Below are 57,671 nucleotides of genomic sequence, written 5' to 3' on the forward strand. Positions count from 1 at the left end.
CCCGGCCCGGGGCCGAGCCCGAGATGCCCAGATCGCCGCCCGTGTCCTGGACGAACACGAGGGTCCCGCCGAATTCGCCAAAGCGCGGGGCCAGAGCCCGAGCGAGGGAGAAGGCGTCGAAGTTGGCCTTGGCCCAGGCGTCGGCCGAGGTCTCGGGGACGAGGGCGCGCAGGTCGATGACCGCGTCGGCATCGCGGACGCCGTCGAGATCCGTCGCCACGCGCGCGGGCAGGCCCGCCCCGCGCAGGCGCTCGACGAGGCCGGCGGCGAGGGGAGCCGAGGGGTCGCCGCCCTCGGGGAGGACGACGATGGTGCGCGCCTCGAACAGCGCGCTGGCGAAGCCAGGCGCCGGCACGACGCGGGGTCGCACCACGAAGCGGGCCAGGCTGGAGATGTCGGAGATGGAGGCGGGCGCGGTCACGAGCGAAGGCTCGGCCGCGCCCATCTCAGGGTTTACGTGAAGTGCCTCCACGATCTCGGCCAGCGTCCGCATGGACGCGAGCTTGGCCGGATCCGCCTCGGGCAGGCCCGGGACGCGCTGGCGCATCGTCGACAGGATCTCGACCCGCTTGATCGAGTCGATGCCCAGGTCCGCCTCGATCTCCATGCCCAGCTCGAGCATGTCGGCGGGGTAGCCGGTCTTCTCGGCCACGACCTCGAGCATCTCGGCGACGAGGTCGACGCCGTTGGCGCCGGCCGCCGGAGCAGCAGCGGGCGCGGGGGCAGCAGCCGCGACCGGAGCCGCAGCTGCAGCCGCGGCAGGGGCACCGCCCGCGGGCGCGCCGAGGGCCTCGGCGATCTCAGCCAGCGTGCGCATGGACGCGAGCTTGGCCGGGTCCGCCTCGGGCAGCCCAGGGACGCGCTGGCGCATCGTCGACAGGATCTCGACTCGCTTGATCGAGTCGATGCCCATGTCCGCCTCGATCTCCATGCTCAGCTCGAGCATGTCGGTCGGGTAGCCAGTCTTCTCGTCCACGACCTCGAGCATCTCGGGCGATCAGATCTACGGCACCAGCCGCCGGGCGCGGCTGCGATCGGGAGCCGGAGCCCGGAGCCGGAGCGACCGGAGCTGGCGCGACGGCCATCGGAGCGGGCGCGGGCGCCGGAGCCGGAGCGGCCCACGACCGGCGCGGGCGCGGGCATCGGAGCCGGCGCGGGCGTGGCTGTGACGGGAGCCGCAGCCGCGGCCACGGGGGCGGGCGCCAGGGCGACGGGCGTCGACGCAGCGAGCTGCGCGGGCGCCTGGGCGCCGGTCATGAGACGCAGGAAGGTCTCGTGGTTGGCCAGCATCATGCGCTGGAATTCGAGGTGCGCGGCGATCAACGAGGGCTGATGCGCCACCGTCACCACGGCGGGTTGGTGGGGAGGTGAATCGGCAGGCATGGGTGCGTGGGCCGCCTCGAAGGCAGGCGAGGTTGGGGGTTGGACGCTGGACTCCGCGACGACGGAGGTCGGCGCGGGGTCGAAGACGGGGGAAGGCAGGGGGGCCGCGACGGGCTCGAAGCTCGGCGCGACGGGAGTCGAGAGGGGTGCGGCCGCGGGGGCCACGGCGGCCTCGACGGGCTCGGACTGGGGCAGCGCGGTCAGGTCCGGCTTGCCGTAGTTGGCCCCGAGCAGCTCGACGATCATGCCGCGGCTGGGCTCGGGCGCGGGCGCCTCGAACTCGTCGGCCCACAGCGCGTCGAGCTGCATGGGCACGCCGAGGGTCGCCAGCTGGCCGATCGAGCGCCACAGGGCGTCGAGGCCGTCGCGGCTGCGCTCGTCGAGGGCCACGCTGACGTGGGGCTTGCCCTTGAGGCAGGCCTTGACCAGGCGACTGAGGATGGCGTCGGGGCCGACCTCGATGAAGGTCCGCACGCCGGCGTCGTACATCGCCCGGATCTGCTCGACGAAGCGCACCGGCTTGGCGATGGCCGAGGCCAGCTGCGCGCGCATGCCTTCGGGCTCGGGCCCGTAGGGCTCGGCCGTGACGTTGGAGTAGACGGGGCAGCGGGGCGTGGACCACTCGCAGCTCTCGAGGGCCTTGGCGAAGGGCTCGACGGCGCCTTCGACCAGGGGCGAGTGGAAGGCCGCCGACACGCGCAGGGCTCGGGCCACGATGCCGCGCTCTTCGAAGAAGCCCTCGAGCTCGTGGATGCTCTTGGTCGGGCCCGAGAGCACGACCTGGCGCGGGCTGTTGTGGTTGGCGACCACCACCCCCACGCCGACGCCCTCGGGCAGCTCGGCGAGGGCCGCCTCGACCTTCTCGATGCCGCCGCGCACGGCGATCATCGAGCCCGAGTCGCCCTCGCCGGTCTCGCCGCGGCCGGCCGCGGCCATCAGCTCGCCGCGCAGCTTGGCCACGCGCATGCCCTCGCCGCGCGCCAGGGCGCCCGCGGCCGCCAGCGCCGTGACCTCGCCGAGGCTGTGCCCGGCGACGCAGTCCGGCTCGAGCCCGATCAGGCGCAGGGCCTCGACCATGGCCAGGCTGGTCACCGCGATGGCCGGCTGGGTGATCTCCGTGGCCGCGAGCGCCTGCTCGAGCGCCGCCTGGCCGTCCTCGTCGAACGCGGGGGGCGGGAACACGTGCTGGCGCAGACCCAGGCCGAGGGCCTCGCTCTCGTCCCAGACCTCGCGCACGGCCTCGAAGGCCATGGCCGCCGCGCCGCTCATGTCGAGGTGCTGGCTGCCCTGGCCGGGGAACAGCAGGGCGATCTTGCCGGCCTGGCTCAAAGCCCCGTCGGCGTCGCGGGTGGGGCCGCTGCGGTAGCTCGCGCCCCGCGGCGTGTTGAGGGCCTTGCCCTCGCCCTTGGCGACGCGCGGCAGCAGGGCGCGCAGGGGCTCGACGAGCTCGCCCTTGCCGTTGACGATGATCGCCAGGCGCTCGGCGGCGGCGTAGTCGAACTCGCGGTGGCTGGCCCGGGCGATGGCCCGCAAGCTGCGGCGCTCCTCGCCGGACTCGACGGCCGCCGCCAGGGCCTCGCAGCGCGCCTGGAGCTCGGCGAAGGTCGAGCCGAACAGCAGCACGAGCTCGGAGCTGGGCGGGCGCGTGCGCTCGGCCTTCGCGTCCTCGGGCTGGGGCCCGCGGTACTCCTCGAGGGTCGCGTGGAAGTTGGTCCCGCCGAAGCCGAAGGCGCTGACGCTGCCCCGGCGCGGGCTCTCGCTGCGGTGCACCCACGGACGCGCGCGCGTGTTGAGGTAGAGCGGGCTCTCGCCCAGGCCCAGGGCCTCGCTCGGCGCGTCGACCTTGATGGTCGGCGGCAGCACCTTGTTGTGCAGGGCCATCACGACCTTCATCAGGCCGGCCGTACCCGCGGCCGCCTTGGTGTGGCCGATCTGCGCCTTGATCGACCCGAAGGCCACGCTGCCCGGGGCCGCCTCGGCGTCCGCGAACACGCCGCTGGTCGACTCGAACTCGGCCGCGTCGCCGGCCACCGTGCCCGTGCCGTGGGCCTCGACGAGCTCGACGCTCTCGGGCCCGTAGCCGGCCTGCTGGTAGGCCCGGCGCATGGCCTTGGCCTGGCCCGCCGGGCGCGGGGCGTAGATGCTCTTGGCCCGACCGTCGGAGCTCGAGCCGATGCCCTTGAGCACGGCGTAGATGCGATCGCCGTCGCGCTCGGCGTCCTCGAGGCGGCGCAGGGCGACCATGCCCACGCCCTCGCCGAGCAGGGTCCCGTCGGCCTTGTCGGAAAAGGGCCGGCAGTCGCCGCTGAGCGACAGGGCCCCGGTCTGGCCGAAGCACATGTGCATGAAGATGTCGTTGAGGGCGTCGACGCCCCCGCTGATCACCATGTCCGCGCGGCCGGCCTGGAGCTCGAGCACGGCCATCTCGACGGCGGCGAGGGAGCTGGCGCAGGCGGCGTCGAGGACCACGTTGGTCCCGCCCAGGTCGAAGCGGTTGGCGACCCGGCCGGCGACCACGTTGCCGAGCACGCCGGGGAAGGTGCTCTCTTGCCAGGGCACGTAGCAGCGCTCGACGCTGTCGAGGGCTCGCTCGACGTGGGCGTCGCTAAAGCCCGCGGCGCGCATGGCCCGAGCGAAGACCGGCTTTTGCAGGCGCCCGACCATGTGCCCGACGAGCTCCGTGGCCGAGGCGACCCCCAAGATCACGCTGATGCGCTCGCGCGAGGCCTCGCCCAGGCGATCGCCCAGGGCGTCCTCGAGCACCTGCTTGGCCACGACCAACGCGAGCAGCTGCGAGGTGTCCGTGGCCGGGAGGATGTTCGGCGGCATGCCGAACTCGAGGGGGGCGAAGGGCACCGGCGGCAAGAAGCCCCCGCGCGCGGCGTAGACCTTGTCGGCCGTGCCCGGCTGCGGGTCGTAGTAGTCCTCGGCCAGCCAGTGGGTCTTGGGCACGTCCGTGATCAGATCGCGGCCGGCGACGATGTTCGCCCACAGCTCCCCGGGGGACATCGACTCGGGGAACAGCGCGCCCATGCCGACGACGGCGATGGGGTCCATGGGCTGCGTCTGGTCGTTGACGTTGTCGAACATGGCGAGGCTCGGTTTCCGATTGAGGCGAGGAGAGGCGGAAGAGAAGAAGAGGGGGAGAGGGTCAGACCTGGAGCGGTCGGGGCCGGAAGTCGAAGGCCGCCGCGGGCACGTCGACGCCGAAGCTTCGCGCCTGCTGGGCCCGGGTCAGCACCGCGGCGCCCTCGAGCAGGTTGAGCGCGATCTGATCGACGCTCCGGGCCTCCGGCGCCTCGAGGAAGGTGCCGCGCGCCCACTCGTTGAAGGCGCCCATGGCCGGGCCGCACCAGATCTGATAGTCGACGCGGCGCTGGCCGTCGCCGGTGATCGCCCAGCGGCTCGACAGGCCCAGGTACCAGCGGAACAACAGGGCCATCTGGTGCTTGGGCTCGGCGGCCGCGCGCTGCAGCTGGCTGGGGTCGCGCTCGCGCCAAAACGCCTCGGTGTTCGCCCACACCTGGGCGATCGGCGCCCGGAAGATCTGGCGCTCGAGGCTGGCGCGCTCGGTGGCCGGGATGGCGTCGAGGCTGGGGTAGTCCCGGTAGAGGCGGTAGAGCTTGTTGGCCCGGACCGCGAACATGGTCCCGCGGCTGAGCACCTGGAGCTTGACGCCTTGCTCGAACATGTCGGCGGCCGCCGCCATGGCGACGTCGGACAGGCTCGCGCTGGCGAGGAGCTGCCGACCCACGGGGGAGAGCCCCGACTCGACGGCGGCCTGGTTGACCGAGCCCGTGAGCACGTAGGCCGCGCCCAGGGCGAAGGCCGAGGCGATGGCTCCCGGCGTGCCCAGACCCCCGGCCGCGCCCACGCGGACCGCCCCGCGGTAGCCGTGCTGAGCCTCCATGGCGTCGCGCAGGCGCAGCAGCGTGGGCAGCAGGGCCGAGAGCGGGCGGTTGTCCGTGTGCCCGCCCGAGTCGGCCTCGGCGGTGATGTCGGCGGCGAGGGGGATGTGCGCGGCGAGCTTGGCCTCGTCGGCGCGCAGCAGCCTGGCCGCGACGAGCTCGCGCAGCGTCGCCTCGGGCGCGGGCGCCATGAAGTGGCGGGCGACCTCGGGGCGGGAGACCTTGGCGAACACGTGGTGGCGGCGGCGGATGGCCCCGTCCGGACCCACGCTGAGCCCGGCGCAGGCGTAGCGGACCACGTTGGGCGTCAGGGCCATGAAGGCCGACGCCGAGACCCGATGCACGCCCTTGCGGATGAACAGATCGGCGACCCGCGCCTCGAGCTCGGGCTCGTTGGGCGAGTGGATCAAGTTGGCGCCCCAGGGCACGCGCTCGCCCAGGCTCGCGACCAGACGATCGATGGCCGCCTCGACCCGCGGATAGGCCAGCCCGCCGGCGCCAAAGAAGGCCAGCAGCCCCGCGCGCGCCGAGGCCTCGACGAGCTCGACGCTGGCGATGCCGTTGGCCATGGCCCCGACCACATAAGGAAAGCGCAGGCCGTGGGTCTGGGTGAAGGCCCGATCGCCGAGCCACTCGGGGTAGAGCGGCGGGAGGGTCAGGGCCGGGCCCGCGCCGGCCGGCGAGGGCAGGGTCAGCGGCCGGCGGACGTCCGCGAGGGCGGCCAGATCGAGGGCGCCGCCCACGGTGGGCTTGGCGAGGGAGCGGCTGGCGGGTTGGCTCGACGGCGTGGCCATGGGCGAGTCCTGCGGCGACAAAGCGCCGGCTGGATACCACCGCCATCACGTGAGCCATGTCCGTGCATGGCGGTGCGCAGTGATCGGCGTCGCTCCCCCGAGACCACCCAGCGACCCGCGTCCACCCTTCGCCCCAGCCAAGCCGAGGGGCGAGCCTCCCGTGAACACGGGTTTTGACTCAATTGAGCTCGAGCCCCGCCACGGCCTGAACGAAGGCTCCGCACCGGCTCCGCGGCACCACGAGATCACGTAGACAAAAGCGAGACAAAAGCAGCCGACGAACGATGACAGACGTAGACCTGCCTGCGACTCGCCAGCGACCGAGGCCGCGCGCGAGCGTGTTTCGCGGATCGACGGTGATCCGCGCCCTTTCCCTCGACGTCACTCGGCCGCCGCGAGCTGGTCGACGTCTGAGCGGTCGCGTCGACGCATCCAGATCCCCTTCGCGGGCCCGAGGGTCAACCCCGTTCGGCGCCACGGAATGGGGCTCCCGCGCTCGAGCTCGAGCTCGAATTCCGTGAGCAGAGTGGTCAGCGCGACGGCGAGCTCGAGGCGGGAGAACTCGGCGCCGAGGCAACGATGCGCCCCGCCGCCGAAGGGGAAGTAAGTCCCTGGTTTTGGCCGCTCGCCGAGGAAGCGCTCGGGGTCAAAGCGCTCCGGGTCGGGGTAGAGGGCCGGGTCGTGGTGAATGAGGGTGATCGAGGGCGAGACCACGACCCCCGCGGGCAAGACCCAATCCCCGACCACCATGGGCTTGGCGAGGGTCCGAAACACCTGCCCCGCCGCCGGGCGGATGCGCAGGGTCTCGGCGATCACCGCCTGCATCAAGGGCGCCTTGGGCCCGAGCTCGTGGTTGCTCGGGTTGCCCGGGCGGACCCCGAGCTCGCGCAGCTCGGCCCGCAGGCGCTCGCGCAGCGCTGGGTCGCGGCCGAGGTAGTGCAGCGCCCAGGCGAGGCTGACCGTGGTCGTCTCGTGGCCGCCGATCAGCAAGGTCCGCAGCTCGTCGCGGATGGCCTCGTCCTGAAGCTCCGCGTCTTCCCCCGCGCCCGCGGCGATCAGCCGGCTGAGCAAGTCCCCGCGCCCCGAGCCCGTACCCGCCTCCGCGCGCGCGCGCTGGATCTGGGCCATCAACAAGATGTCGAGGTGGGCCGAGGCCAGGCGGTAGCGCTCGTAGCCCAGCACCCGCCTCCGCCCCGCCGGGCCCATGAAAAAGGCTGGATTGAACGCGCCCATCATCGCCTCGACGACCTCGACGAAGGCCTCGACCTGGCTCGCGTCGGCGCCAAAGATGACCCGCACGATCACCTCGAGGGTCACCCGGCGGCTGCGCGCGACGACCTCGACGCGCTCGCCGACGGCCCCGGCCCCAAACTGCTCCCGGGTGATCTGGGCCATGGACTCGGACCACGCCCCGAGGGCCCGGGGGCAAAAGGGCGCCCGCAGCAGCTTGCGCTCGCGTCTGTGCGCGCGCCCGGACAACAAGAGCAAGGAGCGGCGCCCCAAGAGCACGTCGAAGGTCGCGGGCGCGACGGCCTCGAAGGCGTCCGGGTCCGCGGTCGCGAACACCGTCCGGGTCAGCTCGGGGTCGGCGATCATCACCGTCGTGCCGGTCACGTCGCGGACGGTGTAGACCGGGCCGTAGCGCTGGCGCCAGCGCGCGTGGGCGCCGACGTAGTCCCGCGCCGCCGCCACCGTTGCGATGGCTCGCCCGCGCGGTCCAGGGGGAAGTCGAACATTCACCTCTTCGTCGTGACACCAATCCGTGCGGACAACAAAGGCAATAGTTAAACTACAACACCACTGAAATAAGCGCACACGAGGGCTCTCGCATGGGCCAAATGGAAACGCCGCGAGCGAGTGGCCAAAAGGCCAGTAGGGCCAATCCGGCTGGCCGAAAGTCAATTGCGACAGGTGGAATTCCCACTGGGGAGATTCGCTACACTCGACCCTGACGGCCCTCGGGCGACCTGGCGCGGCTTGACCGCAGGTCTCAACGGCCATGGGCGTGACCCACGCTCTGTGCCGGGTCGGCTCGACGCCGTCGCCCGGCCGTGCTACCCCCTGCGACCGGAGGTGAGGGCGTCGAGAGGCTGAGGTGATCGCGGTCGGGCCCACTGGGCCGCAGATCGAGGAAAGTCCGGGCTCCACAGGGCAGGGTGCTTGCGAAATGCAAGTCGAGGCGACTCGCAGGAAAGTGCCACAGAAAGCAAACCACCGGCTCACGGCCGGAGAGGGTGAAAGGGTGCGGTAAGAGCGCACCGGTTTCCTGGTGACAGGAAGCGCACGGTAAACCCCACTCGGTGCAAGGCCAAACAGAGCCGCGAATCCGAACCGCGAGGCGAGGAGGAGCAGGGTAGCCCGCCCCAGCGCTCAGGTAGTGCCGCGCAGAAGAATGATCGCCACCTGGTCGAGGAGACGACGCCAGGGACAAAACCCGGCTTACGACCCTCTCGACCCCCCACTCTCCACCTTTTTCAAACCCCCCCAAAGAAAAAGCCGCTCCGATTGGAGCGGCTTTCTCTTTATGGGTCGACCCGGACGCGGTGAGAACGTCGGGCCCGAACACCTTGCTCACACGCATCGTCGTCCAGCCAGCGTCGCAACGAACAAACCCACGCCCCCGCGACCACATGCCCCCTCCCAGGCACGAACCCCATTGCCCACCAAGCCAAAGCGGAGGAGCGGACAGCGACGAAGCGCCCCCAGTCCCCCGCCCCCTGTGGGGGCAAAGTCAATGCGGGCGAATCTCGACGTGGGTCTCGAGCACCTCGACCTGCTCCTCGGCGGCGCGGTGGTGGGCGTCGAGGATGTCGGCGACGCGGCCGAGGCCGAAGGCGTGGATGATCGAGATCATCGTGTAGGTGCCCAGGAAGGCGCCGAACTCCGGGGCCTCGAATACGAAGGCCACGCTGACCAGGCCGCTGACGGCGTTGAGGATGAGCGCGAAGCGCTTGAGCTTGCGGGCCTCCGTGGCCGCGCCGGCCTCCCCGCGGAGCATCGCGTAGCCGTTGCGGTAGATCCGCGCGGCGAGGATGAGGCCGGGGATCGAGATCAACCCGAGGCCATAGATGATGAGGCCGAACAGCCCGGCGAACAGGCCGGGGATGAACATGTGGCCGAGCACGAAGGACGCGATGGCCATCACCTTGACGAAGGTGGGTACGCGGCCCTCGACCTCGCCCTCGGCGTCCTTGGGCACCCAGCCGACCCGACCCTGGCGCTCGACCATGAAGTAGGTCAGCGCGGGGATGGCCACGAAGTAGATCACGAATCCGATCAAAAACAGCAGTTCGTCGTCGTTCACCGAGGTCTCCGTTCGAGGGAGCAGACCTTACGCTAGCACGTGCTTTTCAGATGAAAATGAAAAATACGGCCGGCAAATCTAGCGTGGGGGTGCGCGCTCACTCGCCCAGAGGGGATCCCCGGGGGTCGTCTCGCTTTGGGGAGGAACGTGGTTTTTGTGGGATGAGCATCGCGGAGTCGCGCATCGCGTCGCGTCGTTGGCGAACGATCTTCAGCTCCTCGTCGACGAACACCCTGCGCTCCCAGGGCGGACTCTTGCGCGGCGCCTTGTTCATCACGCTGCGCGTGTAGGTGGAGTGGGGCAGCCCAAAGAAGTGGCCGAACTCGTGACCCATGACGATCTTCGAGCCGATCTTCGACAGGATCACCCAGCGCTTGTCCGTGTTGCTGCGCTGGCGCCAATGCACCCCCCGGATCTGCTCCCCGGGCACGTCCACGTCGTCGAGGCGCTCGACGAGGAACACGTGGATGACGCCCCGGGTAAAGCGCTGCTTCCCGATCGCGTCGCGCTGCTCCCGGGTGGCCATGTGGGCGAAGCTGGGCTCGACGCGGTCGACGGCGACGATCTGAAAGCCGACGTCCGCGGGCTCGAACAACCAAAAGGCGTGCTCGAGCTCGGCGCGCAGCCACGCCGGCGTCTGGGCGGGGCCGCCCTCGGTGACGACGACGTGGAGGTGGACGCCGAAGCAGTGGGCGCGGTCCTCCGGGCAGCCGGGGGTGTCGTCGACGTAGCAGGCCAGGGCCGGATCGACGGCGGGGTCGAGCATCGCGGGGCACTGTTGGGCGCCCAGCGCGAGGGGCAGCAGCGAGAACAGGGAGGCCAGCATGGCGCTCACCAGCCGTCGTCGACGTCGTCGCTGCGATCGGCCACGACCAAGGTCGTGCCGTCCTTGGTCCGTTGGTAGCGGATGTCCTCGAAGCCCCAAGCGGGCAGCTTGGCCCCGAGGCGCTCAGGCTCGACGACGCGAAAGCCCCGGGTCACGAAGCCGCCCTCGTGGAGCTCGCGCGGGTCGGGCACCCCGAGCACCAGGCGCCCGCCGGGGCCCAGGGCTCGGGCGAGCTCCCGCATGCCGACCTCGACGTCCGTCCAAAAGGGGATGGTGTTGAGGCTCAGCGCCGCGTCGAAGGAGCCCTCGCCCAGGGGCAGGGACTCCACCGAGGCACGCTCGAGGCGCAGCCGACCCTGGAGTCGAGCGACGATGTGGCGCCTGCGAACCCCGCGGAGCATCGCCTCCGAGGGGTCGAGGGCGAACACCTGACCGCGCTCGCCGACGGCTCGCAGCAGCAGGGGGATCGACAGGCCCCCGCCAAAGCCGACCTCGAACACGCGCTGGCCAGGGAGCAGACCGAGGGCGGCGACCCCCGCCAGGATCGTCCCAAAGTTGATGCCGTTGAGCAGCGCGGCCGTGACCGGCGCGAGCCGGCCCCGCGGGTGACTCAACTGATCCACGACGAAGTCCGGAAGGGCCACGGGGCGCCATCATACCCGACCGGCGAGCGTGTAGCGCCCCATGCGCTCGGCCTTCCTCGTAACCCCCCAGGTCGCCGTGACGAATGGGCCGGAGCACGGGACCTCCGCGACCGAGGTCGACGAGATTCGGCGTGGGCGCGCGCTATCGAAGCGTCGCCCAACGTGCTACCCCCTCGACTCCTCTCGCCCGCCCGACCCCGAGTTGCCCGTGCCCACGCTCGAAGAGCCCTCCGCCGCCCCCCCGCCCATGAGCGAGGCGGACAAGCGCCGCGCGCTCATGACCGTGGCCTTCACGCTCTTCCTCGACCTGGCGGGCTTCGGGATCATCCTCCCGATCCTCCCCTACTACGCCGAGAGCATGGACGCCTCGGCGACGATGGTCGCCCTGCTGTCGACGACCTTCTCGGCGGCGCAGTTCGTGATGTCCCCGGTGCTCGGGCGCATCTCCGACCGCTACGGCCGGCGCCCGATCATGCTGGTGTCGATCGCCGGCTCGGCCCTCGCGGCCCTGGTCCTGGGCTTCGCTACTGCCCTATGGCTCGTGTTCGTCGCCCGCCTGGTCGCCGGCTCGTCCAAGGCCAACGTGTCCACGGCCCACGCCTACGTCGCCGACCTGGTCCCCCAAGAGCAGCGCGCCAAGTACATGGGCATGATGGGCGCGGCCATGGGCCTGGGCTTCGTATTTGGCCCGGGCATCGGCGGCATGCTGGCGCTGCACAGCCCGCACATGCCCTTTTTCGTGTCGGCGGGGCTGTCGGCGGTCAACTTCCTGATGGCGGCGAAGTGGCTGCCCGAGACCCACTTCCCCCAGGCCAAGCGGGACACCGGGCACGCCCCCGCTGCCAGTCAGATCTCGCTGCGGACGCGCCACAAGCTGCTCAGCCCCGAGGGCATGCGCGAGGTCGTGGGCAAGCTGCGCGGCACCCACATGGCCTGGCTGATCGCCATCGCGTTCGGCTTTTACATCTCCTTCGCGGGGATGGAGTCGACCATGGCGCTGTTCACCGAGCACCTGTTCGACTGGGGCGCCCCCGAGACCGGCGTGTTCATGACCTTCATCGGCGTGAACATGGTGATCTTCCAGGGCCTGCTCGTGGGCCGCGCGGTCGATCGCATGGGCGAGGCCAAGACCCTCGCCCTGGGCCTGCTGTGCCTTGCGATCGGCCTGCCCCTGCTCGGCGGCGTCGACCACATCTCCCACTGGCTGGGCCTCGACCCGACCACCGCCGAGGGCGCGGCGAGCACGAGCTCGCTGGTGTTCATGGCCCTCGGCGGCGTGCTCTTGTCCGGGGGCAACGGCCTGTCGAACGCCACCCTCAGCGCCCTGGTGTCCCGGGTGTCGAGCCCCGAGGAGCAGGGCTGGAACATGGGCCTCAAGGAGTCGGCCTCGTCCCTGGCTCGGGTGTGCGGCCCGGCCCTCGCCGGCCCCCTGTTCCAGCACGTCGACGAGGGCGCGCCCATGTTGCTCGCTGGCCTCGTCGCGCTGATCAACTTCAAGGTCGCCCTCTTCCTGCGCGCTCGCATGCGTCGGGAAGGGCTGCAGTGAGCCGCGAGCGCGACTCCACCCCGCTGTGGACCGGGCCCTTCGTGCTCGCGTGGGCCGTGAACTTCCTGCACAGCACGGGCTTCCACGCCTTCGTGCACGCCCCCGGCTGGCTCGAGGTCCAGGGCGCCGACACCCTGCTCGTCGGCGTGCTCGTGGCCGTGATGTTCGTGGCCGCGATCTTCGCCCGGCCCGTGGTCGGCAAGGTCATGGACACCCGCGGGCGCCGGATCGTGACCCTCGTCGGCGGCCTGATCCACGTGCTCAGCTCGGGCCTCTACCTGGCCCTCGACGCCCACGCCGGCACCCTGAGCGAGCCGAGCCCGAGCTTGTGGCTGCTGGTCGCCTGCGTCCGCGTCGTCCACGGCCTCGGCCTCGCCGCGCTGTTCTCCGTGCTGTTCACGATCGCGGCGGACATCGTCCCGGCGCAGCGGCGCGCCGAGGGCATCGCCATCTACGGCGTCTCCGGGCTGATCCCCCTGGGCATCGGCGGCCTGCTGGGCGACTGGGTCATCGTCGGCGACGACTACCGCGGGCTGTTCCTGACCACGGGCGCCTGCGCCGTCGTCGGCCTGCTCGCCTCGCTGTTCCTGCCCGAGACCCACCGCGCGGGTCAGTCCCCGGCCCGCGGCGTGCTGGCGACCGCCGCCGCCCCCGAGCTGCGCCCGCTGTGGTTCGTCGGCACCGCCTTCGCGGTCGGGCTGACGGCCTACTTCGTGTTCCTCAAGACCTACCTCCTGGCCAACCCCGCCCTCGGCAGCATGAGCCAGTTCTTCATGGCCTACTCGATCTCGGCCGTGCTCTTGCGCGTGCTGTTCGGCTGGGTCCCCGAGCGCCTGGGGCTGATCCGCGTGCTCTTGCCCTCGATCGTCATCGGCGCGGCGGGGCTGGCCGTGCTCGCCCTGGCCACGAGCTCGGTCCACCTGATCACGGCCGCGGCGCTGTGCGGGGTCGGCCACGGCTTCGCCTTCCCGATCATCTCCGCCCTGGTCGTCGCCCGGGCCCGCCCCGACGAGCGCGGCAGCGCCATCGCCCTGTTCACCGCGCTCTTCGACCTCGGGGTGCTCATCGGCGGGCCGATGTTTGGCGCCCTGGTCAAGGTCCTCGATTATCCGGCGACCTTCGGGGTGGGGGCGGCGCTGGTCGGCAGCTCGGCGCTGGTCTACGGCCTGTGGGACCGCCGCTATCAAGACGGTTCACCCTAGCCTCGACCGCGGTACTACCCTGGTCGCCATGAGACTGACTGACCGGCGTCGTCTACCCCTGGCCCTGACCCTCGCTCTGGGCTGCCCCCTCGCCTGCGGACCCGAGCTCGTCTCGAGCGACGACGAGGCCGAGACGGGGAGCTCCGAGGAGAGCACCACGACCGAAGGCGGGACCGCCGAGTCGGAGTCGAGCACCGAAGCGGGCTCGACCACCGAGGGCGGCTCGACGATCACCGGCGGCATGGCCACGGACGCCCTCGACATCCTCTTCGTCGTCGACAACTCCGGGACCATGGGCCCGCTCCAGGCCGCCCTCGCCCAGAACATCGACGGGCTCATCAACCCCCTCGACGACGCCGGCGTCGACTGGCGCGTGGCCGTGACCACCACGGACAACGGCAACCCCTGGTGCTCGCCGGGCCAGACCACCCCCGAGGGCGGCAACTTCGTCTACAGCGGGTGCCCGAACCGCCTGACCGACTTCGTGTTTGGGGCCGACACCGACGTGTCCGACCCCGCCTGCCTCGACCTGTGCACGGCCGAGAACGGCCAGCTGGCCACCGAGGGCGGCGTGCCCTGGCTCGAGCGCAGCAACGGCGCCCTCAACATCGAGCTCGACGATCCGAGCGCGGCGCTGCGCTGCCTCCTGCCCCAGGGCATCAACGGCTGCGGCTTCGAGTCCCCCCTCGAGTCCATGTACCTGGCCATGGTCCGCTCGTTCTCCCAGGGCGAGGACAACTTCGGCTTCCTGCGCCAAGACGCCAGCTTGTTGGTCATCCTCGTCACCGACGAGGCCGACTGCTCCTACAACAAGGACTGGTCCGCGATCTTCGACACGGACGGCAACAAGGTGTTCTGGTCCGACCCCAACAGCCCCTTCCCGACCAGCGCCGTGTGTTGGAACGCCGGGGTCGACTGCACCGGCGACCCAAGCCAATACGACGACTGCGTCGCCGCCAACAAGGACGTCGACGGCAACGCGACCGGCGACAGCCAGGCCGTGCTCCACCCCGTCTCCCGCTACACCCAGTTCCTCGAAGGCCTCGCCGCGGACAAGCAAGGCGGCACCGTCCGCGTGGGCCTGATCGCCGGGGTCGACACCAACGGCGAGCCCTACTACGCCGACGTCACCAGCACCGACCCGAGCTTCCAAGACAGCTTCGGCATCGGCCCGGGCTGCGCGGCGCCCTCGCCCCTGGGCGGCGCCGAGATCGTCCAGGCCGTGCCCCCGGTGCGCATGCTCGAGGCCCAGGGCAGCCTCTCGGCGGGGGCCTACTCGGCCTGCAACTTCGACGGCTACGACACGGCCCTGTCGACCATGGCCAGCTTGTTCGTGGAGTGAGCCTCAAGCCGGCGACAAGTCGGCGAACACGAAGCCCTCGCGCTCGACGACCTCGCCCCCGCGCACGGCGAGGGGCGCGGCGAAGTCCGGGCTCGCGTGCACGAAGGTGTGGAACTCGCCGTTTTCCCCGCACGGATCGACGCCCTCGGGCAGCGCGGCGAGCAGCGCTCGATCCCAGCTCCGACCCGCGAAGGAGCGATCGAGGACCCGCGGATCCATGCAGGTGATCGTCGCCTCGACGCCCGCGTCGAGCATGGCCTCGGCGAGCGCGGGCGTGGGTCGCTGCCACAGCGGAAACACGGGCTCGAGCCCGGTGCCCTCGAGCTGGCGCTCGCGGTAGGCCCGGATGTCCTCGAGGAAGAGGTCGCCGAACACGACCCGCGTGATGCCCTGCGCCCGCGCCGACTCGACCCACGCGCCCATGCGCGCTTCGTACTCGGCGTTGGTGCAGGGCGCGGGCAGCTCGACGACCTGCAGGGGCAGACCCAGGGCCCGCGCCTGCGCCTCGAGCAGGGCCCGGCGGACGCCGTGCATGGCCACGCGGGCGTAGGCCTGGCTGACCGTGGTCAGCAAGCCGACGACCTCGAGCTCGCCAGCGCGGAGCACCTCGTGGAGGGCGAAGGCGCTGTCCTTTCCGCTGCTCCAGCTCATCACGGCGCGCGGCCGTTGGCCTGCGCTCGATCGTCGTCCCGCGTCGGCAGAGCTCATCGCGACGGAGCATATTTGGAATCCGCACACCCATCACGTCGCCGAGGCCGGAATCCGGGCGCAGGTCTGGGGATGGTCGCGCCTGCAACTCGGTCGGCTCAGCGGCGCAAAAACGCGCTCGAGATCGGGTGGTTGGCGGAGAGATCCCCTCGGGGCATCCCTCACGCGTGGGCTGAAATTTAACTTTGAACCACAAAGTGCTTTTCATTGTCCAAAGCCCAATGCTTCTCAACCCGGTCTTTGGCGTCTTTCTCACAACTCTCGCTCCCGCCACCTCGGGCGAGGCCCCGGCCCCCGCGCCACAAGCGCAGGCTGCCGCGAGCCCCGCGCCGGCCGAGGCGGACTCGAGCACCGAGCTCGCCCCCGAGCGGGCTCAGGACACCGTCGGCGAGGGCAAGCAAGCCGTGGTCGCCCCGGCCCTCCCCACGCCCGAGCGCGTCGCCCACATCAACCGAATCTGGCGCGGCGTGGGCCTGGGCTACGCCAACGGCCTGTGGGGCAGCAGCTTCGGCCAGTCGCTGCGCGTCGACGTGCCCTTCGGGCGCAAGGTCGGCCAGTTCGCGGGGGTCCGCGTCGAGGGTCGGCTGATCCATCCGCCCGCTGGCACCGGGGGCTTTTACGATCCGGTGGTCCACTCGGGCCTGTCTTTTTGGGGCCGCGGGCCGGTGTGGCTCGGCCTGGTTCGGGTCTACGGCGGCGGCGGGGCCTGGGTCGGCGTGCGCCCGAACCCCGTCGAGGGCGAGCAGCTCGGGTTCAGCGGGGGCGGCTACTTCGGCGTGGAGTTCCTGGTCGCCAGCCGCATGAGCTTCACCTTCGAGGTCGGCGGCCAGGGACCCGCGCACCGCTTCCGCCAAGACGACGCCGGAGGCAGCGCGATGGCTGGCTTCATGGTGTACTTGGGTGCCATTGGCCAAGGATCCCGGTGAGCCCCAGCAACGACCGCGCAGATGAGGACGAGCCCTCGCCCTTCGACACCCAACCCGGACCCGAGGTCGAGGCGATCCGCGATCAGATCGAGCTCATCCAGCGCATGGTCGACCAGTCCCGGCAGGTCCGGGCGCAGACGGGGCACATCTACCTCGGGGCTGGCGTCGCCTTCTTGCTCGCCGCCCTCGTCGACGGCATCGGCTACCTGTGGTGGGACCCGGCGTGGAGCTGGCTGGGCTGGCCCATCGCCGGGGCCTTCGCGGGGCTCTACTCCGCCGTCGCCGGGCCCCGCCAGGCCGAGCGCCAGCCCCGGCTCAGCTACGCGCCGCGCATCGAGGGCGTCACCTGGCTGACCGCCTCCGTGGTCATCTGGACCTACGTGATCCTCAGCCTGATCCAGGCCGGCGAACCCCCAGCGCTGATGTTCCCGGTCACCGGGCTCATGGTCACCCTGCCCCTGGCGGTCTCCGGCGCCCTCTACCGCTACTGGCCGCTGACCGCCGGGGCCATCGTGTTCTTCGTCGTCGCCGTGGCCACGGCCTTCATGGGGGACGTCGCCCAGCGCCTGGGCTTCGCACTGGCCATGCTCCTGGGCTACGTCCTCCCCGGCCTGGCGATCCTGCGTGGGGCCATGTTCGAGTTCCGCTGACTCGCCCATGGCCGCCAAGCCCAAGCTCGATCCCCTCGTCCACGCACCGGTCCGGCTGGCGATCCTGTCCGCGCTGGTGCCCGTCGAGTCCGTCGAGCCACCTCGCCAAGCTCGAGAAGGCGGGCTACGTCGCGGTCCACAAGCGCTTCGTCGGCCGCAAGCCGCGGACGACCTACACCATGACCGAGCGGGGCCGGGCGGCCTTCGACGCCTACCTGCTCGCCCTCGAGGCCCTGCTCCCGCCGCGCTCCAAATAGCGGTTCGGCTTGGCTTTAGCTGCTACGGCCGAGGAGCTCGAGCACGCGCGCGGCGAGCTGGCGGATCGAGTAGGGCTTGGCCAGCTGGCCCTTGAGGTTCGGATAGCGCTCGCGGTCGAGCTCGTCCCCGAAGCCGCTGCTCAGCAAAACCTGCGGGGAGTAGCCGCGGTCGCGCATGTGCGCGAGGACCTGCTCGCCGCTCATGTTCGGCATGCTCGAGTCGAGCAGCACCAGATCGATGTCAGGGTCCCCGGCCAGGACCTCGAGGGCCTCGTCGCCATCCGCGACGCTGACCACCTCGATGTCGTGGCGCTTGAGCACCCGCTCGGCGATGGTGCGCACCGATCGCTCGTCGTCGACGACGAGCACCTTCGGCTTGTCTGCAGACACGTCGTGATCTTGCGCGCTTTGTCCGCGGGAGTCCATGAAAGACCGAGAGGTCAAATAAACAGCGTTCTCGCACGGCTGAATCCCTCTTGCGACCATCACGCATAGATCGCGAAGCAGGGGCGAATCCCCCGCGGTGACCCTTTTTCAATTTTGCACACCGCTCGGTGTGGATGGTGTCGCTCGCGACTCAGCGGTCGTGCTTGGCCGCGACGAGGGCGGCCGAGGACATCCCCGAGCGATATTGATCAGGCCAGCGCACGTGCTCGTGCCAGCCCTGCTCCGCGGCGGCGTGCAGGGTGAGGTAGGGGTCGTAGAGGTGCGGGCGGGCGAGGGCGCACAGGTCCGCCCGGCCCGAGACCACGATCGTGTTCACGTGGTCCCAGCCCTGGATGTTGCCCACGGCCATGGTCGCGACCCCGTCGAGCTCGTTGCGGATGCGGTCGCTAAAGGGGGTCTGGAACATGCGCCCGTAGATGGGCTCGGCCTCGGGGTGGGTCTGGCCCGCGCTGACGTCGATGAGGTCGCAGCCGCGGCTGTGGAAGGCCCTGGCGATCTCGACGGCGTCGTCCTCGGTGATGCCCCCGGGCATCCAGTCCGTGGCCGAGATGCGCACGGACATCGGCTTGTCGCTGGGCCACAGCTCGCGCAGCGCGTCCCAGATCTCCAGGGGGTAGCGCAGGCGGTTGTCGAGGGAGCCGCCGTACTCGTCGCTGCGCTGGTTGGTCAGCGGCGAGATGAAGCTGGCGAGCAGGTAGCCGTGGGCGGCGTGGAGCTCGAGCAGGTCAAAGCCCGCGTGCAGGGCGTGACGAGCCGCGCGGACGAAGTCCTCGCGGATCTGGTCCATGTCGGCGCGGGTCAGCGCCCGGGGGGTCTGGGAGTTCGCGTCCCAGGCCAGCGGCGAGGGCGAGACCAGCTCCCAGGCCTGATCGGGCGGCAGGGGGCCGGCGCCCCTCCACAGCAGATCCGTCGCGCCCTTGCGCCCGGCGTGGCCGAGCTGGATGCCGAGCTTGGCGTCGCTGTTGTGGTGGCAAAAGTCGACCACGCGCTTCCACGCCTCGGCCTGCTCCTCGGTCCACAGCCCGGCGCACCCGGGGCTGATCCGGGCCTCGGCGGACACGTCGGTCATCTCGCACATGACCAGGCCGGCGCCGCCGATCGCCCGACTCCCGATGTGGACCAGGTGCCAGTCCGTGGGCACGCCCTCGCTCGCCGAGTACTGGCACATCGGGCTGACGACGACGCGGTTTTTCAGCTCGAGCGCGCGCAGCTGGAAGGGCTGGAACATCGGCGGGGGCACGGGCTCCTCGGGGGCCACGGGCTGGCCGACGTGGGCGGCGAACCACCGGTCGAGGCCCTCGACATAACCCGCGTCGCGCATGCGCAGGTTCTCGTGGGTGACCCGCTTGGACCGGGTCATCATGCTGACCACCATCTGCGCGGGGTCGAAGCCCTTGTAGCGCGAGATGTCCTCGAACCACTTTTGGCTGACCCCGGCCGCGCGCTGGAGCTTGGCGACGTCGAGGCGGCGGCGCTCCTCGTAGAGGCGGATCGCGTCGGCGGGGCTGCGCCCCTCGGCGCCCTCCTCGGTCAGCGCCGTGACCAGGTGGATCGCGTCCTCCATCGCCAGCTTGGTGCCCGAGCCGATCGAGAAGTGGGCCGTGTGCGCGGCGTCGCCGATGATCACGATCGGCGGCAGGCCGGGCTCGAAGTGGCACCAGCGCTCGCACTTTAGGGCCGGGAAGGACAGCCAGCGCGAGCGGTTGCCCATGAGCTTGGCGCCGTCGAGCTCCGGCGCGAACAGGCGCTCGCAGTAGGCGATGCTCTCGGCCTCGCTGGCCTGGTCGAGGCCGGCGTTGCGCCACGACTGCTCGTCACACTCGACGATGAAGGTGCTGGTGTCGACGTCGAAGCGGTAGGCGTGGACCTGGAACAGGCCGTGCTCGTTCTCGCGGATGATGAAGGTGAAGGCGTCCCACAGCTTGTCGCTGCCCAGCCAGATGAAGCGCGCCTTGCCGGACTCGATGCTCGGGCCGAACTGGGCCTCGAAGCGCCCGCGGGTCTTGGAGTGGACGCCGTCGGCGGCGACGATCAGGTCGCAGTCGGCGAACTCTTCGAGCTTCTCGACGGTGGTGTCGAAGCGGACCTCGACGCCGAGCTCCCGGGCCCGCGCGGTCAGCAGGTTCAAGAGCTTGACCCGGCGGATGCCGGCGAAGTCGTGGCCCCGAGAGACGATCTTCTCGCCCTTGAAGTAGGTGTCGATGGCCTCCCAGCGCGCGAACGAGCTCTGGATCGCGGCGAAGCTGTCGGCGTCGGCGTCGGCGAAGTGGCCCATGGTCTCCTCGGAGAACACGACGCCCCAGCCCCAGGTCACCCCCTCGGGGTTCTTCTCGACCACAATGACCTCGGCCTCGGGGCGGGCCTTCTTGAGGAGAATCGCGCTGTACAGCCCCGCGGGGCCCCCTCCGACGATGCCGACTTTCATCGGGGCCAGTCTGCCATCTTCGCTGGCCAAAACCGGCGCACGGGAGGGGTGGTCGCAGTGCGATGGACAACGCGCAGAGTTGTCCACCATGCGTTAGCTCGCTCACGGGATCCGCCCGCGGGACCAAGGGCGACCGTCGTGATCGACGCACGGCAGCCCTGGCACAGTCATGACATGGGCCCCTCCCCCTCGCGCCTGCTCGCCCTGTCCCCCCTGCTCGCGTGCGTGGCCGCGCTCACTGCCCTCGGCGCGTGCGCGGACGAGGTCGGGAGCTGCTACGGCGATCCCATCGCCGAGTTCCCGAGCTCGGACCGCAGCCCCGAGGGCGACTGCGTCGGCAGCTGGACCGAGACCGTCACGGCGCGCGCGCTGCAGTGGTCGACGATCCACGGCGAGGGCACGAGCGCGACCATGGCCCTCGTGCCCGTGGGCGAAGACCTGCTGGTCGCGGGCGGGGGCGAGCTCGCGCGCTACACCGCCTCCGGCGAGCGCGTGTGGACCTACGCGCCCGTCGCTGCCCAGCTGGGCGCCCACAACATCGCGCTGCCCGAGGGCGGCCCCCTGGTCGTCGCCGATCGCTTCGGGACCACCGACGTCGAGCTGCTCTTCCTCGACCCCGACACCGGCCAGCAGCTGTCCCAGCTGTCCCTCGGAGTCGTCGGCCCCTTCAACCTCATCCCCGCCATCGTCGCCGACGGCGACCGGGTCTGGGTGCTCCAGCGCGGCGACTTCGACGACTTCGGCCAGACCCCGCTGACCCTGCGCCGCATGGACCCGACCACCCAGGCCGTCGAGGCCGAGTTCGTCCGCACCGACGACCCCTTCGCCTTCGCTCAGGTCCGCCTGCTCAACAACGACGGCCAGCTCGCGCAGCTCAACGGCACCCTGAAGCTGATCGACTCGAGCACGGGCGAGGTCAGCACCGAGATCCAGCCCAGCTCCGAGCAGTTCTCCTCGGCCATGGCCCACGCCGACGGCTGGGCGACCGTCGAGACCACGGTGCTCGAGGGCTCCGTCCAGCTCACCCTCCGCACCCACGACGCCGAAGGCAGCGTGCTGTCCACGGGGAGCTTCCCGATCGGCGACCTCCCCAGCGACCCTGGCCTGAGCGCCACGACCGACGGCGGCGTCGCCGTGTTCACCAGCGAGAGCTACTACTCCGAGACCGACTTCCAGCTCCACTTTCGGCCCATCCTCGCGGTCTTCGACGACGCGGGGCAGCTGTCGTGGGGCCAGCGCTTCGACGTCGAGGGTCGCAGCGGCGGCGCGATCCCGGCGCCCGGCGGCCTGTTCCTCGCCGGCACCCACGATCCCCCCACGGGCGGGCGCAACGACTACTGGCTCGCGCGCCTGGGCGGCTGAGTCGTGGACGTGGGGCAGGGAGGGCGTGGCGTGACGGCCAAGATGGAAAAGGGGGCTGTGAATTCATTCACGGTCCCCTGAGCCATGACCCCAGGCACGACCCCGCCGCTGCGCGTGCGCGCAGCACCCAGGTGCTCCTCCCGCGCGCCCGTGACGCGATGGACCCTCGGAGCCCCGGCCTCGGGAGCTTTTGCCACTCATGGGGCCCTTCGCCCCGGGGCGTGATATGGTCTGCGAGATGCGTCTGAGCGCATGGCCGATCACCGACGTGGGTCGGGTCCGCAGCCACAACGAAGACAGCCACCTCGTCAACGACGAGCTTGGTCTCTACCTCGTTGCCGACGGCATGGGCGGACACGCCGGTGGCGCCCACGCGAGCCGGACCTGCGTAGAGGTGGTGTCGAAGGTTGTGCAGCGCGGGCTCAAGGGCCTGTCCGACATGCCCCGAGAGATCGCCGCGGCCGCCGTCAACGACTTGCTCGGCGCCGCCGCCAGCGAAGCCAGCGCCCGCATCTTCGATCACGCCCAGCGCGAGCCCGCCCTCCACGGCATGGGCACCACGCTGACGGGCATGCTCTTCCACCAAGACCGCGCCCACATCGTCCACGTGGGCGACAGCCGCTGCTACCTGTTCCGCTCGGGCATCGCCCGCCAGCTGACCAACGACCACTCGTGGCTCAACGAGCAGGTCCAGGCCGGCCTGCTGACGGAAGAGGAGGCCGCGGCGAGCGACCTCAAGCACATCATCACGCGCTCGGTCGGCTTCGAGCGCGAGGTCCAGGCCGACGTGCTCTCGGTCAACGTCAGCCCCGGCGACAGCTTCCTGCTGTGCTCCGACGGCATGTGCAACTACATCGAGCTCGACGAGCTCGCGCAGCTGGCCCGCGACCACTTCCTCTCCGACCTGCCCCGGGTCTGCACCGAGGTGTCGCTCGAGCGCGGCGGCGAGGACAACATCACCGTCGTCGTCATTGGCGCGTCCAACGGTCCCGACCGTCGCCGGGCGCCCCGGCCCCAGCGCAAGACCATCGCCGACACCCTGCCGCCTCGCTAGGCCGGCGGTGCCAGGGTGTGTTTCTTCACGCCCCCGCTCGCGCGTCGATGCTCAGCTGGCCAGGGTCGGCGCCTCGGCGCGGCCGCGCGCCATGGTTGCTTTTTGTCAAAGCAGCTACATTCCGCGCATGCGAGACACGGAGGTGCTCCGACGCCAGCTCTGGGCCCAGATCGGGCTCCCACTGGCCACGGCGGCCCTGCTGAGCGCGTGCGACGGTGGGGAGACCACGACCCGCGAGTCCGGCGGTGGCGAGCGGGCGGCCGACGCCCAGGACGCGCCGGCGTCCAGGCCCAGCGAGGACGCGACCGTGGCCAACGAGGCCGTGGTCCACGACGCCCGCGAAGGCCACACCCCGGCTGCCCGGACGACCACCAACGCCAAGTCCGCGGGCTACGTGCCCCCGTCGAGCATCGACGACATCCCCGAGGGCGAGTTCGACTACTTCGGGCCGTCCCGCGACCCCTTCGGCGAGCACGCCGAGGAGGAGGGCTGCCCCAGCGGCGACTGGTGCGGGCCCGTCGACGAGGCGACCAAGTTCGCCATGAAGGGCACCAAGACCAAGGAGGGCTGCCCGGCCAAGATCGTCGCCAACGCCGACGAGGCCGGCAAGATCGACCAGGGCGCCCAGGGCTGGAAGGGCTTCTCCTTCCACCCGATGATGCAGGGCCGGCTGGTCGTGTCGACGACCCGCAAAGAGCGCGAGGCCGGAGCCGACGCCAGCACCTGCTGCTACCACTGGTTCGAGTACTGCTCCGGGCGCCCGCTGCTCGACGGCGAGACGCCGATCCTCGCCGAGCTCCAAGACGGCGACACCTGGTCCTGCGACGCCCAGGAGGTCTCGGCCCCGGACGACCACCCGGACGAGCGCCTGCCCGCGGCCGTGCGCGCCCGCCTGGGCGAGCTGTGGATCGAAGACGCCCGGGCCGAGCACGCCTCGATCGCCGCGTTCATGCGCGTGACCCTCGAGCTCATGGCCATGGCCGCCCCCTCCGAGCTCCTCGCCGAGGTCCAGCAGGCCGCCCAGGACGAGGTCCAGCACGCCCAGCGCTGCTTCGGCCTGGCCGCGCGCTTTAGCGGCCGCCAGCGCGAGCCCGGGGTGCTGCCCACCCTCGAGCCCCGGGTCAGCGACATCGGCTCCGGCGACGACTGGGTCCGCCTGAGCGTCGACACCTTCATCGAGGGCTGCGTGGGCGAGACCATCGCCGCGCTCATCGCCCGCCGGGGCCTGCGGCGCTGCGAGGACCCGGCCACCTTCCACACCCTCGAGCAGATCACCGACGACGAGGGCCGCCACGCCGGCCTGGCCTGGCGGACCATCAGCTGGGCGCTGAGCGCCTGCGGCGAGCACCGCCCCGCCGTGCTCGCCGCGTTGCGCGAGACGGCTCAGGCCCGCCTCGAACGCGTCCAGGCCAAGGTCGAGGCCGAGGCCCTCCCCGAGAAGGACCCCGACGCCGCGCTCTTGGCCCGCTTCGGTCGCCTCGATCCCCGCGGAGAGCTCCTGGCCCAGCGCGACGCCTGGGAGGAGCTGATCCTCCCGACCCTCGAGGCCATCGCCAAGGAAGCCGACGACCCCGCCGCCCCCGCCTGGGCGTGACCCACACCTCCCCGTCCAAGGCCCGTCCGTGAAAAACGCCACCGCCAACGACGCCCCCGCTCCCTCCTTCCTCGTGCGCGCCCTCAGCGGGACCATCGAGTGGTTCGCCGCCGACCGCAAGCGCCGGTGGTGGATGCTCATCCTGTTCGTCGCCGCGCTGATCGTCCGGCTGCGCTGGAACCTCGAGGTCCACCCCCCGGGGCAGTTCCTCTACTCCGACATGGCCGGCTACTCCGGCCGCGCCGACGCGATCCTCCGGGACCCCTTGTCCACCCGGGAGTACGACGCCTTCTTCCCCTTCGGCACGGCCTGGGTCCTCGCGGCCATCAAGTACGTGTTCGGCACGGAGAACTTCGAGGCCATCGCGATCTTCTATGCGCTGATCGGCGCGGCGATCGTCGCCTTCGCCTACGGCATCGCCGACCGCGTCATGGGCGAGCGCGTGCGCTGGGTGGCCCCGGCCGTCGGCGTCCTGCTGGTGTTCTACTACCCGATCGTCTCGATCGGCGGCTACATCCTCAGCGAGCTGCCCTTCTCCTTTTGCATGATGGGCTCGATCCTGCTGCTGCTGCGCGTGGTCGAAGAGGGCAAGTACCGCCACGCCCTGCTGCTCGGCTTCCTGCTCGGCTGCGGCGCGCTGATCCGCTCGCAGATGATCGCCGCCGTCGGCCTGGTCGGCCTCTACTGGCTCGCGTCCTTGCTGATCGAGCCGCGGCCCTTCGAGAAGCTGACCTGGAAGCACATCGTGTGCGTGGGTATCCCCCTGGTCCTGCTGCTGGGCATGTCCGCGGTCCGCTTCCACGCCCACACCGGGCGCAAGGGCCTGGTCTCGGAGAACTCGACCATCAACCTGATCTTCGGTCGCTGCCACAACAAGGGCATCTACTCCCGCCCCGACGGCAACGGCCACGGCACGGTCCGCTTCGCGCCGCCGCCGCTGATCCAGTTCGAGATCCACAGCGCCAAGCACCCCGACCACTTCTTCCGCACCCACTCCGTGTGGGCCGAGCACCCCGAGCCCATGGAGGACGTCGAGGGCTTCGCCATCGACGGGATCGGCTGCGCCAAGCGGGGCTGCAAGCTGCCCGGCAGCGAGATCGAATACAACGGCTACATCGGCGACGGGGACATCCACCGGACCATCGTCAAGGAGTGCATCGAGCGGGGCGGGCTGAAGCTGCAGGCCTACTACACCCTCACGCACTGGGCGATGCTGTGGAACTACAACCGCATGTGGCCCGACGACGCCAACCCGCGGCCGCGACCCGTCGCCAAGGAGGAGGGCTGGAAGGCCCGGCAGCTGCACTGGGCCCGGTTCCACCGCTACGTGCTGATGGTCCCCGCGCTGCTCGGGCTGTTCTTCGTGTTCGCGCCCCGGCGCCGCGGCAAGGAGGCCCTGGTCGCCCTCAACCTGTGGGCGCTGATGGTCATCGCCGGCATCTGGATCGGCGGCGTCCGCTTCCGCTCGCCCTACGACCCGGTGATCATCCTGCTCGCGGGCTTCGTCTACGGGCTGGTGTGGGAGAAGGTCCGAGACTTCGCGCTGGTGCGCATGGGCAAGGAGCCCCTGAGCCCCCAGCCCAACGCCAAAGCCGACGCCAAGCCTGACGCCAAGCCCGAGTCCGAGCCGGCCCCCGCGGACGACGACGCCAGCGAAGCTCCGTGAGCCTCGACCTCGAGCTTCGTCCCGAGCGGGCCTTCTTGTGCCGCCGCGAGTCCGTGGCCGTGCAGCGCATGCCCGGCTTCGAGCGGGGCCGCCACCGCCTGCCCGTGACCCCCGGCCCCGGCGGCGACGCCTTCGTCCGCCGGCTCGGCGCCGAGGACCTCGCCGGGGAGGTCCGGGCGGTCTACGACAACAGCAAGCAGCTCCTGCGCCTGCGCCGGCGCCAGCTCCAGCGGGCCATCGCCGACGACGGAGGCAACGTCGACGCCCCGCAGTTTCGCTTCGCCATCGAGCTGGCCGTCGACCGCGACGACCCTCGCTGCGCCCTGTGGCGGCGCCAGATCGTCCTGCTCGTCGGCCTGACCGAGCTGCCCGCCACCTTCGACCACGTCTTCCCCACGCCCTGCGACGAGCTGGTGATCCCCTTCGCGTGGACCGGCGCGCCCGCCCAGGCCGACCGCGGCGAGACCACCTTCGACGTCGTCGTCGATCGCCTCGAGGACTTCGCCGAGACCCACGGCGGGGCCGTGCGCGAGGACGAGGAGCGCGGCCGGGCGGTCCTGACCACCCCCGACAGCAGCCAGATCGAGATCGACCTGCCCTCGGCCGAGCTGCGCCTGCGCATCCTCGGCCATGACGGCTGCGTGGAGCTGTTGCGAGAGGCCGAGCGGCGCTTTGCGAGCCTCGCCCGCCCGGTGCTCGCGGCCCTCGAGCGCGGCCGCTCCTAGGCCGGCAGCTTCACGTCGAGGGCGTAGCGTCGCCCCGCTTCGACATCCCGGACCAGCGGCTCGTCGAGAGCGACCCCGTCGAGGGTCACCGCGAGCGGGCCCGAGCCGCGCCGGTAGGTCACGGAGAAGCTCGCGCCGCGAAAGCGCCGCTCGACTCGAGCCTCCGACCAGCTCCGCGGCAAGGCCGGGTCGACGCGCAGGCCCCGAGGGCTCCCGCGCAGGCCGAACAGGTCCTCGACGAGGATGCGGTAGATCCAGCTCGCCGTGCCCGTGTTGAACATCTGGCTCGAGCGCCCCGCCGTGCGCGGGAATTGGTGGACCGCCCCGCGGTAGTAGTTGGGGATGAACACGGGCAGCTGCCCCCGGCGGATCAGGTCGTCCGCGCCGGGCCCGGGCAGCATGCGGCGCAGCTGCGTCCAGGCCCGCTCCCCCTCCCCCGCCCGGTACAGCGCGTGGATCCAAAAGGCCGCGGCGTGGTTGTAGATCGAGCCGTTCTCGGCGCTGCCTGGGAACTTCTGCGTGACCCGGCCGATGTGCTCGTGCATGCGCGTGAACGCGGGGGCGAGCAGCATCACCCCCCAGGGGGAGTCGAGCTGCGCGTCCACGGCCCGGACGATCCGCTCGCGCTGATCCGCGTCGGCGATGCCCGCCAGCAAGGCCCAGCTCTGCGGGTTGAGGAAGATGCGCCCTTCTTCGTCCGCGGCCACGCCAAAGCGCCGGCCCGCGTCGGAGATGCCCCGCGCGAACCAGTCGCCGTCCCACAGGTGCGCCTGCGCGGACGCGGCGAGCTCGTCCGCGCCGCGACCCAGCTCGTCTACGACACCCGCCTCGCCCAGCTCCCGCGCCACCTCGACCCACAGCCGCAGGGCGTGGGCCGCCGCGATGGTCAGCCAGCCCGAGACCCCCCGCCCCGCCGGTCCCACCATGTTCATGGGGTCGCACCAGTCTCCCTGGGCGATCAAGCTCAGGCCGCGCGCGTCTCGATGGCGCAGCAGCCAACGCATCGCCGCGCACACCCGCTCGAACACCGTCGCTCCCTGCCCGTCCCTCCCGGTCACCACCTCGCGCAGGAAGGCCCAATCGCCGGTCTCGTCGAGGTAGGGAGCGACGCACACCGGCAGCCACACGCAGTGGTCCATGTGCGGGACCTGGTTGATGTACTGCTGCTCGGCCTCGGGCGAGAGCAGCACGCCGTCGGGCATGCCCCCGTCTTCGTGCTGCTGGCTCAGGGCCGCGCGGAACACCTGCTTGGCGCGCGCGGGCTCGACGTAGACCATGCCCAGGGCGTCCTGCAGGTAGTTGCGGGTCTGGGGGTTGGTCGTGAGCCGGTTGGTGTCGCCGTGGTACCAGACCTGGCGCGGGAGCCAGTGGTTGGCGAAGGCGTCGAGCTCGGCGTCGGGGGAGCGCTGGCGTAGACACCCGCGGCCGCCCTCGAGGTAAACCCGGCTCGCCTGCGCCTCGCGCTCGAAGGCCCCCGGCGCGAGCAGGCGCGCGCGCAGCTGCTGGAGCTCGCCCGCGTCTCGAGCGGGGGCGAAGACAAAGCGCCACTGCCTCGCCTCGCCCGCGCCGAGCTCGAGCGCGTACTGCAGCGCGGCGATCGGGGTCTCGTAGTGCGCCTCCCCCCGGCCCAGGCGCGGGCGCGCCAGCGCGGAAGGATCGGCCCAGCCCCCCTCGCCCTCGAAGGCCTCCAGCCTCGCCTCCCAGCTGTCAGGGCGCTGGTCTGCGAGCAGCGCGGTCCAGTCCTTGAGCTGCGCGATGCGGGGGTAGTCCTCGAGGCGCTGGTAGGGGCTGACGCTGCGCGCCACGAGGCCCAGGAGGCCCTCGTCCCAGGCCGCGGACTGGTTCATCCAGCTCATGTAGCCCACGCTGAAGCACGGGTAGATCGACACCCGACGCGCCGCGGCGCCCGCGTTGCGCAGCGATGCGGTCCACAGCTCGGCCGTCGCGTCCACGGGCAGGCTGACCGTCAAGCTCACCTCCAGCTCGCCCACGCCGAGCACCCAGCCGATCGCGGCCTGACCCACCTCGAAGCGAAAGCTGTCCACCGGCCGGCGCATCGGCTCGTGGGGCAGCGACCACGCCTGGCCCGTCGCCTCGTCGCGCAAGAACAAAAAGCGCCCCGGGTGCTGGGCGTAGAGCGGCTGCTCCGGCTGCATGAAGGTCCGCGCCTCCAAAAAGGGCGCGTGGGCGTACTTGCCCGGCTCGGGCTGCATGTGCTGCGCGGTCACGAAGCCGCGGCAGTTCACGTGCAGCAGCATGCGGCGGTTCCACAACAAGCCGCAGGCCTGGGGCATCGCCGTCGGGCTGTGCAGCGTGACCCGGTCACCGCTGCGGCTGTGGCTCAGCATCGACACTTCGCGCCTCCAGATCCCGCTGCACCTGCTCGAGCAGCGGCCCGGTCAGGGAATAGAGCGCCGCCACGCCCACGGCAAGGGCGGCGAACAGGCCCGGGACCGCGGTCTGCAGCGCCGCGATCCCGACCAGCGAGGCGCCGCTTTGGGCCTCCTTGGCCACGTAGCCGATCGACGCGAGCACGGCCAGCATGCCCGAGGAGCCCAGGGTCCCGCCCAGCTTCTGGGCGAAGGTCGCGGCCGAGAAGGTCATCGCCGTCGCCCGCCGCCCGGTCTTCCACTCGTTGTAGTCGGCCGTGTCCGCGTACATCGACCAGGTCAGCGGCGACTTGGGCCCGAGCGCCAGGCTGATCAGCACGTTGAGGGTGAAGATCAGCCCGATCCGGTCCGGCGGCACGAAGAAGAAGGCCACGGACAGCGCGGCGACGACGGCCATGAGCACCATCAAGAGCTTGGCCTTGTCGAGCGCGCGGGTCATCACCGGCGCCAGCACGGCCCCGGCCCCGTAGGCCACCATCTGCCACATCAAGTAATTCGAGAGCAGGTCCGGCCGCTCGACGTAGTAGTGGAAGTAGTAATAGGCCGAGCCGGCGCGCAGCGTGATGGTCAGCATGATGACCATCGCCAGCACGAACAAGATCAGCCACGGCCCGTTGCGCGACAGATCGCGCAGGTCCTCGAGGGGCTTGCTCGCCTGGGCCGGGGGCGGCTGGATGCGCTCGCGCGTGCTCGCGGCCGTGACCACGAAGATCAGCGTGGCCGCGGCGGCGTAGATCATCATCGTCCGCTGCCAGCCGAGGGAGTCGTCGCCGCGGCCCAGCGCCTCGACCAAGGGCATCGTGTACTTGTTGACCAGCGCCCCGCCCGTGAACGCGAACACGAAGCGCGCGCTGATCAGCGTCGTGCGCTCCCCCGAGTTCGCCGTCATCACCCCCGAGAGCGCCGAGTAGGGCGTGCTCAGCACGGTGTAGAGCAGCATCATCAGCGTGTAGGTGACGTAGGCGTAGACGAGCTTGGCGCCCGCGCCGAGCTCCGGGGTGCTGAAGGTCAGCACGGCGGCCGCCGCCATGGGCAGCCCGGCGAACAGTAGGTAGGGCCGAAACTTGCCCCAGCGCGTGCGCGTGCGGTCCGCGACGGCGCCCATCATCGGGTCCGTGCACGCGTCGACGATCTTGGTGACGAACAGCATCGTCGCCGCGGCCGCGGCCGACAGCCCAAAGTAGTCGGTATAGAACGCGGCCAGGAAGGACGCGATGGTCGTCCAGTAGAGGTTGAAGCCGAGATCGCCGAAGCCGTAGCCGAGCTTCTCGCGCCAGCGCAGCTCGGCCATGCGCACGCTCGGCGTCTGCGGGGCCTCGGCCATGCGCGGCGAGTCTCGCAGCATTGCCGCGCGAAGTCGTCGACTTTGTCGGACCGGACGAGCTTCCAGTCGACCAGCTGCGCGTCACCCAGGGCGGTGTCGCCAGCGAGGCGCTCGGTCACCACGCGCTCGGCCACCCCGCGGTTGCGCGAGGGCTCTTGGGGCCCGGCGGACTCCCCCGAGCTGCGAGAACATGCCGTTGCCCGACGCGGTCTCCGGGGCGAGCGCCTGGGTCAGCTCGACGGCCTCGACGATGCGACCGTCCACGACCGTGAAGATGCGGGCGACGGCGACCCCCTCCGCCATCGCCCCCTCGGGCTCCAGCGCTAGCTCTAGCAGTCGCCCACCCCGGCCGCGCCGGGACCCATGATCCACGAAAGCATCGTCCACGGACTCAGCTGGCGTTGAACCCGTGGGCGGCTGCCTTTCTCGGTAGGACATCGGAGAAGTCCTCACGACACCTCGCTTGGTCTTTTCGCCGAGCTCTTTGTCGCCAAAACTTGCGGTGGGATCCACCACAGCGGCGTTTTGGCTCCGCGATCTCGACGAAAATCCACGGCGCGAGGAGCCGCGATGACTTCTCCGATGCCCTGCTAGTGGGCGTGGACGCCGATGCGGTAGGCACTCAGGATCATTTCGGTCGATCCACTACCGTACGGCGCTTTTCACGCAATTCGAATCCGGGTGACGGGCGGTGCTTCCTGCGCCGCCTTCTCTGGAGTGGTCCAGAAATACAAAACAACATTTAAAACAGTATTATATGAGATCGTCATGAGTGCCGATAAGAGGACAATTTTCCATGAATTCATGATCCCAGAGAAAATAAAATCTAAAAACATCGTGGATTACAGAAAATAACTCATGCTTCACTCCGCGCACGACGGAGACCCCCATGAGCCTTTGGATGATCACTGGAAGTTCGACCGACGACGGCGCCCCCATCTACCTCCAGGCCGACGGCTGTTGGAGCCGGCGCGTGGTCGACGGGGAGGTCCTCGACGACCACGAGCGTCGCGACGAACGCCTCGCCCTCGCCCGCTCGGGGGAGCGTCAGGTCTGCGACCCCTACCCCATCGAGGTGCTGCGCGGCGCGGGCGGTGAGCCGCGGCCGCGCAGCCTCAAGCAACGCATCCGCGCCCAGGGGCCGACGGTCCCCCTGGTCGCCGACCGGCCCCGCCCCGGGAGCCGCCTCGAAGGTCCCGCGGCGCGCAGCGCCTGAGTCGGAGCTCGTCATGTACCAGTACGACGCCTACGACAAAGCCATCGTCGAGCAGCGCGCGGCGCAGTTCCGCGATCAGGTCGCCCGCCGCCTCAGCGGGGAGATCAGCGAAGACGAGTTCAAGCCGCTGCGCCTGCAAAACGGGCTCTACATGCAGCTGCACGCCTACATGCTGCGGGTCTCGATCCCCTACGGCCTGCTCGCCAGCAAGCAGCTGCGCAAGCTCGCCGAGATCGCCGAGAAGTACGACCGCGGCTACGGCCACTTCTCGACGCGCCAGAACATCCAATACAACTGGCCGCGCCTCCACGACGTGCCGACGATCCTCGACGAGCTCGCGTCCGTCGAGATGCACGCGATCCAGAGCAGCGGCAACTGCATCCGCAACACGACCTCCGACCACTTCGCCGGGGTCTCGCGGGACGAGCTCGAGGACCCGCGGGTCTACTGCGAGCTGATCCGCCAGTGGTCGACCTTCCACCCCGAGTTCGCCTTCTTGCCGCGCAAGTTCAAGATCGCGGTGACCGGGGCGCCCACGGCCGACCGCGCCGCGGTCCGGGTCCACGACATCGGCGTGCGCATCATCCCCGACCCAGAACAGTCGGGCGCGACGGCCTGCCAGATCCTCGTCGGCGGCGGCCTGGGCCGGACCCCGCGCATCGCCGAGGTGTGCCGCGAGGCCCTGCCCCGCGAGCACCTGCTCAGCTACCTCGAGGCGATCCTGCGCGTCTACAACCGCCACGGGCGGCGCGACAACAAGTACAAGGCGCGCATCAAGATCCTCGTCGGCGCCCTGGGCATCGAGGAGTTCCGCCGCCAGGTCGACGAGGAGTGGGAGAAGATCCGCGACGGCGTGATGCGCCTGACCGACGAGGAGTTCGAGCGCGTCGCGGTGTTCTTCTCGTCCCCGGACTACGAGCGCTTCACCGGCAAAGACGGCGGCCCCCGGACCCTCGCCGACGACGACCTGCGCCTGGCCGCGTGGCGCCTGGGCCCCGACCGCGCCCTCGGGCGCTGGGTCGCCAGCAACGTCACCCCGCACCGGGTCCCCGGCTACGCCATCGTCACGGTCTCGCTCAAGCCCAAGGGCAAGCCGCCCGGGGACGCGACCAGCGAGCAGATGGAGCTGATCGCCGACCTGGCCGACGAATTCGGCTTTGGCCGGATCGTCGTGACCCACGACCAGAACCTGGTCCTGCCCGACGTGGTGCTCGAGCGCCTGCCCGAGGTCCACGCCAAGCTCTCGGGCCTCGACCTGGCCGAGGCCAACGTCGGCAAGGTGACCGACATCATCGCCTGCCCCGGCCTCGACTACTGCAACCTCGCCAACGCCCGCTCGATCCCCGTGGCCACGCGGATCACCGAGCACATGGAGGACCTCGACTACCTCCACGACCTGGGCGAGATCAGCCTCAACATCTCGGGCTGCATCAACGCCTGCGGCCACCACCACGTCGGCAACATCGGCATCCTCGGCATCGACAAGCAGGGCGAGGAGTTCTACCAGCTCATGCTCGGCGGCTCGTCCTCGGACGACGCCTCGCTCGGCAAGATCCTCGGGCCGGCCTTCCCCAGCAGCGAGATCATCGACGCGGTGGACACGGTGCTGCGGACCTACATCGACGAGCGCGAGTCCGCCGACGAGCGCTTCCTCGACTACGTCCGCCGGGCGGGCTTCGGGCCGTTCAAGGCCCGGCTCTACTCCAACACCGACAAGGCCGCACGATGAGCGACTCGATCCTCCGCCTGCCCAGCGCCGACGCGCCCTGCGTGCTCGCCATCCTCGACGGCCGCCCGGCCATCGTCCTCGACGAGTGGCGCTCGGTCGCCGACGACGAGGCCCTGCCCAGCCCCGACGAGGCCCCCGCGGTCATCGTGGGTCCCCGGCGCTACGCCGAAGCCCGCGCGGCCGGCCTGCGCGTGGGCCTGCGCGTGCCCGGAGACGCCGAGCCCGAGGGCCTGCTCGGCGACGCCCACCCCGAACTCGTCGCCATCGAGGTGCCCAAGTTCACCGACGGCCGCCACTACAGCCTGGCCCGCTTGCTGCGCGAGCGCGAGGGCTTCACCGGCGAGCTCCGGGCCTTCGGCGACGTGCTGCCCGATCAGCTGTTCTACATGCGCCGCTGCGGCTACACGAGCTTCGAGCTCAAGGCGGGCAAGTCCCTGGCCACGGGCCTGCGCACGCTCCAGGCGTTCACGGTGACCTACCAGGGCGCCGTGGACGAGCCGCGGCCGCTGTACCGCCGCCGGGCCTTCTGAGCCCAGCCTCTGTCTGTGTCAGGAGCTCGTGGCGCTCCGATGGCGCGCCACCTGCTCCAGCCCCCACGCGCGGGCCTCCTCGAGGCTCTCGAAGGTCTCCACCCTGTGAAACTCGCGGTCGAGTCGCCGCGCCATGTTGACGACCGTGCGCACGAGCGGGTTGGTCGTGACCACGGCGTCCGCGATGCACACCGGATGCAGGAAGGGGCGCAGGCGCAGGGTCTCGCGCAACAGCTGGCGGCGCACGACCCCGCGAGGGTTCTCGGCCTCGAGCGCGTCGGAGATGACCACGATCGTCCGCCCCTGCTCGCCGAGCTCGGTCAGCAAGGCCCGCTGCGTCGCAAAGAATTGCTCGACCAAGGGCACGGTCATCACGCGGCCCCAGCGAACCGAGAGCAGCGGCAGCTCGCGCGTGTCGACGACGATCCAGGCGTCACCATCTTCGACACGAAGCAGGGGCTCCATCGTCCCAGGGTAGCAGGGGCCCAACAGGGGGCCCTCGGTCAGGAACGCGCGCGCACGCGCGGCCCCGAGCGTCCGCGCGCTTCGATCTGCGCGAGCAGTCGGGCGTAGAGCCGGGCCGTCGCCAGCGGCCGACGCAGGGGGTTGCAAAAGGTCCACAGCATGGCCGGATCCACGCGCAGGCCCACCTTCGAGCCAGCCCCGTGGTTCCAGTGGCGCAGGCGCCCGGCGTAGCACAGCGCCGTCGGGCCGATGTCGCCGCGCAAGAGCGCGAGCAGGTCCTCGGCCCAGCATTCGAAGCCCGAGGCGTAGCGCTCTCGCGGCGTCCCCCACTCGGCCTCGCGGGATCGCTCGCGGGTGAAGGCGCAGGCTTGGGGGGTGTAGGCGAAGACCAGGGGCGGCCCGTCCTCGTCGACGCGCAGGGCGAAGCAAAAGCTCATCCGCCGGCCCTTGGCGTCGGTCAGCGGCGCGGAGTAGATCGCCCGAAACACGGGGCCGCCGTAGAGGTAGGCCGCGAGGTCGTCGAGCTCGACGAGCAGGGCCTCGGCCAGGGCCTCACGCTCGAGGCGGCGGGTCGCCGGGGCGCCCGCGGCTTCGGCGTCCCGCAGCGCGCCGGGGAGGAGCGCTTCCGGATCCGGAGGAGGTCCGTCCTCCCGCGCGGGCCAGCTCGTTGCAGCGTCGGCGATCCAGCCCGCCCGGGTCTGCGAGGCCAGGCGCCCCTGATCAAAGCGGACGCGATAGCCCGGCGTGGGCGCGACGGCTGCGGGCGACCCCGCTCGCCCGTGGACCCCCTCGACCGCCCCCGCGAGCTGCTCGCAGCTGACCGGGAAGGCCCCGGCGTTCATCCACGCCCGCGCCCCCGGGAAGCTCCAGCCGCCGCCCACCACCGCCGTCAACAGCGGCTCCGCCCACAGCCCCGTCACGCTCGCCCGCCGGCGGAGCAGCTCGGCCGCGCACAGGCTCCGCTCGCTCGCGTCCTCCGCCTGCGCCCCGGGGATCGGCGTGCGGCTCAGGTTGTTGGCGTGGATCCACAGCTGAGGCCGGCCCGCGCTCGCGCTCGCGGCCGCGATCAGCTCGGGGCGCAGGGGCAGGTCGACGGTCGAGAACACGCAGTGCCCCTCGGCGTCGGTCAGCGCGTAGGGGGACACCTCCCACTCGTCTCCCTGGGCCGACTGGCGATGGTCCGCGCGGTAGGTGCGATGGGTGAGATCGCCGATCCGCAGCTCCGAGTCCGGCGGCAGCGGCGTGACCGAAAAGCCCATGGCGTCGAGGATCTCGAAGGCCGCCCTCGAGCTCCGCGCCGCCAGGTGGACGGGCACCTCGCGGGCGATGCGGTCGAGGGAGGGCAGGTCGAAGTGATCGTCGTGCTCGTGGGTCAAGACGACGGCGTCGACGGCCGGGGCGGCGCCCAGGTCCACGCGCCGCGGCGGGTACACCCGGCCGAGCAGGCCCCCGTGGCCGAAGCCCTCCGTGAGCAGCGGGTCCACCAGCACGCGGGTCTCGGCGGTCGCAAACAGCCAGCCTTGGTGGCCCAGAAAAGTCGCCTCGAGCACGGGCGGCGATCATAAACGCCAACCAGAGAAAAAGGGCGGAGCCGAAGCTCCGCCCTCCCTGCTGGCTACTGCCCGAGTTGGACTCAGGGGACGTAGTTGATCCAGCTCGCGGCGGTCCAGTCCTCGCCCGCCGGGTCGACGGCGCCGATGTAGCTGGTGCCGTCGCAGCCCATGCCGTTGCCGGTCACGTCGTTGGCGGGCATCGGGTTGGGGGCGCCCCAGTCGGCGCTGGCCAGGCCGGGGTCGTCGGTCAGGTTGGCGCGGGCCGCATCGGCGATCCAGGCCGCCCAGTCCGCGGCGGGCACGGTGTCCGAGCCCGAGGCGTGCTCGGTCGCGCCGAGGTTGGCGACGAAGATGTTGTTCTCGATGGCGATGTTGCCCGCGACGGCCTCGTCGGCGGTGGCGTCGTCGGAGAGGTTGGTCGCCTCGTTGGTCGCGTTGGTGAAGATGCTGGCGTACCAGCTGCCGTGGGTGCCTTCCTTGATGGTCAGGCCCTTGCTCTTCTCACCGGTGGAGCCGGAGCCCACGCAGGTCGCGTTGCAGATCTCGGGGTTGGTCTTGGGGGTCGCGGCGAAGTCCGTGCCCTGGTTCGAGACCTCGAAGCAGTTGTCGCCGACCTCGGGGTTTTGGTGGATGAACACGTGCTGGACGCGGCCCTGGAAGCCCTGGTCCATGTCGAGGGAGTCGTCGTTGGCGCCGGTCACGACGATGTGGTCGGCGTCAAAGCCACCGCCGAACATCTCGATGCCGTCGTCGAGGCCCATGTGGGACTGGACGTAGCTGACGGTGGTGTCGGTGCCGCAGGCGAAGAAGGTGATGCCGTTGAGCTCGTTGCCCTCGGAGATGGCGAAGCCCGCGTACTCGACGCGCACGTAGCGGAGGGTGCCGCAGTTGTGGGCGGTGTCGGGGCTCTCGCCGCCGCCGTACTCGGGGGGGTTGGTGAAGCCCTCGGCCTGGCCGATGCCGCCGGCGAGGTTGATGCCGGCGGTGCCCAGGAGCACCAGGCCGCCCCAGTCACCCGAGGTGGGGCTGTTGCCGATGTTGTTCGAGGTGAACACGATGGGCTCGTCGGCGGTGCCGTCGGCCACGAGCATCGCGTCCTTCTCGATGATCAGCGCCGAGCCAGAGGCGCCGCGCACCAGGGTGCCAGGCTCGATGGTCAAGGTCGCGCCGTTGACGTAGATCTCGCTGGTCAGGACGTAGATCTTGTCCGCGGTCCACGTGGTGTCCTCGTTGATGTCGGCGTTGACCTCGACGAGATCGCCGCCGACCTCGTCGCCAGCGGTCTCGCCGGCCTCGTCCTCACCGCCGTCGTCCGAGGGGCAACCGGTGGTCGCCACCAGGGCGCAGAGGAGGGAAGGAATGGTCAGAATCCGGAAAACTCGCGTCATGGGGGGAAGCTCCTGTACGCGCGGTTGGTATCCCTCGAGTGTGACGAATAACCCAACGCCGAGCGAAGCTTGTGTTACGAGCGCCAATTTGGACAGTGACCCATGCCGTCCCTCAAAGCCTGTGTCGATAACGAGATCGGCCGACAACGCCTGCTGCGCAAATTGAAACGGTCCCGACACCGAATCGCTCGGCGCCGGGACTGTCCAGCCCCCTCGAAGGCGGAGCGCTTCAGTACTTCCAGGTCAGGCCGAGCTTGATGCCCACGCCGTCCCGCGTGTCGTAGACCACCGGACCGTCGCCGAGGCCGAGCGTGCGCCGCTCGCGGGTGTTGATCAGGTTCTGGACCTCGAGATCGAGCAGCAGCTGGTGGCGCAGATCGCCCCACGCGTTGCGCTTGTAGGCGAATAGGCGCTGCGACGCGGTCACGTCGATCTGGTGCATCGGGCGCTGGTAGGTGTCCGGCAGGCCCAGGCCCTGGACCTGCGCAATGTAGGGACCGAAGGCGTTGTACATCAAACGCGCGCTGGTTCCGCTATCCGAATTGTCGTAGTCGAGGTAGGCATTGATGATCCACGGCGACTGGCCCTGGAGGGGGCGCGAGCGGCTCGTGGACACCTGATACTGGGGTCGGCAGCTCTCGTCGGGGACCGCGCCCTCGATGGTCGAGGGCGTGCCCGGCAGGTAGCAGGGCGCGCCCAGCTCGACCCGGGAGTAGATGTAGGCGAAGTTGGCCCCGATCGACAGGTCCTCGAGGACCCCGCGCGCGGCCTCGTTGTCCTTGGGCGCCATGAAGTCCAGGGACTTGCGGAGCTCGAGCTCGAAGCCCCCGTTGATCGCCCCCTCGGCGTTGGCGAAGGACGCCGAGGGGTTGTCGCTGGCGCCCACGACCTCCTCGATGGGGTCCTTGAACTGCTTGAAGAAGCCGCTGAGCGCGATGACCTCGGACTTGCGCGGGAACCACTCGACGCGCAGGTCGGCGTTCCAGATCTTGGTCGAGCGCAGCCCGGTGAAGCCCTGCTTCGAGAACCCGCCGACGTAGTCGCGGAACTGGAAGGGCGCGAGCTCGCGGAACTCGGGGCGGGCCACCGTGCGGCTCCCGCCCACGCGGATGTTGAGGTCGCCGGCGCCCTCGGGCATGGCCGGCGAGAAGATCAGCGCGGCCGCCGGGAGCCAGTCGAGGTCGACCAGGCGCGCGCCGCCGATGCCGATGCTCTCCTCGAGGTCCTCGGAGGGATCGTAGAGGTTGAAGGGCTCGACGGAGATGACGTTGGACTCGAGCCGGACGCCGCCCGTGAACTTGAGCCACGAGACGAAGGGCAGGTCCAAGCTGGCGTAGCCGGCGACGTTGCGCGACCACGCCGTGTAGCTGTCCTGCTCGCGCAGGCGATCGAAGAGCGTGAACACCTGCGTGCCCCCGAGGGCCGCCGAGGTGCCCCCGCCGATGGTGTCGGGGTTGATGGGGTTGTCCGTGCCCGTGGGGATCGAGCCCTCGAGGCCGCCGGCGTAGGCGAAGTCGAAGCGCTGGGCCGTGAAGGTCCGCTGCTTGGCGTCGACCCACGCGCCCATCTCGAAGCGCCCGTCCAGGCCCTTCCACTGGCGGAAGGGGAAGGCGAAGTTGAGCCCGGCGTTCTCGTTGTTGTCGGTCAGGCCCAGGAACAGCTGGTTGCCCGTGGGCCCCAGGGAGTTGTCGATGGCGTAGTAGTCCCCGCCCGCGTTGTAGCGGTAGACCATCTCGCGCATGGACGGGTCGTCGCGGCGAGCCTGGGAGTAGGAGCCGAAGTAGTCGATCTCGACGTTGGTCGCGCCCTGGATCTTGTGCTTGCCCGTGAGCTGGGTGAACAAGATCCCGTTCATGGTGTAGCGCTGGCGCGTGTAGTTGAGCGGGTCGAGGCCGGCGACGCTGTAGGCCGTGCCGTACATGTCCCGGGTCTCGTCCCGGGCCTCGCGGGCGTAGAGGGTGGTCAGCGCGAAGCGGTTGTCGCTGTTGGCGTCGAGCTGGAGCTTGAGCAGGCCGTTGTAGTTGGTCGTGTAGACCGTCTTGAAGGAGTCGAGGTCGACGCGCGGCTGGGACAGCGAGATCTCGTCCCCGTCGATGCCGTACTGGCGCACGAGCTCGCGGTTGGTCTGGTGCTTGTTGCCGTAGGCCCCCGCGAACAGGACGCCGAACTTGCCGCCGCGGTCGTTGAAGCTCCAGCTGTTGCCGCCGCTGAGCTTGAAGCTCATGTTGGCCGGGGCGTTGCCGCTGCGGATGATCTTGGTCCGGGTGTCGAGGGCCTCGCCCTGGGCCTCGATCTCGGCGTCGGTCCAGCGCTGGGTCAGCGCGCTGTTGATCGCGCCCTTGCCGACGGGCTCGGTGCCCGGGAAGCTGCCCGGCACGCCGCGAGGGCCGTTGCCAGCGGCGAAGAAGTCCTGCAGGCCGTAGCCCGCGTCCGTGGCCATCTCCTGGAAGGTCGTGTTGGTGTTCACGCCCGCCGCGACGCCCAGGCTGATCGTCGCCTCCGAGGGCGCCTCGCGGGTCACGAACTGCGTCGAGCCGCCGGCGAAGTCGCCGGGGACGTCGGGCGAGAAGGTCTTTTGCACGTTGATGGCCGACAGCGCCCCCGAGGGGAACACGTCCAGCGGGACCGTGCGCAGCTCGGGCTCGGGGCTGGGCACCCGGGCGCCGTCGAGCAAGGTGTTGCCGTAGCGGTGGCCCAGACCGCGGACGAACAGGTAGCGGCCGTCGACCACGGTCGCGCCGACGATGCGCACCGCCACGCTCGAGACCTTGCCGCCGCCGGACTTGCTGATTTCGGAGGCGTCGATGCCGTCGTTGACCGTGCTCTTTTGCTTGCGGGCCTCGTCGAGGGCGCCCTCGGCCTCGAGGTTGAGGTCGTCCTCGACCACGAAGGTCTCCATGACGCCGGCCATGGGCACGATCTCGACGGGCTGGGTCACGGCCTCGCTCTCGACCACGACCACGTCGGGGATCGTGACGGTCTTGAACAGGTCCTTGGTGAAGACGAGGGTGTAGGTGCCAGGCGGCAGCTTGAGCTCGTAGCTGCCGTCGATGCCCGAGCCCGTCTGGAACTCCGTGCCCTCGGCGCTGACGGTCACGCTGTCCATGGGCTCGCCCTTGGCGTTGGCGATCGTGCCGGTGACGGTGCCGGTCACGCCCTCGGCCTGGACCTCGTCGCCCTTGGTCTCCTCGGCCAGGGCCTCCTCGTCGTCGGAGATGTCCTCGAAGGTGAACTCCGAGTCCTCGCTGAGCTCGTCTCCCTCGTCCCCCCAGTCGTCCTCGTCCCCCCAGTCGTCCTCGCCCCCCTCACCAGCTGGCGCGTCCCCGCCGTCGGCGGCGATCTCCATGCTGTCGCCCTCGCCCTCGCCAGACTCGGGCGCGATCTCCAGCTCGTCGCCGCCGTCCTCTCCGCCCTCGGACTCGTCCGAGAAGTCGAAGTCGTCGTCGCCACCGTCCTCGCCAGACGCGTCTTCGAAGTCGAAGTCGTCGTCGGCCGGCGGAGCCGCGTGGACCGCGGGCGCAGAGCCCCAGACAAACAATCCGGGCAGCAGGAAGCACCACCGCGCATAGTTGCGATGTCGTTTCATGAGAGTGTCACTCGGTTTTCGGGCTCATCCAGGCGCGGATGAGCGAAGCGCCGCGATCTCCTGGTTCGTGGGGCGAAGCGGGAGGGCGGCGTCGGGTTGGACGAGCTAGCGAGCGCTAGTCGGCGGGGATCTCTTTGGTGACCAGCACGGCGGTCACGCGGATGCGGGGGAGCTCGCCCTGGGGCTTGCCGAGCTTCTCGGCGACGAGCTGGTTGACCACGTCCTCGGAGTCGGTCGCAAAGCTCATGGCCTGCAGGACCTCGCCGTAGGGGGTCTCGTCGGAGGAGTCGACGTAGACGACCTTGTCCGGGCGGCCGGAGATGATCCGGCCCAGGCGCGTCGGGGCGTCCTCGAACGCCAGCACCTCGGAGCCGAGCTTGAACACCACGGGGTCGTCCTCGCTGGCCCCGCCCTCGACGCGGAGCACCAGCGGCTTGTTGTCGGGGTTGGCCTCGGCGATGGCCTCGTCCTTGTCGTCCGGCGGGGGCAGGCGCCCGACGTAGTGGGCGTTGACCACCGGCGCCATGACCATGAAGATGATCAGCAGCACGAGCACCACGTCCACGAGGGGCGTGACGTTCATGTCTGGGCTGACCGCCGCTTTGGGCTTTCGGCGGAAGGTCGCGCCGCCCTTTTTCTTCTTCTTGGCCATCAGGCGCCCTCCTCCCAGCTCTCTTTTTGGGCGCCCACGGACAGCTGGATGTAGGCGAAGCCCACGTTCTGGCACTCGTGGAACACGTCGCGGATCTTGCCGTAGGGGATGCGCGAGTCGCCGCGGAACAAAAGGTGCTGGCTCGGGTCGGCGGCGTGCAGCTCTTGGAGCGTGGCCACCAGCGCGTCGCGGGTCACCTGGTCCTCGCCGATGTGATAGGTGACCTCGTCCGGGTCGTCGCCCAGGGCCACCGAGACCACGACGGGCTCGGCGTCGTCGGCGTCCTTCTCGGCGTTCTTGGCCTTGAACAGCTCCACCGCCACCCCCTCTTGCATGTTGGGGATGACCAACATGAAGATGATCAGGAGGACGAGGACGACGTCGACCAGCGGCGTGACGTTGATGTTGGGCTTGACCTTTTTGTCGCCGCCCCCGGCGTCAAGCTGAACGCCCATCGTGAGCCTCCAGGTGGTCGAGGAGCTCACCGGCGGCGTGCTGCATCGCCATGTCGAGCTTGTCGAAGCGCGCGGACAGGTAGTTGAAGATCAGCACCGAGGTGATGGCCACGGCCAGGCCGATGGCGGTCACGATGAGCGCCTCGGCGATACCGGCCGAGACGGCCTCGATGCCGCCGCCGCCAGCCGCCGCGATGCCCGTGAAGGCCACGATGATGCCGATGACCGTGCCGAACAGGCCGATGAAGGGGGCCGTCGAGCCGACGGAGGCCAGCAGGCCCATGCCCTTGCGGGCCTCGGAGCCGACCTCGTCGAGGCGACGCTCGAGGTCGCGGCGGGCGAACTCGAGGCGCTCCTCGGCGCCCTCGTGGCGGTTGTAGGCGGCGAGTCCCATGCGGGTCAGCTTGGCCAGGGGAGCCTTCTCGAACTCCTTGCCCTTGGCCAGCTCCTCGAGCTTCCCGAGGTCGAGCTCTTCGAGCAGCGGCCGGCTCTTCTTGGCGAAGGTCGCGGAGCTCTTGAACGCGCGGGTCAGCACGAAGATGCGTTCGATGGTGACGTACACGCTGCCGACGGCCATCCCGACCAGCGAGATCGCAACGATCTTCGACAGGATGCTCATCGTTCCCCAGATGTGTAGAAGGTCCAGTTCCATGACTTCCTCGAGTGGGCGTGTGGTGGGGTTCGGCTTTCGAACTAGTTGAGGGTGAAGGGCACCGTGATGGTCAGGTAGACCGTGATCGGCTTGCCCTTGTAGGTGGAAGGCTTGAACTTCCAGGTCTTGACCGCCGCCGCGACGGCCTTCAAGAACAGCTTGTTGGCCTTGTCGAAGTTGGGGTCGTCCTTGGGCAAGGAGTTGCTCTTGGCCAGGACCTTGGCGCCCTTGACCGAGCCGTCCTTGTAGATGACGAGCTTGACCTTGACCTTGCCGGTGATGTTGCGCTTCTTGAGCGCGGCCGGATAGACGGGCGAGCTGCCCCCGATCTTCTTGGGCACCGTCGCGTCGGCGGGCCGCTTGATCGGCTTGTCCGGGTTGATCTTCGGCTCTTTCTTCTTGGTCTTCTTGGGCTTCTCAACCGGGGGCTTCGCCTCGGGCTCTTCGGCCGCCTTGGCCTTGCCCCCGCCAGCGTTGTTGCCCCCGCCGCCGCCGCCGTAGCCGGGGCCCTCGGTGTTGACCTCGCCCTCGGTCGGCGCGTCATCCATGGAGTCGGGGTTGGCGATCTCCGGCTGAGGCGTCGGCTCGGCGCTGCGCTTTTGCGGCTTGTTGGTCGGCGGCGGGTCCGGCGGCGGAGGCTCGGGCTCGGGCTCTTCCTCGAGCTCCTCCTCCTCCTCGAGCTCCTCCTCCATCGGCATGTCGGCGAGGTCCGCGTCGATGATCTCCTCTTGCTCCTCGACCTCGGGCTCGAGGCTCGCCATCCAAAAGGCGTAGCTCAGGCTCCCTCCGACGAGGAGAAACGCGCCCAGCGCTGACTGCCAGCGCTTGCGCTCGAAGAACCCCGCATTGGGGTCGCCGCTCGGGTCGAATCCGCCGAACACCGGGGCGGCTTATAGGTTGGGGTGGTGTCCCATCAGTGTCTTGTTGGTGTCTCCACTGTCACAAAGGACAAAAGACCAAATCTCGGGGTGTTTATCCTCTCACTCCATTCAACGGTCACGATCGCGGCCTGATGGGGCTTTCGAGCGCCCAGGCCGGTTGAAACGAGAATCACGCTGACGTCACGTCGAGGTCACCAGGGAGCCCAACCGAAGATCTACCGAGTTGGCTCACACATTGGGCAGAACAGTGCGTCGAACGCACGTTCAGAACCACGTTTGCGCACATCGCAGGGTTCCTATTTGGAATCACTGCTGCTGCGCACAATGCCATTTTCATTGGTCATGGTGGGCGTTATCGCACACCGTCCGACCGGCCGTTATTCTTGCGTTAGAGGTCTAGAGGCCTCTCTCGGGGTGATTTGGGAGGGGTTAAAAGCCTCACGTGAGCCGCTTTGCGCACGCACCAATGAATCTGCATATGAGAAGGTTGTGAATCACGCACTGCCACCTTTTTTTGCTAACGTGATGCCGTGCTCGACGACAGCATGACCACCGGTCGCGCTCAAGCCGCGAGCGTCCCGGCCAGCAACAGCCTGACCCTGGCCGCCACCGATGATGGGGCGGTCACCCGGGACGAGCTGGAAGAGGTGCAAAAGCGCTTCGTCATCGGCGATCGCTTCGCCGGCTATCAGATCCGCAGCGTGCTCGGGCGCGGGGCCATGGGTGTGGTCTACGAGGCCTGGGACTCGACCCTCGAGCGCCGGGTCGCCCTCAAGCTGCTGCGCTCGCCGAGCAAGCGCGCGTCCGAGCGGCTGCTCCGCGAGGCCCGGGCCCTCGCCCGCCTCGACCACCCCGGCGTGGTCCGGATCTGGGGGGCGGACGTGCACCGCGGCGCGGTCTACATCGCCATGGAGCTCGTCGAGGGCCAGAGCATGCGCGAGTGGCTGCGCGTCGACCGGACCTGGCGCGAGGCCTTGCCCGTGTTCATCGGCGCGGGCCGGGGCCTGGCCGCCGCCCACGTCGCGGGCGTGGTGCACCGCGACTTCAAGCCTGAGAACGTGCTCGTCGGCTGGGACGGGCAGGCGCGCGTGCTCGACTTCGGCATCGCGCGGATCTCGGGGGCCCACCCGGACCCCACGGTCAGCAGCGACGGCCTGACCGAAGAGGCCGAGGGCGAGGGCGCCTGCTCCTCGGCGCCCCTGAGCGAGAGCTTCAGGGCCTGGGCCTGTCCACGGACGACCGCTGACCGAATCGGCTCGCTGATCGGCACCCTGCGCTACATGGCGCCGGAGCACACGACCGCAAGAGCGCCGACGAGCTGTCCGACCAGTTCTCCTACTGCGTCGCCCTGTTCGAGGCGGTCTACGGGCGCCACCCCTTCCCGGCGCGGACCCGGGAGCAGCTCGCCTACAAGGTGTTCGAAAAGCAGATCGAGTACCCCAAGGAGAGCGCCGCCGCGGTCCCCCGCTGGCTCAAGCGGGCCATCCTCCGCGGCCTGTCCCCGGACCCCCGCGATCGCTTCCCGTCGATGGACGCCCTCCTCGACGCCCTCAACCGCCACCCCACGCGACGCCGCCGGCGGGCCCAGACGGCCGCCGCCGCGACCTTGGTCGCCGGCGCCGTGGCCCTCGGCTTCGCCGTGCCGAGCCTGGGCCAGGTCAACCCCTGCGCCGACGTGGCCGACCCGGCTCAGGTCGAGCTCGGGGCCGAGGCCCGGTCCGAGCTGCGCGCGCGCTTCGACGGCCTCGGCCAGCCCTGGGCCAAGGCCCTCGGGGCCGAGGTCGAGGGCGGCGTCGGCATCTGGGTGGGCGACTGGGTCGAGGCGCGGACCGAGGTCTGCGAGCTCCGCCACGCCCACGGCGGCCACGAGACGGCCCTGGACACGGCCCGCGTCGCCTGCCTCGAGGAGCAGCTCGATCGCGTCGAGGGCCTGGGCCAGGTCCTGCGCGAGGCCGACGCGCCCACCTTGCTCGAGGCCGAGCACTTCCTCGTCGCGCTCCCCGATCCCGACGCCTGCCTCGGCGACGCCCCGGCCCAGGTCGCGCTCAGCCGCCAGGCCCAGGACGAGCGCAGCCGGGGCCTCGTGTCCGAGCTCGATCAGCTGCGCTGGCTAGCCCTCGCCGCCGGCTCCCCGAGCCTGCGCGCGCGGACCCGCGACCTGGTCGCGGGCGCCGAGCAGCTCGACCAGCTCGACCAGCGCCCGAGCTCCAAGGCCCTGCTGGCCGAGGCGCTGATCGTCGACGCCGAGGTCGACTCGCTCGTGGGCGAGGGCGCCGAGGCGGCGACGCAGCTGCGCGAGGCGGCCCGGGTCGCCGAGCGCATCGGCGCCGATGGCCTGCGCGCGTGGGCCAAGATCGACCTGGGCTACGTGCTCAGCGAGCTCCCCGGGCACGCCCCCGAGGCCGTCGAGACCCTCGAGGACGCGGGCGCCCTGGTCGAGCGCGTGGGCGCGCCCTGGCACCGCCACCTGCGACAGCGCGCGAGCCTGGCCATGGCCTACCGCGCCACCGGCGAGCTCGACCGCGCCGCCGAACTGCTGACCGAGCTCGAGGCCGAGTTCGGCGACAGCCAGGCCAACCCCCGCCGCGAGAGCGCGCGCGCCCAGGTCCTGGCCATGGCCGCGCGCGTGGCCCTGGAACGGGGCGAGCCCGAGCAGGCCTTGGGCCACGCCGATCGAGCGCTGCGCACCGTCGAGGCCCAGCTCGGGCCCAGCCACCCCCTCGCCGCCTCGCCCCTGGGCATCCGCGGCCAGGCGCTCACGAAGCTGGGCCGCACCGACGAGGCCCGCGAGGCCCTCGAGGCCGCGGCCGCCCTGCGCCGCACCCGGCTCAGCCAGGGCAGCGGGGCCGAGCGCCAGCTCGCCGTCGACCTGCTCAACCTCGGCAACCTCGAGAGCCAGGCCGGCGAGGCCGAGGCCGCGGCGCGGCACTACGGCGAGGCCCTGGGCCTGCTCGCCGACCGCGAGGGCGAGGCCGAGCTGGCCATGCGCGGCCTGCTGCACTTCAACCTCGGGGTCGATCACCAGATCAACGGCCGCGAGCGCGAGGCCCTGGCCAGCTACCGCGAGGCCGAGCGCCTCACCAGCGCCGCCAAGGGCCCCCGCGCGCCCCTGAGCGTCCTGGCCCGCATGGGCGTGGGCAGCATGCTCGTCACCCTCGAGCGCTTCTCCGAGGCCCGCGCGCCCCTCGAGTCGGCCCTCGCCGACTGGCCCGCGTCCATGGCCCAGAGCCCCGACGAGGCCGAGCTGCGCTTCGCCCTGGCCAGGACCCTGACCCGCCTCGACGGCGCCAGCTCGCGGACCACCGAGCTCGCCCAGAGCGCTCGGGCGATCTACGCCGAGGCCGAGTTTGGGCCGCAGGCCGAGGCCGTCGAGCGCTGGCTCGCCGGCGAGCCGGGTTAGCAACCTGTCAGGGCCGGACCTCGATCTCGAGCAGCGGATCGGCCTGCTCGAGCTGGGCCTGGGCGTCCGCGTCGTCGAGCAGGTGCATGGCGAAGAAGGCCGCGATCCGCCCCGCCGCCAGGTCCCGGACCACGAAGGGGTCGAGGTAGGTGAAGGGCGTCCCGTCGGTCTGGCGCTCGCCCTCGCCGCAGCCCGCCGCGAAGCCCTCGTAGAGCCCGGCCATGTCGGAGTAGGCGAAGTGCCCGGTGTCGACGAACTCGAGCTTCCACGCCGGCGTGTTCGCCATCTGGAAGTTGGTGCGGATCGCCTGGTTGCCGAACTCGGTGATGCTGTTGTCCTCGATCGCCACGAACATCGCCAGGGGCTCGGCGATGGCCGCCATGGTGACCCCGGGCAAGAGCGGGTTCTCGATGGGCGCCGCGATCGCTACCCCGGCCATGGCCCGGTCGTCGTCCTGGAGCACCTTGCCCGTGGTGATCGCCCCGAAGCTGTGCCCGAACACGCCCAGGCGCTGCTCGTCGGCCACGCCCACGAGGGCCTCGGGGAGCTCGACCGCGCCCGGGTCCAGGAGCTCGTCGATCACCCGGCGGACGTCGTCGGCGCGCAGGTCCAGGGTCGAGGCGTCGAGGGGCAGCAGGGTCTCGTCGAGGGCCTCGAACAGGGTGTTGCCGGTGTGGTTGACCGCCGCGACCAAGAAGCCGTGGGAGGCGAGGTGCTCGGCGAGGCTGAAGGACGAAAAGCGCGTGCACCCGTGGCAGTGGGAGAACACCACCGTCGGCAGCGAGTCCCCGAGCTCGGCCATGTCGACGAGCGCGCTCGCGGGCGCGGGGGCGCTCATCGTCTGGCTCCGCACGCACTCCGCAGGCGCCTCGGCGAGCAATCCGGCGAAGGTCGCGGCGTCCGGATCGTCGGGCACGAAGGACGCGATCTCCTGGCCCATGTCAGCCGCGGCCTTGGCGTCGACGCTCGCCGGGTACCAGAGCTCGACGCTCAGGTCGCGCGCGTCTCCCTCACCGGCTAGTTCGAAAGCCATGTTGCCAACGGGATGCACACCGCGAGACAGGTAATCGACGGGTTCCGGCTCACCGGTCTCGCTGGACTCCTCTGTGCTCTCCGTAGTCTCTCCCGTATCGGTTTCAGATGTGCTTTGAGAGCTATCCGTGGAATCCGCGACCTCGTCGTCGGATCCCGAGTCGTCCTGACAACCAGAGCCAACGAGTGCAAAAGCAACCACTGCACTCCATGACACGCGTTTGAACACGGGTCGGAGTTTACGCCCATTGATGTAGGTAGATGTCGGTAAGCAATCGCAATCGCGCGGATTCATTCGGCCATTGAAACAGCCTCGAGGTGAAAAGAAAAGTAGCCATGTATCGAGATGTGGGTATCCAGTACGGCGTTCAGTTCAGGCTGGGATCCCAAATTCGGCGGTTCTCGTGTGCTAGGTTGTCCTCGTATGTCGCGCATTGGATCGGCTCTTCCGCTAGCCATGAGCTTGCTCGTGGCGCTGAGCGGTTGTCCGATTGGTGACGACGAAAGTGGTGATAGCGCTGACGAAGTTGGCGGCGATGAAGCGGCCGAGACCCTCGGTGACGAGAGCGAGACCGACGACGACGAGACCGACGAATCGTCTACCGACGAGTCCAGCGACGGCGAAGACGACGGGTCGAGCAGCGACAACGGGAGCTTTGACGACGGCTCCGAATCCACCGGGGACTCGTCCACGGACGACGAGGTCGGAGACGAAGAGACCACCGGCGATCCGCCTCCGTGCTGGGACGAGAGCTGGTCCGGTGATCAGCTCCCGGCGACCTTCTTCTTCGACACCACCGAGTTCGACGACCAGACCAAGGGCAGCTGCTACGACGCCGCAGACAGCCGCGAATGGCGGCTGCGCTTCGTCGCCCCGAGCACCGGAAGCTTCCGCTTCGACACCTCGGGCAGCGACTTCGACACGACCTTGTTCGTCCACGAGGGCGAGTGCGGCGAGCAGGAGCTTGCCTGCAACGACAACTACATCGGCCTCAGCTCGCGCCTGCACCTCGACCTCGAAGCCGGCGAGGTCGTGACCGTGACGGTCGAGGGCGCCGACGCCTTCGCCGAGGGCTTCGCCAAGCTCGAGATCAGCGAATTCGAGCCCGCCGAGTGCGACTGGACCAACCTCTCGCCGAGCCTGCCCAAGATCGTCCAGGGCGACACCACCGGCCTCGAGGACCACTTCGACTCGGCCTGCGGCGGCGCAGGAGCGCCCGAGAAGCTCTACCGCTTCGTCGCCCCGGGCCCCGGCGTCTACAGCTTCGACACCTTCGGCAGCAGCTTCGACACCGTGCTCTACGTGTGGGAGCTCGACGCCTGCGGCGAGGCGGCGCCCTTCCAATGCAACGACGACGCCGGCTTCGACACGGGCTCGAAGCTGCTGCTCGATCTCGAGGGCGGGCAAAAGGTCGTCATCGGCGTCGACGGCTTTGGCGCTGGTGACTTTGGGCCCTTCCTGCTCAACGTCGAAGAGCTCTAGCTTCGGTAGGCCATGCCACACCGTCCCCACACCGCGCGCTCGCGGGCCGTGCTCGCGCTGCTCACGAGCGTGGCCCTGGGCGGGTGCCCGATCGGCGGGGAAGACAGCGGGGAGCACGGCGACGAGGTCGGCAATGACGAGTCTAGCGAGACCGACTCGGACAGCGGCCGTCCAGAAGACGACACCGACGAGTCGACCGACGACACCGATGACACCGGCGAGTCCACCAGCGAGAGCGGCGAGGAGTCGACGACCGAGACCACGGAGTCGAGCTCGGAGGACTCCGAGAGCTCCGAGAGCTCGACCGACACCGATACGAGCGGCACCGACTCGACCGACACCGACACCGACACCGACACCGACACCGACACCGACACCGACACCGACACCACCGGCGAGCCGCCCCCCTGCTTCGACGAGAGCTGGGCGGGCGACGAGTTCCCGACCTTCTTCTTCTTCGACACCACCGAGTTCGACGACCAGGTCGACGCCAGCTGCACCAGCGCCGCGACCCGCGAGTGGCGGCTGCGCTTCACCGCGCCGTGGGCGGGGACCTTCCGCTTCCGGACCCACGGCAGCGACTTCGACACGGTCCTCTACGCCCACCCGGGCGAGTGCGGCGAGCCCGAGCTCGCCTGCAACGACAACTTCAACGGCCTCGCCTCGCGCCTCAAGCTCGACCTCGAGGCCGGCGAGACCATCACCGTGACCGTCGAGGGCGCCCACGCCTTCGCCGAGGGCCCGGGCCAGCTCAAGGTCAACGAGGTCCCGGCCAACCCGTGCTGGTGGACCAACATCGGGCCGGGCAACCTGCCCAAGACCGTCCAGGGCAACACCGGCAACTTCGAAGACAACTTCGACTCGGCCTGCGGCGGCTTCGGAGCGCCGGAGAAGCTCTACCGCTTCGTCGCCCCCGACGACGGCGTGTACCGCTTCTCCACCGAGGGCAGCAGCTTCGACACCGTGCTCTACGCTTGGGATCTCGCCGAGTGCGGCGAGGTCCCGCCCTTCGTGTGCAACGACGACAGCGGCTTCGACACCGACTCGACCCTCCTGCTCGACCTCGAGCAGGGGCAGAAGATCGTCGTCGGCGTCGACGGCTTCGGGCCCGGCGACTTCGGGCCCTTCCTGCTCCACGTCGAAGCGCTGTGAGCCGGGCGAAGCGCCTCCGCTCAGAACAATTATCCCTTTAGCCTCGCCCGGCGGATCGCCTGCTTGAGCGCGAGGATCAGCGCGTCGGTCTTCGACCCGTTGAAGTACTCCTTCTCGCACTCCGAGATGCTGCCGAACTCGCCCTTGAACACGCGGTGGGCCCAGTGGACGACGAACTCGTCGAGGTCGTGGTGTGAGCCGAGCACCTTCGTGGGCGCCAGGCCCTGGACGATGTTGCGGACCTCTCGCTGGGTCTCCCGCGAGCGCGAGCCGAACTCGATGTTCATGCGGGCCAGCGTGCCCTGACGCCGCACGTGGAAGGGCACCTTGCGCTTGGACTTCGAGCGGCTGTGCTTGCGCAGGTGCTTGGGCTTGCTGCTCCCGTGCTTGTCCTTGGAGCCCGTCTCCTTCGACTTGGGCGGCGACTCGAAGGTCACGCCCTTGGGCTTGGGCGGCGCCTTGGGTTTGGGCGGCAGCTTGGGCGGCTTGCCCACCTTCTTCTCGTCGGAGGACTCCTCGTCGGAGGACTCGCTCTCGGACACGAGGTCCAGCGCGCCCGCGAGGACCACGTGGATGTAGTGGTTGTCGTCGACGTGGACGAGGAAGCCGTTGCGGCCCCCGTTTTGCTGGTGCACGCCGTAGGTCCGCATCTGGCGGATGCGCTGGTAGCCCATGGGCGCGTCGAAGTTGGGCAGCTTCTTCTTCTCCTTCTTCTTGCCCTTGATCTCCTTGCTCAGCACCCCGTCGTGCTTGCCCGAGCCCAGCCCCACGCTCTCGACCTTGGGCGCGAGCTTCTCGCTCTCGTCCTTCTTGGACAGCATCCCGATCGAGTAGAGGACGTCGATGTCGACGTCCTCGCTCACCACGGACTTTTCGAGGTCGAGCTCCTTGAGGCGCTGCTGGTCGAGGGCCTTGATGTTGGGGTCGCGGTTGACCAGCGCGCGGAAGCGGGCGCCGAAGCCCGCGATGGGATCGCCGATCAGGCGCGCCGCGATGTAGGACTCGATCTGGATGCGCAGGCCGCCGCGGTTGATGTGCGCGCCGAGGATGCTCCGGGCCCGGCGGACCTCGATGGGCGTCGCGTTGCGGTTCTCGAGGATCTGGTAGTAGCCGTGGATCAGGCAGTTGCCGTCGGCGAGGGTCTGGCCGACCTCCCGGTAGTAGGCGCCGGTCTCCTCGTCGTAGAAGAAGGGCCGCGAGTGGCCCTCGAGGGCCGTGAACACCACGGCGTGGACCTGCATGGCGCGGGCGAGGGCCTCGCCCTCGACCTCCGCGAGGAAGGCGGTCCGGTCTGGCAAGTCCGCGAGGTAGGCGTCGATCAGCGTGTCGGTGACCCGCGCCCGGTAGCCGTTCATGGCGAACTCGTCCTCCTGGGTCACGGCCTCGAAGGCCGACGCGATCCGGCCCTGGATCGCGAGATCTTCGAGGAACTCCCAGACCTGATGGTTGCTGCGCGCCATCGCGGCGAGCGGCCGCAAGCGCTCGGCGCTGTCCATGCCTGCGGCGATGGCCGCGGCGCACACCACCCCGACGGTCCCCGCCCCGATCACGTCGATGGTGTCGAGGCCGATGGCCTCGATGATGATGTCGTGGTGCCGCTTCGGGCAGCTGTGCGCGAGCAGCTCCTTGACCTCGTTGACGCGCTGCTGGAGGCCGCTTTGGACCCCGTGGTTGTCCTCTTCGTGCCCTCCGTCCTTGCTCGGCCCCTTCGGGGGCCCGGACACGTCGCTCTTTTCGTCCTCTTTTTTCTTCTTGTGCTTGCGCTTGGGCTTGGTCGAGGGAATCTCTGGTAGGCGCAGGTCCTTCCAGATGTTGCGCATCTTCGGCTCCGGGCCCTTGCGCGGCTCGAGCACGGGCGCGTCGAGGCTCAGCTCCTCCTTGCTCTCCTTCTTCTTGGGGCCCTCGTCCTTGCCGAGCGCGCGCATGGTGTCGGCGAGGGTCGTGGGGATGCGCAGCCAGTCCTCCTTGGTCTTGCACAGCGGCGGCCGGCGCAGCTCGACGATGGCCCCAGTGCGCTGCTCGTCCTTGGGGTTGTCCGTGCCCGTGCCCACGTCCGTGGGCCGAGAGATGTGGAACTGCTCGCCCCAGGTCTTGCCCGCGGTGACCATGGTCTTGGTCTTCATCGACAGCTGGGACATCTGCGTGCGCGCGGTCGAGGTCTCCACGAAGGGATCCATCCCGCGGGCGAACATCACCAACATCTGCGCGACGGTCAGCGCCCGCATCGACACGGGCAGCTGCTCCCCGATCGTGGTCGCCGTGGTCGCCAGCTCCTCGCCGCCGAGCTTGCCGAGCATCATCCGGCGGATCGGCGAGTCCTTGCTCAGCAAGCACCACTCGACCTGCCGCCTGGCCTTGGGCGAGAGCGTCAGGAACAGGTCGCTCAGCCGGGTGCGCTGCATGACCGCCAGCAGGTCCTTGGCGTACTTGACCCGGCGCACGTAGTAGACGCAGGCCAGGTCCGTGAGGCACAGCGAGATGTAGCCCTTGGCCGTCGACAGCAGCTCGTCGTCCTCGAGCAGGGCCCGGTAGATGGGCTGCATGCGCTGCATGGCCTGGGCCTGCAGCATGCCCTTGTCGTCCCCCCCGCGGGAGAAGCCCATGGAGCCGACCTTGTCCAGGCCCTTGCGCCCCACCTCCTGGTCGCTGCGCGGCGCCAGGGTGCTGAGGAACTTGGTCATCTTCTTGAGGTCGACGCCGACGGTCGCGTGGGGCACCGCCTTGACCCCTCCGCCGGCGCGCCAGCGATACATGTAGGCCGCGTACATGCGCTCCTCCGCGGGGAAGAAGTACACGTGGCGGGTCTCGTGCCACTCCCGCATCTTGTCGTACATGGCCTCGGTGATCTCGAGCAGGCGCGCGAAGCCGGTCTCGGTCTCGTTGACCGCGGAGGTGATGAACTCGATGTGGTCGCCGTCGAGCTCGACGTGGTAGCCGCCCTCCTCCGGCAGGTAGAGCAGCCGCCCGTGGCTGCGGGTGCCCCGGACCGAGGTCCCCACCCAGTCGTAGCCCTCGAACTTCTCGCGCCAGTGGAACATGCGGCCGGAGTTCGGCGTGTTGGTGCGCTCCTTGTCGAGCTCCTCCTTGCTCAGCTCGGGGCGGTTGGAGGTGTCGACCTCCTCCTTCTTGCCGTTGAGCGGCTTGATCACCTTGCGCTCGCGCCCGGTGACGTCGACCTCGAGCATCTGGCCCTTGCCAAAGCCGGTGAGCAGCTCGAACTCGAGGCCCATCTTGCGCTGGACCTGGGCCTGCGTCTGCGGCTGCGGCTGCCAGGTCTGCCCGCGCCCCCGCTCGCCGTAGCGGTCGAGCAAGGGCACGGCCGACTCCCCGCGCACGACCGCGTCGGCGACCGCGTCGGCGTGGTGCTCGTGGGGGTCGCCCTCGCTGCCGACCCCGCCCTCGAGCTGGACCCCGGCGCGCTGTTGGACGATGTGCGCGGCCTCGTGGGCCGCCGTGTGCAGGGAAGGCGTGGCCGAGGCGAAGGCGACCCGGCCCTGGGTCGCGTAGGCCTGCGCGCCGATGCTCCGGCTCGCTCGCTGGGCCGCCGAGCCCGAGTAGGCCTGGACCCCGCCGACCTCGTAGGGCCCGAAGGCCCGCTGGATCGTCCGCAGGTGCGGCAGCGGGCCGCCGGGGCCGCGGACGCCCGCGCTCGCGCGCTCTTGGACCTGCGCCTCGCTGACCGAGCCCGCGGCCAGGCGCTGCAGCCCGACGCTCCGCTGGACCTGGGCGCTGCGCTGGATCATCGACGCCAGCGCCGAGCCGCCGCGATCTTGGGGACTGTCCGCGGCGATGGCCTGGAGCGAGCGGACCGCCACGCCGTTGGGCCCCGAGCGCAGCAGCGCCTCCCCCTCGCCCCCGAGCTCCTCGCTCGCCTCTCGACCCGCGCGCGCGCTCGAGCGGTCCCCCCCCGCTCGCGCCGTGTCCCCTCGATGTACCGTCGCCGTCGCCATGACTTCCAACCCGCAGCTCCGCGCCCGCGCGGCTCTGCGTCGAGAAAATCCTACCATTCAAATCACGACACTCTGCTTGCAGATTCAGCAGACCTTTTTCCTGCGAAAGATGCACCGACCTCCAGGGCGGCCGGCGCCCGCAGGCCTCGCGCCGGCGCGCGAGCCGGTGGCTCTTGGCGCCACCCGACCCGCACATCCGCCCCGGTGGCGCCCACGACTCGGCGAGTCAGAACACCCTACCCACCCCGCGGAGGAACCCAGCGCCGGCTCCGAGTCCAACTCGATCGCGTCCCGACTGCGCCCCCGATCGCGAAGTTCGCCCGCCCGCGAAAGTGCACTCTGGGTGAAACATCGAGCCCCAGGGCCGTGGGCGCCCGTCCACGCCCGCTGCCGGGCCCAGACGCGCAGCCGGTGACAGGGTGACTGCCAGTTCCTATCATCAGTCCCAATGTCCGCGACCCCACACGCGAACGACGCGGAGCTCCTCGACGCCTGGCGCGAGGGCGAGGGCGCGGCGGGGGAGCAGCTGTTCGCCCGCTACTACACTTTGGTCGAGCGCTTCTTTTTGAACAAGGTCGGGCCCGAGCGGGTCGCTGACCTGGTCCAGGACACCTTCATGGCCTGCGTCGAGGGGCGCGATCGCGTCCATGACCCCAGCCGCTTTCGCGGCTACATGCTCAGCGTCGCCTACAACGTGTTTTGCAAGCACCTGCGCGGGCGATACCGCGAGGGCGTGCAGGTCGACCTCGACGACACCTCGCTGGTCGAGCTCGAGCCCAGCCCCAGCGCCGTCGTGGCCGCGCACAAGGAACAACGCCTGCTGCTCGAGGGGCTCCGGGCCATCCCCGTCAACTATCAGGTCGTGCTCGAGCTCCACTACTGGGAGCAGCTCTCGACCCGAGAGATCGCCGCGGTGCTCTCGGTGCCGGCGGCGACGGTGCGCAGCCGGCTGCAGCGAGCCCGCGACGCCCTGGAGGCGGCGATGGCCAGCATCGCCCGCTCGCCGGCGCTGCTCGAGAGCACCGTGACGCGGCTCGAGGACTGGGCCCGGGCGTGCGGGGCCGAGCTTCAACACACGCCCTCTCGAGCCTGAGCGGGGCCCCGAGCGCGCCATGAACCTCGACGAGAGCACCGCGTCCATCGACGCCTCGGGGGGATCGGCGTCGACCTCAGCTCCCGCCGCAGCGCCGCCCCCCGCGGACAACCTCGCGGGGACGCTGCGCCGCGAGCAGGTGTTCTCGCGCCTGTTCGCCAAGCCCGAGGCCTCGGTGAGCCTCGGCCGCTTCGTGCTCCTCGAGCTCATCGGCGCCGGCGGCATGGGGGAGCTCTACGCCGCCTACGACCCGGACCTCGACCGCAAGGTCGCCCTCAAGCTGGTCCGGCCCGAGCGCAGCGCCAGCGCCGTCGCCGAGCAGAGGCTGCTGCGCGAGGCCCAGAGCGCCGCTCGTTTGTCCCACCCCAACGTCGTGCCGATCTACGAGGTCGGCACCGTCGACGGCCGCATCTTCGTGGCCATGGAGTTCATCCGCGGCCAGGACCTCGCCGCCTGGCTCAGCCAGCCCCGGGGCGCCCTCGAGATCCTCGCGCGCTTCATCGCCGCCGGCGAGGGCCTCGCGGCCGTGCACCGGGCGGGGCTGGCCCACCGCGACTTCAAGCCGGCCAACGTGCTGCTCGGCGAGGACGGGCGCGTGCGCATCGTGGACTTTGGCCTGGCCCGCGTCACCGACTCCAGCTCGGGCTCGGGCTCGGGCTCGAGGCTGCGCTCGAGCCTCGAGTCCGGCGACTCCGGCTCCCAGCCCGACGCCGAGCTGCCCAGCGCCAGCGCCAGCTTGCTGCGCTCGACCGTCTCGACCCTGACCGCGCCCGGGGCCCTCGTCGGCACGCCGCGCTTCATGGCCCCCGAGCAGTGGCGCGCCCGACGAGGGGACGCGCGCAGCGATCAGTTCAGCTTCTGCGTCGCGCTCTACGCCGCGCTCTACGGCGTGCACCCCTTCCCGGCCCGCCGCGGCGACCAGCTGCTCGCGGCCATCTGCGACGGCACCCTGACCAAGCCCGCGCGCAACGCCGCCCTGCCCCAGCGCCTGCGCGAGGCCATCATCCGCGGGCTCGAGGCCGACCCGGAGGATCGCTGGCCGAGCATGGAGCCGCTGCTGCGCGAGCTCGAGCGGCCCCTCGCGCGGCCGCGCAAGCGCAAGCTCGCGGCGCTGATCGGCGGGGTCGGGGCCCTCGCCCTGGCCGTCGGCGTGGGGGTCGGTCTGCTGGCCACGGAGCGCGGCGATCCCTGCGCCCTCGACGACGACGCCCTCGCGGGCACCTGGGACGCACAGATCCAAGCGGAGCTGAGCCAGGCCTTCACGGCCACGGGCAAGCCCTACGCCCAGACCAGCGCGGCGACGGTCAGCCTGGCCCTCGACGAGTGGTCGACGGGCTGGCTCGACCAGCGCGAGCGCTCGTGCCGGGCGACCCACGTCGAGGGCACCCAGTCGACGGCGCTGCTCGATCGCCGCACGGCCTGCCTCGAGCGCCAGCGCCGGGCCTTCGCCGGCGTGGTCGGGACCTTCGTGGGCGCCGACGCCCCCTTGCTGTCGAAGGCCGAGGACATGCTCGGCGCCCTCCCCCGCCTCGACGAGTGCGCCCACGCGGCCCTGCTCGACGCGCCTCACCCCTTGCCCGACGCGCCGGAGCTGCGCGCGGCGATCCTCGACGACTACGAGCGCCTGTCCGAGGCCGAGGCCCTGCGCCGCGCCGGCGAGGTCGACCGCTCCCAGGCCAAGATCGCCGGCGTGCTCGCCCACGTCGACCAGCTCGACCACCTGCCCCTGACCCTCGCCGCGCGCGGCGAGCAGGCCCGCAACCTGGCCCTGACCGACGTCAGCTCAGCCGTCGAGCGCATGCGCGAGACCGCGGCCGTCGCCGAGCGCGAGGGCCTGCTCAACCTCGAGGCCGAGCTGCGCGTGGACATGGCCCGCAACGCCGCGGGCGACCTGTCCAAGCCGACCCTCGAGGGCTGGCTCATCGACGACGCCGAGCTGGCCCTCGCCCGCCTGGGCCAGCCCGAGGACGAGCGCGC

Annotated in this window: 41 protein-coding genes, 1 other RNA gene and 1 pseudogene (2 of these 43 cut by a window edge); 21 read left to right on the plus strand and 22 right to left on the minus strand. The window is 70.4% G+C overall.

What is annotated here, in order from left to right:
* The 4 genes from PPSIR1_RS13755 to PPSIR1_RS13770 form a co-directional block, all read right to left on the minus strand.
* On the minus strand, positions 1 to 976 hold the beginning of the coding sequence (locus tag PPSIR1_RS13755; RefSeq protein WP_198154508.1) for an SDR family oxidoreductase. 1,910 nt of this gene lie to the left of the window's left edge; the window shows 976 of its 2,886 coding nt (coding positions 1-976); its start codon is at positions 974 to 976; its stop codon lies off the left edge, out of view.
* Positions 934 to 4,473 (minus strand): type I polyketide synthase, encoded by a 3,540-nt coding sequence (locus PPSIR1_RS49300; protein ID WP_006971689.1) that lies wholly within the window; start codon positions 4,471 to 4,473, stop codon positions 934 to 936. Before PPSIR1_RS49300 ends, PPSIR1_RS13755 begins: the two co-directional genes overlap by 43 nt.
* A 61-nt stretch (positions 4,474 to 4,534) precedes the next feature.
* Positions 4,535 to 6,085 carry a PfaD family polyunsaturated fatty acid/polyketide biosynthesis protein gene (locus PPSIR1_RS13765; protein WP_006971690.1) on the minus strand — a complete coding sequence of 517 codons (1,551 nt, stop codon included), beginning with the start codon at positions 6,083 to 6,085 and terminating at the stop codon, positions 4,535 to 4,537.
* Positions 6,086 to 6,466: 381 nt separating this feature from the next.
* A complete protein-coding gene (locus PPSIR1_RS13770; protein WP_006971691.1) occupies positions 6,467 to 7,777 on the minus strand; it encodes a cytochrome P450 in 1,311 nt (436 codons plus the stop codon).
* 390 nt (positions 7,778 to 8,167) lie between these two features.
* On the opposite strand from PPSIR1_RS13770, the gene rnpB reads away from it, so the two are divergent.
* An RNA gene (gene rnpB, locus PPSIR1_RS42660) (RNase P RNA component class A) lies at positions 8,168 to 8,543 on the plus strand.
* 273 nt (positions 8,544 to 8,816) lie between these two features.
* Here rnpB and PPSIR1_RS13775 read toward each other — a convergent pair.
* The 3 genes from PPSIR1_RS13775 to PPSIR1_RS13785 form a co-directional block, all read right to left on the minus strand.
* Positions 8,817 to 9,389, minus strand: a complete 573-nt coding sequence (locus PPSIR1_RS13775; RefSeq protein ID WP_006971692.1) for a hypothetical protein — start codon at positions 9,387 to 9,389, stop codon at positions 8,817 to 8,819.
* 97 nt (positions 9,390 to 9,486) lie between these two features.
* Positions 9,487 to 10,215 (minus strand): matrixin family metalloprotease, encoded by a 729-nt coding sequence (locus PPSIR1_RS13780; RefSeq protein WP_338047290.1) that lies wholly within the window; start codon positions 10,213 to 10,215, stop codon positions 9,487 to 9,489.
* 5 nt (positions 10,216 to 10,220) lie between these two features.
* Positions 10,221 to 10,859, minus strand: coding sequence for a class I SAM-dependent methyltransferase (locus PPSIR1_RS13785; RefSeq protein ID WP_006971694.1), 639 nt, complete (start codon positions 10,857 to 10,859; stop codon positions 10,221 to 10,223).
* A 208-nt stretch (positions 10,860 to 11,067) separates the two neighbouring features.
* Between PPSIR1_RS13785 and PPSIR1_RS13790 the strand changes: the two genes are divergently transcribed.
* Genes PPSIR1_RS13790 through PPSIR1_RS13800 form a run of 3 tightly spaced genes read left to right on the plus strand, consistent with a single transcriptional unit; the run spans position 11,068 to position 14,949 of the window.
* Positions 11,068 to 12,405, plus strand: coding sequence for a tetracycline resistance MFS efflux pump (locus PPSIR1_RS13790; protein WP_006971695.1), 1,338 nt, complete (start codon positions 11,068 to 11,070; stop codon positions 12,403 to 12,405).
* Positions 12,402 to 13,607, plus strand: a complete 1,206-nt coding sequence (locus PPSIR1_RS13795; RefSeq protein ID WP_006971696.1) for an MFS transporter — start codon at positions 12,402 to 12,404, stop codon at positions 13,605 to 13,607. The genes PPSIR1_RS13790 and PPSIR1_RS13795 overlap by 4 nt, the downstream gene beginning before the upstream one ends.
* 28 nt (positions 13,608 to 13,635) lie before the next feature.
* Positions 13,636 to 14,949, plus strand: a complete 1,314-nt coding sequence (locus PPSIR1_RS13800; protein ID WP_006971697.1) for a vWA domain-containing protein — start codon at positions 13,636 to 13,638, stop codon at positions 14,947 to 14,949.
* A 3-nt stretch (positions 14,950 to 14,952) separates the two neighbouring features.
* Here the strand turns inward: PPSIR1_RS13800 and PPSIR1_RS13805 are convergent, their stop codons facing one another.
* Entirely contained in the window at positions 14,953 to 15,657 is a 705-nt protein-coding gene (locus PPSIR1_RS13805) for a Dph6-related ATP pyrophosphatase (RefSeq protein WP_045115965.1), read from the minus strand.
* 221 nt (positions 15,658 to 15,878) lie between these two features.
* Between PPSIR1_RS13805 and PPSIR1_RS13810 the strand changes: the two genes are divergently transcribed.
* From PPSIR1_RS13810 to PPSIR1_RS51205, 3 genes are read left to right on the plus strand one after another with little or no spacing between them, the layout of a single operon-like run.
* The gene (locus PPSIR1_RS13810; protein ID WP_006971699.1) at positions 15,879 to 16,583 is read left to right on the plus strand and encodes a hypothetical protein; all 705 of its coding nucleotides are present in this window, start codon (positions 15,879 to 15,881) and stop codon (positions 16,581 to 16,583) included.
* The gene (locus PPSIR1_RS50145; protein ID WP_006971700.1) at positions 16,580 to 17,233 is read left to right on the plus strand and encodes a hypothetical protein; all 654 of its coding nucleotides are present in this window, start codon (positions 16,580 to 16,582) and stop codon (positions 17,231 to 17,233) included. The genes PPSIR1_RS13810 and PPSIR1_RS50145 overlap by 4 nt, the downstream gene beginning before the upstream one ends.
* Before the next feature lie 29 nt (positions 17,234 to 17,262).
* On the plus strand, positions 17,263 to 17,490 hold the full coding sequence (locus tag PPSIR1_RS51205) for a transcriptional regulator (RefSeq protein WP_420813360.1): 228 nt from the start codon (positions 17,263 to 17,265) through the stop codon (positions 17,488 to 17,490).
* Between the two features lie 15 nt (positions 17,491 to 17,505).
* On the opposite strand, the gene PPSIR1_RS13820 is transcribed toward PPSIR1_RS51205, so the two are convergent.
* Positions 17,506 to 17,880: a response regulator gene (locus tag PPSIR1_RS13820; protein ID WP_157595526.1), complete on the minus strand. Its 375-nt coding sequence runs from the start codon at positions 17,878 to 17,880 to the stop codon at positions 17,506 to 17,508.
* Positions 17,881 to 18,067: 187 nt separating this feature from the next.
* Positions 18,068 to 20,362, minus strand: coding sequence for a bifunctional salicylyl-CoA 5-hydroxylase/oxidoreductase (locus PPSIR1_RS13825; RefSeq protein ID WP_006971703.1), 2,295 nt, complete (start codon positions 20,360 to 20,362; stop codon positions 18,068 to 18,070).
* Between the two features lie 174 nt (positions 20,363 to 20,536).
* Here PPSIR1_RS13825 and PPSIR1_RS13830 point away from each other — a divergent pair, with 174 nt between their 5' ends.
* The 5 genes from PPSIR1_RS13830 to PPSIR1_RS13850 all read left to right on the plus strand — a co-directional run bounded on the left by PPSIR1_RS13830 (position 20,537) and on the right by PPSIR1_RS13850 (position 26,763).
* Entirely contained in the window at positions 20,537 to 21,724 is a 1,188-nt protein-coding gene (locus PPSIR1_RS13830; protein ID WP_006971704.1) for a PQQ-binding-like beta-propeller repeat protein, read from the plus strand.
* Between the two features lie 238 nt (positions 21,725 to 21,962).
* Positions 21,963 to 22,778, plus strand: coding sequence for a PP2C family protein-serine/threonine phosphatase (locus PPSIR1_RS13835; RefSeq protein WP_157595527.1), 816 nt, complete (start codon positions 21,963 to 21,965; stop codon positions 22,776 to 22,778).
* Between the two features lie 127 nt (positions 22,779 to 22,905).
* On the plus strand, positions 22,906 to 24,372 hold the full coding sequence (locus PPSIR1_RS42650) for a ferritin-like domain-containing protein (protein WP_006971706.1): 1,467 nt from the start codon (positions 22,906 to 22,908) through the stop codon (positions 24,370 to 24,372).
* Between the two features lie 28 nt (positions 24,373 to 24,400).
* On the plus strand, positions 24,401 to 26,038 hold the full coding sequence (locus PPSIR1_RS13845) for an ArnT family glycosyltransferase (RefSeq protein ID WP_006971707.1): 1,638 nt from the start codon (positions 24,401 to 24,403) through the stop codon (positions 26,036 to 26,038).
* The gene (locus PPSIR1_RS13850) at positions 26,035 to 26,763 is read left to right on the plus strand and encodes a hypothetical protein (RefSeq protein ID WP_006971708.1); all 729 of its coding nucleotides are present in this window, start codon (positions 26,035 to 26,037) and stop codon (positions 26,761 to 26,763) included. The genes PPSIR1_RS13845 and PPSIR1_RS13850 overlap by 4 nt, the downstream gene beginning before the upstream one ends.
* On the opposite strand, the gene PPSIR1_RS13855 is transcribed toward PPSIR1_RS13850, so the two are convergent.
* Entirely contained in the window at positions 26,760 to 29,111 is a 2,352-nt protein-coding gene (locus PPSIR1_RS13855) for a GH36-type glycosyl hydrolase domain-containing protein (protein ID WP_045115966.1), read from the minus strand. The genes PPSIR1_RS13850 and PPSIR1_RS13855 overlap by 4 nt on opposite strands.
* Positions 29,086 to 30,477: an MFS transporter gene (locus PPSIR1_RS13860; protein WP_045115983.1), complete on the minus strand. Its 1,392-nt coding sequence runs from the start codon at positions 30,475 to 30,477 to the stop codon at positions 29,086 to 29,088. The genes PPSIR1_RS13855 and PPSIR1_RS13860 overlap by 26 nt, the downstream gene beginning before the upstream one ends.
* A gap of 889 nt (positions 30,478 to 31,366) precedes the next feature.
* Here PPSIR1_RS13860 and PPSIR1_RS13870 point away from each other — a divergent pair.
* From PPSIR1_RS13870 to PPSIR1_RS13880, 3 genes are read left to right on the plus strand one after another with little or no spacing between them, the layout of a single operon-like run.
* Positions 31,367 to 31,693, plus strand: a complete 327-nt coding sequence (locus PPSIR1_RS13870) for a DUF2849 domain-containing protein (RefSeq protein ID WP_006971712.1) — start codon at positions 31,367 to 31,369, stop codon at positions 31,691 to 31,693.
* 13 nt (positions 31,694 to 31,706) lie between these two features.
* Positions 31,707 to 33,422: a nitrite/sulfite reductase gene (locus PPSIR1_RS13875; protein ID WP_006971713.1), complete on the plus strand. Its 1,716-nt coding sequence runs from the start codon at positions 31,707 to 31,709 to the stop codon at positions 33,420 to 33,422.
* Complete coding sequence (locus tag PPSIR1_RS13880) at positions 33,419 to 33,952, plus strand: DUF934 domain-containing protein (protein WP_006971714.1); 534 nt, start codon at positions 33,419 to 33,421, stop codon at positions 33,950 to 33,952. The genes PPSIR1_RS13875 and PPSIR1_RS13880 overlap by 4 nt, the downstream gene beginning before the upstream one ends.
* Positions 33,953 to 33,970: 18 nt before the next feature.
* Here PPSIR1_RS13880 and PPSIR1_RS13885 read toward each other — a convergent pair whose 3' ends face one another.
* The 8 genes from PPSIR1_RS13885 to PPSIR1_RS13920 form a co-directional block, all read right to left on the minus strand.
* On the minus strand, positions 33,971 to 34,417 hold the full coding sequence (locus PPSIR1_RS13885) for a hypothetical protein (RefSeq protein ID WP_006971715.1): 447 nt from the start codon (positions 34,415 to 34,417) through the stop codon (positions 33,971 to 33,973).
* Between the two features lie 38 nt (positions 34,418 to 34,455).
* Positions 34,456 to 35,967, minus strand: coding sequence for an MBL fold metallo-hydrolase (locus tag PPSIR1_RS13890; protein ID WP_006971716.1), 1,512 nt, complete (start codon positions 35,965 to 35,967; stop codon positions 34,456 to 34,458).
* 83 nt (positions 35,968 to 36,050) lie between these two features.
* Positions 36,051 to 37,307 carry a hypothetical protein gene (locus PPSIR1_RS13895; RefSeq protein WP_006971717.1) on the minus strand — a complete coding sequence of 419 codons (1,257 nt, stop codon included), beginning with the start codon at positions 37,305 to 37,307 and terminating at the stop codon, positions 36,051 to 36,053.
* A 280-nt stretch (positions 37,308 to 37,587) separates the two neighbouring features.
* Positions 37,588 to 40,944: a TonB-dependent receptor gene (locus tag PPSIR1_RS13900; RefSeq protein ID WP_157595528.1), complete on the minus strand. Its 3,357-nt coding sequence runs from the start codon at positions 40,942 to 40,944 to the stop codon at positions 37,588 to 37,590.
* Between the two features lie 115 nt (positions 40,945 to 41,059).
* Positions 41,060 to 41,596, minus strand: a complete 537-nt coding sequence (locus tag PPSIR1_RS13905) for an ExbD/TolR family protein (protein ID WP_006971719.1) — start codon at positions 41,594 to 41,596, stop codon at positions 41,060 to 41,062.
* Complete coding sequence (locus PPSIR1_RS13910; RefSeq protein ID WP_006971720.1) at positions 41,596 to 42,051, minus strand: ExbD/TolR family protein; 456 nt, start codon at positions 42,049 to 42,051, stop codon at positions 41,596 to 41,598. Before PPSIR1_RS13910 ends, PPSIR1_RS13905 begins: the two co-directional genes overlap by 1 nt.
* A complete protein-coding gene (locus tag PPSIR1_RS13915; RefSeq protein WP_006971721.1) occupies positions 42,035 to 42,670 on the minus strand; it encodes a MotA/TolQ/ExbB proton channel family protein in 636 nt (211 codons plus the stop codon). The genes PPSIR1_RS13910 and PPSIR1_RS13915 overlap by 17 nt, the downstream gene beginning before the upstream one ends.
* A gap of 74 nt (positions 42,671 to 42,744) precedes the next feature.
* Entirely contained in the window at positions 42,745 to 43,584 is an 840-nt protein-coding gene (locus PPSIR1_RS13920; protein WP_006971722.1) for an energy transducer TonB, read from the minus strand.
* Between the two features lie 719 nt (positions 43,585 to 44,303).
* On the opposite strand from PPSIR1_RS13920, the pseudogene PPSIR1_RS51210 reads away from it, so the two are divergent.
* Positions 44,304 to 44,651 (plus strand): annotated as a pseudogene (locus tag PPSIR1_RS51210) (protein kinase domain-containing protein); the annotation flags it as partial.
* A gap of 347 nt (positions 44,652 to 44,998) precedes the next feature.
* On the plus strand, positions 44,999 to 46,984 hold the full coding sequence (locus PPSIR1_RS13935; RefSeq protein WP_006971725.1) for a tetratricopeptide repeat protein: 1,986 nt from the start codon (positions 44,999 to 45,001) through the stop codon (positions 46,982 to 46,984).
* Between the two features lie 7 nt (positions 46,985 to 46,991).
* On the opposite strand, the gene PPSIR1_RS13940 is transcribed toward PPSIR1_RS13935, so the two are convergent.
* On the minus strand, positions 46,992 to 48,311 hold the full coding sequence (locus PPSIR1_RS13940) for an alpha/beta hydrolase family protein (protein ID WP_086001310.1): 1,320 nt from the start codon (positions 48,309 to 48,311) through the stop codon (positions 46,992 to 46,994).
* Between the two features lie 162 nt (positions 48,312 to 48,473).
* Between PPSIR1_RS13940 and PPSIR1_RS13945 the strand changes: the two genes are divergently transcribed.
* Together PPSIR1_RS13945 and PPSIR1_RS13950 are read left to right on the plus strand one after the other, a co-directional pair.
* Positions 48,474 to 49,499 carry a hypothetical protein gene (locus PPSIR1_RS13945; RefSeq protein ID WP_006971727.1) on the plus strand — a complete coding sequence of 342 codons (1,026 nt, stop codon included), beginning with the start codon at positions 48,474 to 48,476 and terminating at the stop codon, positions 49,497 to 49,499.
* A 12-nt stretch (positions 49,500 to 49,511) separates the two neighbouring features.
* Complete coding sequence (locus tag PPSIR1_RS13950) at positions 49,512 to 50,651, plus strand: hypothetical protein (protein WP_157595530.1); 1,140 nt, start codon at positions 49,512 to 49,514, stop codon at positions 50,649 to 50,651.
* 29 nt (positions 50,652 to 50,680) lie between these two features.
* Here PPSIR1_RS13950 and PPSIR1_RS50150 read toward each other — a convergent pair whose 3' ends face one another.
* Complete coding sequence (locus PPSIR1_RS50150) at positions 50,681 to 54,601, minus strand: eCIS core domain-containing protein (protein ID WP_006971729.1); 3,921 nt, start codon at positions 54,599 to 54,601, stop codon at positions 50,681 to 50,683.
* A 448-nt stretch (positions 54,602 to 55,049) separates the two neighbouring features.
* Between PPSIR1_RS50150 and PPSIR1_RS13960 the strand changes: the two genes are divergently transcribed.
* Positions 55,050 to 55,694: an RNA polymerase sigma factor gene (locus tag PPSIR1_RS13960; RefSeq protein WP_006971730.1), complete on the plus strand. Its 645-nt coding sequence runs from the start codon at positions 55,050 to 55,052 to the stop codon at positions 55,692 to 55,694.
* 19 nt (positions 55,695 to 55,713) lie between these two features.
* Positions 55,714 to 57,671 carry the 5' portion of a protein kinase domain-containing protein gene (locus tag PPSIR1_RS13965; protein WP_006971731.1) on the plus strand. Its footprint extends 1,030 nt past the window's final position, so the window shows 1,958 of its 2,988 coding nt (coding positions 1-1,958); it begins with the start codon at positions 55,714 to 55,716; its stop codon lies beyond the right edge, outside the window.

The sequence above is a fragment of the Plesiocystis pacifica SIR-1 genome (genome assembly GCF_000170895.1).
Classification (GTDB): Bacteria; Myxococcota_A; Polyangia; order Nannocystales; family Nannocystaceae; genus Plesiocystis; species Plesiocystis pacifica.

Excerpts from the sequence above, each read along its gene's own strand:
- PPSIR1_RS49300 (WP_006971689.1), bottom strand. The coding sequence starts at position 4,473 with ATGTTCGACAACGTCAACGACCAGACGCAGCCCATGGACCCCATCGCC.
- PPSIR1_RS13765 (WP_006971690.1), bottom strand. The coding sequence starts at position 6,085 with ATGGCCACGCCGTCGAGCCAACCCGCCAGCCGCTCCCTCGCCAAGCCC.
- PPSIR1_RS13780 (WP_338047290.1), bottom strand. The coding sequence starts at position 10,215 with ATGCTGGCCTCCCTGTTCTCGCTGCTGCCCCTCGCGCTGGGCGCCCAA.
- PPSIR1_RS13800 (WP_006971697.1), top strand. The coding sequence starts at position 13,636 with ATGAGACTGACTGACCGGCGTCGTCTACCCCTGGCCCTGACCCTCGCT.
- PPSIR1_RS13805 (WP_045115965.1), bottom strand. The coding sequence starts at position 15,657 with ATGAGCTCTGCCGACGCGGGACGACGATCGAGCGCAGGCCAACGGCCG.
- PPSIR1_RS13810 (WP_006971699.1), top strand. The coding sequence starts at position 15,879 with ATGCTTCTCAACCCGGTCTTTGGCGTCTTTCTCACAACTCTCGCTCCC.
- PPSIR1_RS13825 (WP_006971703.1), bottom strand. The coding sequence starts at position 20,362 with ATGAAAGTCGGCATCGTCGGAGGGGGCCCCGCGGGGCTGTACAGCGCG.
- PPSIR1_RS13830 (WP_006971704.1), top strand. The coding sequence starts at position 20,537 with ATGGGCCCCTCCCCCTCGCGCCTGCTCGCCCTGTCCCCCCTGCTCGCG.
- PPSIR1_RS13835 (WP_157595527.1), top strand. The coding sequence starts at position 21,963 with ATGCGTCTGAGCGCATGGCCGATCACCGACGTGGGTCGGGTCCGCAGC.
- PPSIR1_RS42650 (WP_006971706.1), top strand. The coding sequence starts at position 22,906 with ATGCGAGACACGGAGGTGCTCCGACGCCAGCTCTGGGCCCAGATCGGG.
- PPSIR1_RS13855 (WP_045115966.1), bottom strand. The coding sequence starts at position 29,111 with ATGCTGAGCCACAGCCGCAGCGGTGACCGGGTCACGCTGCACAGCCCG.
- PPSIR1_RS13860 (WP_045115983.1), bottom strand. The coding sequence starts at position 30,477 with ATGGCCGAGGCCCCGCAGACGCCGAGCGTGCGCATGGCCGAGCTGCGC.
- PPSIR1_RS13870 (WP_006971712.1), top strand. The coding sequence starts at position 31,367 with ATGAGCCTTTGGATGATCACTGGAAGTTCGACCGACGACGGCGCCCCC.
- PPSIR1_RS13875 (WP_006971713.1), top strand. The coding sequence starts at position 31,707 with ATGTACCAGTACGACGCCTACGACAAAGCCATCGTCGAGCAGCGCGCG.
- PPSIR1_RS13880 (WP_006971714.1), top strand. The coding sequence starts at position 33,419 with ATGAGCGACTCGATCCTCCGCCTGCCCAGCGCCGACGCGCCCTGCGTG.
- PPSIR1_RS13885 (WP_006971715.1), bottom strand. The coding sequence starts at position 34,417 with ATGGAGCCCCTGCTTCGTGTCGAAGATGGTGACGCCTGGATCGTCGTC.
- PPSIR1_RS13900 (WP_157595528.1), bottom strand. The coding sequence starts at position 40,944 with ATGAAACGACATCGCAACTATGCGCGGTGGTGCTTCCTGCTGCCCGGA.
- PPSIR1_RS13905 (WP_006971719.1), bottom strand. The coding sequence starts at position 41,596 with ATGGCCAAGAAGAAGAAAAAGGGCGGCGCGACCTTCCGCCGAAAGCCC.
- PPSIR1_RS13910 (WP_006971720.1), bottom strand. The coding sequence starts at position 42,051 with ATGGGCGTTCAGCTTGACGCCGGGGGCGGCGACAAAAAGGTCAAGCCC.
- PPSIR1_RS13915 (WP_006971721.1), bottom strand. The coding sequence starts at position 42,670 with ATGAGCATCCTGTCGAAGATCGTTGCGATCTCGCTGGTCGGGATGGCC.
- PPSIR1_RS13940 (WP_086001310.1), bottom strand. The coding sequence starts at position 48,311 with ATGAATCCGCGCGATTGCGATTGCTTACCGACATCTACCTACATCAAT.
- PPSIR1_RS13945 (WP_006971727.1), top strand. The coding sequence starts at position 48,474 with ATGAGCTTGCTCGTGGCGCTGAGCGGTTGTCCGATTGGTGACGACGAA.
- PPSIR1_RS13950 (WP_157595530.1), top strand. The coding sequence starts at position 49,512 with ATGCCACACCGTCCCCACACCGCGCGCTCGCGGGCCGTGCTCGCGCTG.
- PPSIR1_RS50150 (WP_006971729.1), bottom strand. The coding sequence starts at position 54,601 with ATGGCGACGGCGACGGTACATCGAGGGGACACGGCGCGAGCGGGGGGG.
- PPSIR1_RS13960 (WP_006971730.1), top strand. The coding sequence starts at position 55,050 with ATGTCCGCGACCCCACACGCGAACGACGCGGAGCTCCTCGACGCCTGG.